Below are 57,671 nucleotides of genomic sequence, written 5' to 3'. Positions count from 1 at the left end.
CCGGTTTCACGGATTGAACGGCGGTTTGGGCGTCGGCCGGAATGCCGGATTTGGCCTTATCCTGAGCGGAAACGATGGAAAGACTGAGGAGGAAGAAGTTTAGGGTTAAGACGGTTTTCATATCCGGTCGCAAATTTTCAAACAACCAAGATAAGAAGAACCCAATAAAATAACAGAAAATCCTACCAGGAAGTCCACCCACCATCCACCATCAAATTCTGGCCCGTCACATACGACGCGGCATCGGCGAGTAAAAATGCGACCGATCCCGCGATTTCGGGCGACTGTCCGACGCGACCCAGGGGCGTTTTTTGCGCCAGACGTTCGACAAACGCCGGCTCGTTTTGCTGCACCGCCGGATTGGGAAACGGGCCAGGCGAAATGCAGTTGCACCGCACGCCCTGCCGACCCCAATGCACGGCCAGATACCGGGTCATCTGAATAATACCGGCTTTGCCGACGCCGTATTCAATCGGATTTTTGTTCATCGGCGCTTCATAGGCCGCCGGATCGGGCGACACGGAACCGTACATGCTGGAAAATAGCACGATACTTCCCCTGCCCAACCGGGCCATTTCCTGACCGATCGGTCGGGCGAGTAAAAACGTGGCCGTGAGTCCGCCGTGGTTCACGTCGTCAAAATCCTGCTCGGTCAACTCCTCCATTTTTTTACCAGTCGACGCAAAGGCCAGATTGACCAGACCGTGTGGGACGCCCCGACGCTGCATCTGTTCGCTGACAAACGTCTGAATGGCAGTGCCTTGTCGAATATCGAGCGTGGCCGGGGTAACTTGCGGACCCAATTGGGCGGAGGTAACAAAGGCAGCCGCGCGGTCGTCCAGATCGGCACAGAGCACATTGGCACCCGCAGCATGGAGTAAGTGAACCGTGGCTTGTCCCAGATACCCGGCCCCGCCAATGACCCAGATGTCTTTCCCGTTCAGGCCGAATGCATTCGTGAATAAATCCGCCATGCTACGAATTCAGATACACAATTTTGCCGCCCTGCGACAGACTATCCCGGGCCGCCAGCAAGGTTTTGATGATGTTTTCGGTTTTGGCAAACGACAGCCGGGGCTGGTTTTCTTCGACCGACCGCACAAACTCGATCAGGTTATCCCGGAACATGCCAAACCAGTTTTTGACTTCGATCAGCCGCCAGCCGTCCTTGCCAAATAACGAAATCTGGAACGTCAGGGCAATGTCCATGAACAGATGCACCGTGGCCTGCAAACCGTCGGCAAACTCCAGGTACACCACATCCCCGCCGTCGCGCCCGACGTGCCGGACCGAAACGGGCGTCGGATCGTCCAGCACCATGAACAAGCCTTCGAGCATGTGAACTCCGTACTTGATCCAGTCTTTTTTCCCAACGGACGTAGCAAGTTGCAGTTTGCCCAGGGTGCTGATCTCGTTTTTTACCGCCCGCAATTCCGTTGCGTACCGCATGGACGAGCAGGACATGATGAACTTGCCGCTGGCGACCCGCTCCGAAAAATACGCCAGATCTTCCGGGCTGCTGGCCAGCGGTTTATCGATAAAGAGCGGAATGCCCGCGTCGATGAACGGTCTGGCCATTTCGACGTGGTTTTCGGGATCGTCGCGACCCAGAATCACGGCATTGACCTGCCCGATAAGGTCCGTCATCTGATCGACAACGTGGTCAACCTGAACGGCTTTGGCGATGCTTTCCGAAATGGCCCGATCCTGGGTCCAGACGTGCGTCACCCGCGCGCCCGGAATGCCGAGCAGATCGCGATTGGCCGTCAAATAGGCCGATACACCGGGATACCCAACCCGATTGATTTCGTCCGCGTCAAAAAAACCGTTGATGATGGCCGACCAGGAGTACGGGTGGGCGTTGCCCGCACTCATTCCAATGATTCCGAGTTTTACCACAGTTTTAAGGGTTGTATTCATATCCCGCCAGTGCGGTTTCAAACGAATGCGTTTTATTCCTTTTTTGCCGTAATCTTCAAAATGGCGTATGCCGCTCCGGCGCGGACATCGGCATTTTCGTGTTTCAGCATCGGAACCAAAACCGGCAGGTCGGCCGCAATGCCTTTTTCGGACAGGGCGGTTGCCAGTTCCAGTTGATCACCGAGGGCCGGGGAGGCTTTCGCGGCTAACATTTTGATCCGGAGCAGTCGATACGGTTCCGACTGCCGGGCTTTCGGCGAAGCCGTCACCAGAGCCGCATGCACCAAATTCAACTGAAGGCCCGACGAAACCGGTTCCGACAAGGCGGCTTCGGCCAGACGGTTCCATTCGGCGGTGGTCAGCCCACCCAGCCGACGGATGATGAAGGCACCGAGCTTCCGGGGGGCGGTTTCTTCTGACCGGGCGAGGGCCAGATCGAGAAATTTCTGCCGGTTGGCCGGAGCCGATTTTGCATCCGACAAGGTTGCTCCCCACAAGGTGTAAAGTGATAACGCCCGGTTGTCACCTGCCAGAGCTTTTCGTGTGGCTTCAGGATCGACTGTTGTGGGTGAAATACCGAGTTTGGCCAGGGTTTCGGCGGCATGGATGCGGTCGGTGCCGTTGGGGTCGGCAAAGGCTGCGGCAATTTGATCGGTCCACTTTTTCTTTTCCGCCGGGGTGGTGGAAGCCTGCGCCAGTACCCGCCAGATGCCGATGCGGTACGGTGATTTTTTCTCAAACTGCCGCAGTTCCTCCAGGTACACTTCCTGAACGCCAGCCGGTTCGCCGATCCAGAGCAGATACTCGGCCGCGTGTACTTTGATCCATTCCTGCTCCGTCTTCAAAACCGTCCGCAGTTCCTGAAGACACTGGTTTCGTAAGGCGTCGGAGGTGGATTGGGCAGAAACCGGCGTAGAGGCAAAGTCAATCATAAACAGAAAAAAAAATAGCAGGGTTTGGATTTGTTTCATTCGGGAACAAGGGTTGAAAAAGCCGGGATTAACCTTCGCGCGCCAGTCCTTGCTGCCGCCACACCGGACGCCGGAATCGAGCGATACGGCCAGCGCATCCGGCAATCGCCCGACGACCAGCCCCCCACGGCGGCCAAAAACTTATCGCAGGCCGGGTCAGCATACTTCTGGTCAAGGATGTACGGAACGATGTAGTCCGTCATGAATTGCTGAATGCGCTGCTCCCATTCCAGTGCCTGGGGCAGATCGGTCTGCATCAGGTGATACCAGTCCAGCGCCAGTTGCGGATGCAGGCAGGCGACATTCGAATACGAACCGTGGGCGCCTTCCCGAAAACCGGTTGCCAGCCGGTGACCCGGAACAAAAACCGATAAATTATTCATATGCTCGCGCATCTGCTCATACCAAACCGCATCTCCCCCCGCCACTTTAACGCCAACCAGTTGTGGCACTGCGTCTTTCAACCGACCGAATTGCACGGGCGTTAGCCGCACTTTGGCGTGGGGCGGGTTGTATAACACGATCCGTACGTCCGTCGAAACGGCGGCCATTTTCTTCAAAAACGCCATGATTTCGGCTTCGGTGGGCGGAAACCAGTCGGGCAGAATGAGCTGAACCGCACCCGGTTCCTGCCGGATCGCCCATTTCAGGCGGTTGAGCGAAATCCACGGACTCATGTGACTCACGCCAATCTGAAACGGAAGGCCGGCTTCCCGACAACGGTGGGCGAGCAGCCGGTGGATACGCCGGAATTCGTTTTCGGTCTGGTTGTAAAATTCACCCGCCGTGCCGTTGGAATACAACCCGTTGACGCCAAACCCGATGACGCGATCAATTTCCTTTTCCAACCGTTTAAAGTCGATGGAATCATCCGCGTTGATGGGGAGCATCAGCGTGGCCCAGGTGCCGCGAATGTCGGCGGCTTCAAGCGGGCGGGTTCCGGAAGGCGGTTCAACAGGCATCGGAAACTAGTTGAGTTTATCGAGCGGAACCTGCGCCAGATAGATGGCGGATTTTCCGTCGTGGGTCGAATAATACGAAACCCAGAGTTTGTTCTGGTGAATGACCATGCCCGGATAACTCGCGTCGCCACTGCTCGGGAACGGTATCGTTTTGGTGATGTTTCCCTGCCGATCGGTTAGATACAACGCCATTTTGTTCGGTGACGCGTAATTCCGGGAGCCAATTACCAGTTTCTGATCATTCAGAAACAGAAAGTTTGGCCCACCCAGCCGGATCGCCATTTTGTGGTACGTCCAGTTGGTGTAGGGGGCCGGGCTTTCCGCCACGAGGCCCATCTGATCCTCGGCTTCCCGGCGAATCAGCACAACCATCTTCCCGGTTTTGTCGAACCGGATGGTCGATTCATTGGGTCGGCCGGTTACGTCGAGATCAGAAACTTTGTCGTATTGAATGCCGTCTTTGGTTTTGAGCAGGTAAACTACCCATTTGTCATCGGTTACAATCTGGTAGTCGATGGCGTAGCCGGTGCCGTTGTGCCAGGTGGTGCGCCAGATCCAGTCTTTGGAAGGTGAAATGGCCGGGTCGAGCGTGGATTTTTGAGGTTCCGAGAAGTTGGCTCCTTTTTTGTCGGAAAACGAAACCATCGGAGCAATCCGCTGCACTTTCACTTTGCCGCCCGTTGGTCCGAAAACCGCCCCGGCCATTGTCACCATCAGCTTTTTGTCCGGCGTAATGGTCAGTTTGGGGTCGCGCAGGTCGATTTTTGGAATAACCAGGAGTGCGACGCTTTTCCAGTCCCTTCCGTCTTTGGACTTCAGAATCCGTACTTTCCCGCTGTTGGTCGTATCGACGTGGGTCAGTCCTTCGCGGAAGGTGCAGTAGAATTCGTTGTTGAACAAAACCAGGTCTGTAAACGCGCTGTGGGGCGGCTGGTCCCAGATTTTGGCGACACGCACGTAGTCCGGGAAGGTCCCGTCCTGCGCGCGCGCCGACCATGAACAGCAAGAAATCAGGCTTAGGAATAGCAGTAGTTTTTTCATCGTATCGATTGCGTTACTGTTCGGGATTTAGTTTGGGTTTGAGCGTAAATAAAATAATTGCACAGATAACCAGCAGTCCGGTAGCAACCTGGAATATCTGGCTGAAACTGACCTGCGCATCGCGCAAAACACCACCCGCATAGAGGCCTAACCCGCCGATAATACAACTAAACAGGTTCAGAATTCCGTAGCCGGTGGCTCGGTAACGCGGGTCGGAAACCAGACACAGAATGGGCATCATGTTGGCGTCGCTGAACACGCGGGTGAAGGCGTAAAACACAAATCCGACGATGGCTACTGGCAGAATATCCGTCGTACTCGCCAGAAAAATGGCCGGAGCGGCAATACAGAGCCCGATGGCCGGCACCAGAATCCGTCCACGCGGGTTTTTCAGACTCACCCGGTCGGCCAAAGCGCCACCGGTCAGAACGCCGACGAGGGCCGCGGTGTGAAAATAACCGGTTGCGTACAAACCGGCCTGCGACTGTGAAAGATTAAATTGCTCCTGATAAAAGGTTGGTAACCAGCCTACGATCAGCCAGCCGAGTACACCCAGCAAGCCCCAGAAAATCAGCAGCATCAGGTACGAAGAGTTGCTGAATAAATGACGAACCGCATCGCCGAACCGGACAGGAATCACCGATTGTGTAGCGGTTTTTGGGGTTTCCACCGGGTTGGGTGCATCCCGCAGAAAGAAAAGCAGAATGACCGAATACACCACGCCAACTAGCCCGAAAACGCTGAAAGCAACACTCCAGTCGTGACTTTCGGCAATCATGCCACCGACAAAACCGAGGCTTTGCCCCACCATGACCCCGGCAATGTGAATACCCGTCGCCAGCGAGCGGGTAGAACCCCGGTGGTAATCGACGATGAGGGCCATGGCGGCCGGAATGTAGCAGGCTTCACTAATGCCCATCAGCGCCCGGGTCGCCAGCAATTCGTTGAAAGTAGTGGCCTGGGAAGTCAGCCACGTAACCAGCGACCAGACGAAGAGGCTGCCGATGATGACCCGGCTGCGGTTGTAGCGATCGGCCAGAAAACCGGCAAAAGGGCTCATGAGGCCATATATCCACAAAAACACCGCCGTCAGTAACCCAAACTGCGCGTCGGTCATCGGAATGGCCGTCTTGATCGATTCGCGCATGGTGGTGATCATGGTGCGGTCGAGGTAATTCAGACAGCCGACCACGCAGAGAAGCGCTACGGCCAGCCAGGCCCCTGCGGGCAGGGCGGAAACTTTCGGGGGAATAGCGAGCGTATCGGTTTTCATAAAAGGTTTCGGAGATTACCTACCCCCACCCCCTAAAGGGGGCTTTTGAATCCGGATGTATTAGCCCCCTTCAGGGGGTGGGGGGTGTTGATTTATTGTAGCTCCAGGATCGAGCCTGCAATGTGACGGGTACTGTTGTCCAGGTTGTAGTAATAGACCACCAGCACGCGTTTTTTATCCAGTTGCACCGACCAGGGATAGCCAATGTCGCCGTTGCCGCCATCTTCGCGAAGTACAATTTCGGGAGCGGTTTTAAAGTCGGTACACTCGGCATTCAGAATGCGGGCGCGGATGCCAAACGGTTTATGGCGGTAGCCGTAGACCAGCAACACCCGGTTGTCGGCCAGCCGCGTGGCCTGCATCGGATGGCCCTGAAAGCCCATCGATTCCCATTTAAAACTTTTTCCGCCGTCGGTCGAGCGGGCAATACACGCCTGATCGTCCATATTCGCGGTGCGCAAAAAACCAATGATGTCGCCTTTGGGCGTTTCGTAGGCGGAGGCTTCGTTGAAGGTTATTTTATCGTCGATGGCTACGACGCTTTGGTATTTCCAGGTCAGTCCTTTGTCGTCCGAAACGATCAGGTGGTTCGAGGTTTTCTTCGGTGACTGGGAATCGCTGGATGCCACTACCCAATAGATACGACCGCTTTTGCCTTCGTATAACGCCCCCCGGTTGTAGGCCGGAATGGGTACGCCACCAAGCGGACTGAAGTTGATTTCGGGGGTAATATGCGGGGGATAAATCGGTCCCTGCCAGTTCTTGCCGCCGTCCGTCGAACGAACCAGATAACCACCCAGAAAAATGGCACCACCCGCTTCAAAATACGGTTTTTTCAAATTGGCCATACCTTCGGGTCGGAGGAACGCCCAGCCGTAACTGGCACACAGAATATCGCCGTTTTTCAGTTGGATCAGACAAGGATCCTGCGAACCGCCGAAGGTGTGGGAGTAAATCAGTTCCGGTTCTTTCGTCCAGTTTTCGCCATCTTTCGACCGGAGTGCCACCAGGTAGCTATTCGGATCTACGTGCGTCGTGCCTTTTTCGCCAAACCCTTTCCGGTCCGGAGCCCGCCGGAAGGCCAGCAACAACTCGCCGTTTGGTTTTTTGACAATCGACGGAAACGAAGCATAAAACCGCTCGTCTTTGTAAATTACGAAATCCTTCACTTTCCGGGCGGGCGGGACATCGGTGGTTTGAGGGGCAGGGGCGTTTTCCGAAACAAATGACATCAGGCCGAGGGCCACAACGCCCGAAAGCAGAAAAAACGAGCAGGCACTTTTCAGGTTTACGGTCATGAGGGCGGGTAGGGTTATCGGATTTCGTTTATCAATTTAAAATTGAATGGTATTTTATTCTTTGCGATGGAACGTATGCAAAATTAAGTTTTGTCCATTAGTCATCCTGCTACTTTTGTTTCGATTTGTTGTACTATTTTTCAAAGTTACCGAAGGGATTACCAGTTAGCCGGGCGGTTTCTGAATGATTGTATCAATCTTACGGTTTGGCGAACAGATTTTCCATTTGCCAGGCTTCCAGCGATTTGAGCGTGGCCGGGCTGCCGTGCGCCTGAATGGAAACGCCCTGGCTGTCGCTGCGACCCGGATACATGCGCACCGCCACGCACTGCCGACCATTCACGAAAACCTCCACGATACTTTTATCCACAAAAATCCGCAGGTCGATCAGTTCGCCTTCATTGATCAAGACCGAAGCGGTTTCCGGCACCCGCGATCGAACTCCCTCCAGCGTAGAAGCGGTGGAATTATCAATCGAGATGGCGCTGTATTGGACGGCTTTTCCCGGCACGGACCGATCCCAGAAACCGCCGTTTTTATAGAATAGAATGCGGGTGTATTCCTCTTTCCCCGGCGAACGGAGGACGTTCAGCTCAATCGTTGGCGAGTTTTTCGGATCAATGACCGCGTGCATTTCCAGCGCATTCCCGGAAACCGCCGACAGCACGATTTCCTGATTGTCGGGCAAGGGCGTTTCTGCCACGGTTACTTTTTTCGAGCGTAAAGACGCAATGTCGCCCGCGGGAGACATCAGTAATTTTCCGTTTTCGTCCAGCGTCAAAAGCCGGGGCAGCGTCATAATCCGGCCCCAGGTTTTGTCGGCCTTGCCTTCGTTGATGTTGAAAATGACGTTAATACCGCCCTTTCCGTCGGGATACGCCGAGGGCGCATGAACGCCGTTGGGCAACATCGGCCCGTGGTTGAAATTGCCGCCATCCGTAACGATGAATTTGTCGTTCACCTGATCATAATCGCCCAGCAGGTATTTTCCGCCACTCATATGGCTGAAATGCAGCAGAATATACTTCCCTTTGTTGCCAATCGGCCAGAAATACGGACAGGCACCGTCGTCGCCGACCATCCCGTAACCGTCGTTTTCGATGAAGGGATGCAAATACTGCCAGTTTGCTAGATCGGTTGACCGAAACAGAAAAAGAGCCCGAACCATTTTGTTGCCTGGCCCCACCGGACGCTGCCCGGCCAGCACGCTGTAATACTGATCGCCTTTTTTCCAGATGGCCGGGTCGAAAACGTTGTACGGTAATTGTTCGCCCGGTTTCGGAATCGGGATCACCGGTTTGTTTCCCAGCTTGGTCCAGTTCAGCAGCAAGGGATCGGTGGAAGTTGCCACCATAGAACCGGAGCCAACCCCGTGGTACATCGCAATCACCCGGTCTTTTTCCACGAAGGTCGTTCCCGAATACACCCGGTCTTCCGGATTGGGGTAAATGGCGTAGGGCAAATCCCGCCAGTGAATGAGGTCGGTGCTGACGACGTGGCCCCAATGCACGCGCGGATCCTCCGGCGGGAATCCCTGATAGAACATGTGCCAGCGGCCCTGCCAGAAACACAACCCGTTCGGATCGTTCATGATTCCTTCCGGACTCACGTAATGGTACGTGGGCCGGTGGTGATCTTCGGCGAGTTCTTTGCGGGAAGCATCAAACCGCTTTAGCATCGGATTGACTTTCAACTGCTTTTCCTGCTCCGCCAGCGTCGTTCCAAAGGTGTAAAACGGCACTTTGGACGCCCGGTTTTCCTGCGCCATCGTGAGCGAAGAAAATAGCGTTTCTGCGATCAGAACAACAGAAACTATGTTTTCGGCTAGTCGACCTCTCATTTTGCTTCCTTCAGATTAAACGTGGTGCTGTGGGCCATCGACACGATCATCTGCTGGTCTTTGACGGCGTTGCTGCTGCCGACAGCGACGGTCTTGTCCTGAATCCAGGCCACAATCCGCGTTTGCACCCGGCCCTTGATCACGGTTCCGGTTTCCCGGTCCACCCACTGCTCGCGTTTGTACAGAATCTTCCCGCCGTGCTCGTTGAAAAACCGGTAGCGGGAACCGCCCACCTGCCGGGCTTCCTGGTCGGGTAACAAATCTTCCACCCGGACGCCCAGATCACTAAGCCAGACTTCGCCAGTGGCCCGAATCAACCGACACGCCCGGCCTGCCAGCTCGGTGTCGTTGATGTAAGTCATGCTCATGGTAATCGGTTTAACCGGCGGCAAATCTGTGCCGTTCAGCATTGGAACCCGCACGGTCTCAAGGCTTTCCCAGTAATCGCCCGGACGAATGCCATCCACCGGCAGTAGGGGCACCAACACCGGAATATCCGGCGCCAGCCACTGAGCCGCGTGGCCCTTCGCGTCGATCTGACTCACTTTTCCCTGCCGACTGGCCACGAAACTGATCTGCTGTTTTTCCTGAGAATCTTCTTCGAACCACCGAAAACCGTTCACCTCGGCGGTCAGCGGAGCGGCTTCTTCGGCACCGTGTTTCCCCACTTTCAGCGTCAGGCTGGCCGTCGCTTCCAGGTACGGCATGTTGGTGGCCGGTCGGGGCGAAAATAGCTTGAAATGAGGACGTTCGACTTTCGTCAGCGTGTTTGTCACCGGAATACCCTGCAACTCGGCCACGGTTACTTCGTAAGTGAAGGTTTTGCCCGCGGGTAACTGGGGGGCTTTAACGCCCTGATCGGGTTTTAAATACCGGAACAACTGCTTCAGAATCCGTTCGTTTTCGGCCCAGGGGCGCGACATATTGCCGGTCCACGAGCCGTTGTCGCCCACCAGAATGAATTTCCCTTTTCCCGGTCGCGTCATCACGATGCCGGGGCCTTTGACGTTGCGGTCGGGGTAGCCCGCGTCGGACGCGACCTGCATCAAAACCGTCGGATTTTTGGCTTCCGGTAAAATCTTAAGCGTGCAACCCGAGCCGTAGTGGAAAATGGGTACGTCGTAGAAATAGGGGTGGTTTTCGCCGATGGCCACATCGGAATAATGCGTGTCGTCGCTGTTCCAGTCGAGGCCGAAACTGCGCACCAGTTTGCGCAACTGGATGCCTTCAAAATCTTCGGCGGCCCGGTCGTCGCCCCCGCTGTTGATCATCACCATCAAACTGCCGCCCTTCTCGACATACCGCCGGAGCATCGCGATCTCGGCATCGGTGATGAGGTTGGCCGTGGGGTCCAGTTTCGGATTGTCGGGATTGACAATGACAACGGCGTCTTTCGTCGCCAGCAGGGTTTCTGAATACGGTTCCTGCGCCATTGAAATGGCAAATTCTTTTTCCAGCGCGACAAAAACCGGGTCGAACGTGTTGGTGTGCACAAAATCATCCCAGCCGTAGCGACCGTTGATCGTGGTCCAGGAACCGGTCACCATGTAGTTGCCGACTTTGGTGCTGGGTCCTTTGCGGTGGTAATAATCAAACAGCAACGTTGGGGTTGGAGCTGCCTGCGGGCTGTATAAAAAAGGGACGGCGTCTTTCTTCGGCTTCTTTTTTGCTTTCGCCGTCTGATTCGAGTCAGCGACTACCAGGTCTTTTTTTGCCTTATTTACGTTCCAATCCACTGCTCCGGCGGAAACCGTATAGCCAAAATAAAGTACCAGAAAAAGCCAGTTGCGATAATCCATGTTCTATAAAATTGAGAATTTCAAAACCGTTTTATTTATCCCTGTCGCGTAGCGACGAAATGTTTGTAGGAGAATCCTTGCCGGGAATGAATCCTGGTCGCATAGCGACCGAACATACCCGCCAGAACAGGTTCGATCGCTACGCGATCACGGCAACAACAAAGGCAATCCGGCTACAGACATTCGATCGCTATGCGATCAGCCACTATCCCGAAAAAGTAGTCACTTATCAAAGCGGAGCAACCGTCACTTCCCGCACTTTGATGGCTTTGCGGGTTTGGCCCTGCGCATTCTTGTGCATAAAGTCGGAATAAATCACCAGGAATTTGTTTGGCCCGGTTGCCAGCAAACCCGTGTAGCCGCAGGAAACCGGCTCGGTTTTGCCCCGGTCACTGACTTCAAAAGGCAAGGACTCAAACGCATCAAAGGGCATCATCTCGAAGCCATTGGTCCATGTTTCGCCTTTGCCGTCGTTCGAAAACCGGAGCTGAACGCCCGGGCGACCGGCCGAAACCACCGTCACGCCGTTTTCCAGTTGCAGCAACCGGGGCAGCACACCGTTGGGTGTAATGACCTTTGGTTTGGTCCAGGTTTTACCCTGATCGGTGGAACGGCTAGCGTACATCGGACCGCTGTAAATGTCGTGCGAACGGATGACGCTGAGGTAGGTACCGTCGGCCAGAATTTCAAAAGCCGGTTCGGTAAACCAATACTTGTTCACGCCGTTGGTGTCGATTTTGGTGTCGGGCTGGTACGGAATGCGGCTCAGGATTTTCCAGGATTTCCCCGAATCGGTGGAACGATAGAAGAAAACCCCGCCTTTCGGGTCCACGCTTCCGTCTTCCCGAATGTGGAATCCCGGATAAATACAGGCCACAACCGCGCCATCGGCGGCTACTTTCATATCGCCCCACCACACCACCGGCACCATGCCGCGCAGACTGTAGCGCAGGGCCTGCGGATCATCGAGTGCCGCGTGTTCTTCCTGCCAGGCGGTTTCGCCTTTCTTCCGGCGGGCCAGAAAAACCCCCTGCCGACTCGCCGGGAGTTCGGTCAGTTTAAAAAATTTGTGTTCGTATTTTCTGCGGGTTATCGAACCCAGTGATTTCGGCATCGCCAGCTCGGATTCTTTGAGGGGCGTTGGGGTCAGGATTTTAATACGATCGCCATTGGGCAGCAATAACCCTTCATCGGCGCCGGTTTCTTCCCAGCTTTTCGGGTTTTGTTGCCAGGTTTTGCCGCCGTCGGTGGAGATGGACGAGGGAGACAGGGTATTTCCGTAGGATTCCATGGCGTCTTTGGCCATGTGCCATTTGGCCAGAATCGCCCCGTTGGCGGTGCCGGCGATGGTTGGAAACTGGAAAAAGCCCCATTCTTCCACTTTATCGGCGACACTCACCACCGCCGGTTCACCCAGCGTTACCCGGTATTTTTTCCGGCCATTCTGTTTATACAGAACATCGGTTTTGCCATACGCCGGAATCCCGTGCCTGATAACGGAAAGGGGCTCATTTCGTTCGGTCCATTCCAGGGCGGGAGCCGCTGCTTTTTGGGCGATTTTGCAGCCGCCCAAAATAAGCCCGAAAAGAAGCAGGAAGTAGGGTTTTGTCATTTGATTTTGCATTGTGAAAACAGAAATTCACCCCCAACCGTGCGACGGTCCGACCCCTAAAGGGGGCTAACGCATGCGGATTTTAAAGCCCCTTTAGGGGTCGGACCGTCGCACGGTTGGGGGTATATCAACGGGGAGACACCGTGATCTCCCGAACCTTGATGGCTTTGCGGATTTCGCCTTTTTCGTTCTTGTATTTGAAATCCGAGTAAACCAGTAAAAACTTGTTTGGACCCGTTGCTAACAGTTCAGGATACCCGCAGGAAACCTGGTCTTTTGGGTCTCCGAAGGGCAGCATTTCGAATGCATCGGTCCATTGCAGGCCGTTCGATGTCGTTGAAAAACGGAGCTGCATTCCGGGGCGGCCCGAAGCCAAAGCCGTGACGCCGTTGCTTAACTGGAGCAGTTTGGGCAACACTCCGGAAGGGGTAAACGCCTTCGGGTGGCTCCAGGTAGCTCCTCGATCGGTCGACCGGCTAACGTACATCGGGCTGTTGCCCAGCCCGTCGGTGGTTCGCAGGACGCAGAGGTAAGAACCGTCTTTCAGAATTTCGAACGCGGGTTCCGTAAAACCCAGTGCGAGTCGTTTGTTGCCGTTTGGGTCATGGGTCAAATCCGGCGCGTAGGGAATTCGGCCGACGATTTTCCAGGTTTTGCCCTGGTCGGTCGATCGGTAAAAATGCACCCCGGATGCGGCCACTTTTCCATTTTGGAGCGAAAAACCGGGGTAGGTGCCCGTCATGATTGCCTTCGTGGACTCGATTCGCATGTCGCCCCACCAGACGAGCGGAAAAAGTTTGTCATCCGTGTAGCGAACCGCCGTTGGATCAATGAGTTGGTTGTGTTCCAGCGTCCATTCTTTTTGGCCTTTTTTCAGCCGGTTGATGTAAACGCCCTGTAGCTTTTCCGGTAATTCATCCACTTTATAATAGGAAAAACTCCGGCCGTACGTTTCCGGCGTTGTCCCCACTTTTTTGGGGAGTTTCAGGGTGCTGGTGTCGATCGCGGCTGGCGTATAGTTCTTGATCCGGTCGCCATTGGGCAACACCAAACCGTCGCCCAGCGGTCGCGAACCCGCGTGAGGGGTCCAGGTCTTGCCGCCATCTGTCGAAACGGCGTAGCCATTGCTGTCCTTGCCATAGCTTTCGGCATGGTCGGAGTGCATGGCCCACGATGCCACCAGCGCGCCATCGACGCTTCGGTAAATGGTTGGAAACTGGAAATAGCCCCAGCCTACTGCTTTATCGGCCACTGCCACGACAACGGGCTGCCCCAGCGTGACGTGGTATTTTTCCTTACCATTCTGCTGATAAGCAACTTCCGTTTGTCCATAGGCCGGAATGCCGGGCGTGATGACGGAAAGGGATTGGTTTTTCTTTTCCTCCCAGTTTAGGGAGGAAACACCCGGTTGTTGGCTTTTGCCAACCAGCGAAAGGGTGCAAAGCAGAATGACAAGAGGAGATTTATTCATTGGGGTTAGGAGTTCTCCAGAGGAGGGGAGCGATCAGAAAAAAACGGGCAACCAGCGCACGTTTTAAATGTGCGCTGGTTGCCCGGGTGGGTACTTAATAACCGGGATTCTGCTTGATCTTCGGTTCCAGACTCAGTACGTTGCTCGAAATCGGGAACAGCAGCAGGTGATCCTTGCCTTTTTGAGCCTGTAGCGAGGGAACGATGTCGAACGCTTTGCCAAACCGGACCAGATCCCACCAGCGTTTGCCTTCCAGCATCAGTTCCAGCAGTCGTTCTTTCAAAATGGCCGCATCGTTGGCCTCTTTGGTTCCGTTGACAAATTTGTAGGCATCGAATTTCGCCCCGTAGGCCCGTTGCCGCACCAGATTCATTTCCGTACTGGGGTCCTGACCCAGGGCGTTTTTGGCTTCAGCTTTCATCAACAGCACATCGGCATAACGATACAGAATGATGTCGTCGACGAAAAACCGGACGCCCCCTTCAACGGTCCCCTGTCCTTTCGTCTGCACCGAGATGAAATAGTTGCGGGTGCCATTGGCACCGGTCGTATAGACCTCGTGAAAAGTACCGGCCCGGCGTTGATCATCGACCGAAAACTGGTTGCGGACGAGCGCACTGGGTTCCCAGACGTTGTTGCCGCCCGAAACACCCACAATGGCTTTGGAAGCGGCCTCGGCGTTGGCCGGCAAGGCCCCAACGGCCATGTAGATGTTGTTGAAGTAGTTATCGCCTACTTCCAGATACCGGAAGCCCACCGACATCAGGATTTCCTTGCTGCCTTTGTTGGTGTATTTGAACAGACTGGCATAGTCGGCCAGCAGCGAAACGTCGGCTTTGGCCACTTCGTCGCAGGCCGCCAGGGCTGTCGTGAAATCGGCTTGTCCACCGTTGGCGCGTTTGCCTGTCCACAAATACACATCGGCTTTCAGTGCGTTGACCGACGGTTTTGACCACATGCTCCGGCCATTGGTAAAGTTGTTGTCCGGGAAAAGTTGGAGAGCTTTTTCAATATCTTCTTTGATCAGCTTAAAAACATCCGCAGCGGGCGACCGTTCCAGAAAGGTCGTTTCCGGGTCATAGCCTTCAGTGGGCAGGGTCCGCAGTGGCAAGTCACCCCAGGTTCTGACCATGACAAAGTAGAGATAAGCCCGCATCGCATACGCCTGCGCCAGGGTGCTGTTTTTCGTACTTTCCGAATTGAAGGTAATCGTTGGTGCGTATTTTAAAATCAGGTTGGCAGCATTGACCCCCGAATACAGGCCGATCCAATCGGGTGCAGTGGCGGCCTGGTTCAGCGTATTCAAATAATAGCGGTCATAATCCAGCGTACCGGCCAGCGACTTCTGCATCACCTCGCTGCGGCCTTCGCCGTAGATGTACAGATTGAGCAGGGCTTCATTCCGTAGTTTGACATACATCCCGGCCAAACCGCCTTTGGCGTCGTCTTCCGTTTTCCAGAACGAAGCATTGGTGATCACGCTCGTCGGGTCGAGCATCAACTGGTCGGTGCAGGACGAGGTACTGAGCAGCAGCCCCAGCAAGACTCCCGAAACGAGTTTATAAGGTGATTTCATAGTTCAGTGCGTGATTAGAAGGTTAGAGAAGCGCCAAAAGCGATGTTCTTCGGAATCGGATACCGTCCGTTGTCCCGGTCGCCATCTTCCGGATTCAATCCTTTGTAACCGGTGAAGTAGTGCAGGTTGTTGCCCGTCAGGTTGAAGCGCAGGTTGCTGATTTTCAGGCGTTGCAAGACTGCCGATGGTACGTTGTAGCTGAGTGTAACTTCCCGGAGGCAGAGGTAATCGCCGGTTTCGTAGTAAATGGAATTGGTCGTTGTCAGGTGGTTTGCCGTTCCGCGCCAGTTGCTGTAGTTCCCGATACCCGGCTGATACTGCACCATGCTGGCTACGTCGCCTTGTCTTTTCCAGGATTTTTCGACCATTTCCTGCGTCATGCTCACCCCGGCCCACTGACCGTCCATGAACGCCCGGGCATAATTGTAGATGGTATGTCCCGTTGCGTAGTCCATCCGAACCACAAAGTTGAAGTTCTTGTAAGCCAGGGTATTGGAAATACCACCCGTCCAGACCGGGAACGGATTGCCTACGTAGACGCGGTCCCGTTCGTCGATGATGTTATTGCCGTCGACATCCTGGAAATTAGCGTCACCGCCGTATTTGGTTTTATCGGCATACGTGATGAGCTGATCCACCGGTGCCGATTTGGCGGCTTCGTCCGTGGCATAGACACCAATCTGGTTCCAGGCATAGTGATCGCCAATCCGGCCACCTTCGCGCAAACCACCTCCCCAGACATAGGTTCCGCTGGCAGGGTCAAATACATTATAGCCACCGATGCGGTTATTTTCGGTACCGTTGTAGGGCAATGTCAGAATTTTGTGGGTGGTTTTGGCCGCATTCAGGCCAATTTGCCACTGGAGCGGGGAAGAGGGCGATAGAATCTGCGCGCTGAGTTCGAGTTCAATCCCTTTGTTTTCCAGGCTACCCAGGTTCGTAAAGATGCTGGAGAAACCGGTCGATGGCGGCAGCGTCAGGCTGGTCAGCAGGTTGTCGGTCACGCGCCGGTAGACATCGACAATCATGTTTACCCGGCTTTTGAACAAACCGAGGTCGGCCCCCACGTTGAAGGTTTTGGATTGCTCCCATTTCAGCGACGGGTTCGGAATAACGGTATTCTGCACGGCAGAAATGCCCAGATAACGCGCTCCGACGCCGTATTCCCCCTGCGACTGGAAGTCCGTCAAACCGCTGATGTTCCCGTTAACCCCGTAGCTTCCCCGTAGCTTCAACTGAATCAGATCGGCGGGCAGGGCATTCCAGAATTCTTCGCGGTGGACGTTCCATCCGACCGAAACCCCCGGAAAGAAACCCCATTTGTGGTTGGCGCCGAGGTTGGAGGCCCCGTCGTAGCGGGCGTTCAGCGAGAAGAGGTATTTCTGCTGGTAGTCGTAGTTGACCCGGCCAAAGTAGCCCAGAATCACCTGGTCACTGACAAGACCACCCACCGAAACCGGCGTTGCGGCTGCATTTAGCGTCGGAATCAGATCCGTTGCCGCCCCCTGACCGCTGGCGGTCATGGCGTAGTTATTTCTTCCAAAATAAGAGAAACCGGCTTTCAGTGACAGATTATGGGAGGACGCAAACGTTTTGTCATACGAGAAAACTGCATCAGCCTGCATCTGGGTCAATCGGGAGTAGTTTGCCGAAGCCGCCCGCGTTGTAACCGCCGTTGTCCCGTTGAAATACGATGGTAAAAAGGAATACCCATCTCTTGTATCTTTATAAAGAGAGAGTTGCGGTTCAAAAGACAGACCCGGCAGAATATCCCAGCGACCTCCGACCGACAGGGTCATGTTTTCGATGGAATTGCCCCGTTTGTCTTTGTTCAGGAAGTATGATGCATTCCCATTCCCCCGGCTGGCACCCGGTGCCAGGGTTCCGTCTTCATAATACAGTTTTGAGGTCGGCACGTTGGCGGCTGAGCGGTAAAAAATCTGCGCAATGTCATACACCTCGTTGTTGGTCGAGCGGGTAAACATGGTTCTGCCGAAGAACTTCAGGTTGTCCCGCACTTTAAGCTCACCGTTCAGGTTAAACGTCAACCGATCATACTTGGTCGTAATAACCGTTCCCTGATTGTTCAGATACCCGACACCGGCGTTGAAGGTCGCTTTGTCGGAACCACCGGTTAGCGCCACATAATGGTTGTGCGAAACGCCATTTTGATAAATTAGTTTCTGGTAGTCCGTATTCTGAAAGATGATCGTTTTGGTCGAATCCAGTGGGTCCGGCATACTTTCCCAGCCTTCGTTCAGCTTGTGTTTGTTGGCGTCCGATAGATACTGAGTCGTGTAAATCGTATTGTTCGTCAGGTCGTTACCGGTTCCGGCACCCGTCGCCAGTGTCAATTGGCGGGTGGCTGTCGGGTCTTTTTTTGCCGAGCGCATTGCCCCGACCCGTTGCAGATAAATGTAATCGCGGGCGTTGGCCATTTCATACATTTTACCCGGTTGGGAGAAAACCAGGTCGTAGGAATAGGTTACTTTGGTTTTGCCGCTTTTACCGGTTTTGGTGGTAATGATTACGACGCCATTTGACCCCCTGGCGCCGTAAATAGCCGTCGAAGCGGCATCTTTTAATACTTGCAGTGATTCAATATCGTCGGGGTTGATGTCATTCATATTGGTCCGAATGATCCCGTCGATGATGTAGAGCGGAGCCGCGCCGTTGGGGTTGTTGATGGAGGTTCCCCCGCGCACAATAATCCGGGGTGCTGCACCCGGCTGACCGCCGTTGGCGGGGGCCTGCACCCGAACACCCGGGATGTTTCCCTGCAGGGCCGAGGCCGCGTTGGCATACGGCGTGTTCTCCAGCACTTTGGTGTCCAGCTTGGAAACGGAGGTCGTCAGCACTTCCCGCGACTGGGTGCCGTAACCGACCACCACCACTTCGTTCAGCGTTTTGCTGTCGCCTTTCAGGGTAATGTCCAGCAGGGCCTGGTTTCCGACCGTGATTTCCTGCGACTCATACCCCAGAAAGCTGAAGACCAGAATCGACTGGTCGCTGGGCACGTTAATGGTGTACTGGCCGCTGGCATCCGTCGTCGCTCCGCTGGTTGTTCCTTTCACAACGATGCTGACGCCGGGTAAACCTTCGTTCCGTTCATCGGTAATTTTGCCTTTGACCGAGCGCGCTTGTTGGGCGAAAACAGCGAGGCTACTGAAAAGTAGCGTAACCAACAAAAAATAGCGCTTTCCGAAAGAAAGAGCAGGTAAAGTTTTCTTTTCCATAGTATCTTAGATAGAAAGTCATACCAAATTTGACGATAGCAAAATTAAGTTTCGGTTCTATCGCATCCTGCTACTTTTATCTGTATTTGTAATACTATTTTTCGGAAAAGCCGGAAAGGTACTTTTTTTCGGAAGAAAAGGCGATTAGACGAGATTCAGCGTCTTTCGGTACTCGCTGGGTGTCATGTTCTTGATTTTTTTGAATTGCCGGTTGAAGTTCGCCAGGTTGTTGAAACCGCTTTCACCGGCGGCTTCGACAATGTTCAAATCTTTCTCGGATATTAGCTTACAGGCGTAGCCAATGCGAACCGTATTCAGGTATTCGACGAAGGAGACGCGGTAGTGTTCTTTGAAAAAACAGCAGAAGGTTGTCAGGGCCATGTTGGCAACGCTCGCAATTTCGGGCAGCGAGATTTCTTCCTGGAAGTTCTGCATAATATACTGGTTGATTTTGCGCAGATGGTCGGACGATTTAAGGTGGGTATTCTGCACATAACCAGGACTGGCCAGTGACTCATAATCAGTGGTTTGAGCGAGGAGGTCAAAAATGGACAACAACGACGACAGGCGTTGTAAACCGTTCATGGTCAGCATTCGGGTCATCGTGTCGGCAATCTTTTCCCGGGTTTCGCCCTTGATCACCATACCCCGGTTCGACCGCATCAGGAAGCTCCGGAAGGCCTCCATTTCCGGGATTTCCATGAACGTTTTGCCCAGGAAAGAATCGACAAACTGGACGACGATGGCGTCGGCCTGGTAGCCGGCTTCTCCCTTGAAAAATTCGGGATCGTTCACCCAGACGTGGGGCAGCGAAGGTCCCATAAACACCAGATCGCCCGCGTCGAAATACCCGATATGATCGCCCACCATCCGGCGACCGGTACTTTTCAGCACCAGCACCAGTTCGTACTCGGGATGGTAGTGCCACGGACAGGGGAAAAATTGGCCAATCTCCTGAAACACAATAAAAGATTTGTCGTATTCCTGTGGTAACCGAAATTCGATAGTTTTCATGGCGAATCGGACGTATAAAGTAAAACCGGTCAGTAAGTATAGTATAATTGTTGAATTCGTCAGAAACTTATGAAGAATAGTATCAGAAATATGGATAAAAGTAACAGAAATAGCAAACTCTCACGACTACTTTTGCTGATACGTACAGGGTCGACCAGTCGGCCCTGGTGAATACAACCTTTCTATCTGCTTTTTCACGCATGAGTAAAACAAAAGTGATTCACCCTGACCGTGACCCTGCCTTTGCGACCGGAGCCTATTCAGACGGGGTGATTGCCGGCGGCTTTCTATTTGTCAGCGGACAGGCGGCCGTCGATTTCAAGACGTCTCAATTTTTGCTGGGTACCATTGAAGAGGAAACCCACCGAACCTTACAGAACATCAAAACGATTGTGGAATCGGCGGGTGCCACGCTGGCGGATGTGGTCAAATGTACCGTTCACCTGGCCGACATCGCCGAGTTCGACCGTTATAATACGGTATATGCCCAGTATTTTCCGGGAATAAAACCGGCCCGAACCACCGTGCAATCGGTGTTGGCTGAGGGGTTGAAAGTAGAAATTGATTGCATTGTTAAACTCCCGGCCTGAAAACCTGTTCGGCGAATGGATGAGACTATACAAACGAGTGAGATCAGCGTAGGCGTTGTGGGGCTTGGGTTGATGGGCAGCAGTATCGTGGCGGCCCTGTTGATGGCTGGTCATCCGGTCAAAGCCATCGCCCCCCTGCCCAATGAACTGGCCGACGCCCTCCAGCGCATTACCAGTCAACTGCAACACGGCGAAGAAGCCGAACTACTCACGCAGCCGCTGGAAAAAACCGTCGCCCTGCTGACTCTTTCAGCGGATTACGGCGAACTGCACGACTGCCGCCTGGTGCTGGAGTGTGTCACGGAAAAGATCCCGATCAAACAAACCGTATACGAAAAGATAGCCGCTGTGGTGAGCACCGATACCGTGCTGGCCAGCAATACATCGGCCATTCCGATCAGCATGTTGCAACAGTATGTGCCCAATCCGGAGCGGTTTATGGGCGTTCACTGGGCCGAACCGGCCTACATGACCCGGTTTATGGAAATCACCTGCGGCACCCACACCTCGGTGGCCCTCGCCGACTGGGTGTTTCGACTGGCCCACCACTGGAAAAAAGAGCCCACGCTGCTGCGGAAAGACATTCGCGGCTTTGTGACCAACCGCCTGATGTACGCCATTTACCGCGAAGGCCTGCACCTGGTGGAAACCGGGGCCGCCAGCCTGGACGATGTCGACAAGGCGTTTCGCTACGATGCCGGTTCCTGGATGACGATGATGGGGATTTTCCGGCGGATGGACTACACCGGTTTGCAGGATTACCCCGAAATCTTCCGGCGCATTTTTCCCCAACTGAGCAATTCCGAAGCGGTTCCGAAGCTGATGCAGCACCTTGTGGACCGGCAGTTGCGGGGGACGCAAAGCGCCCAGGGCCTGTATGACTATACCGAAGAAGAAGCGAAGGAGTGGGACAAAGCCTTCGCGGTTTTTAATAAAGACATCTATCAATTGGCCGCCCGGTATCCGTTCCGGACCGACCAACGAATCGGTTAAACCAACGTAATGACACACTACACCGAATCGGCCGCCTTGCTCGAACGGGCAAAAAAAGTGCTGGCCGGGGGCGTTTCGTCCGAGTTCCGCAAGTACAATCATCCCCACGCCATTTTTTATACGCACGGAAAAGGAAGCCGGATCTACGACGTAGACGGCAATGAATACCTGGATTTTACGCTGAGCCAGGGGCCGCTGCTGCTCGGGCATTCGCACCCGGAGGTGTTGCAGGCCATCCACGACTATTCCGAACAGGGCCAGCTTTTTGCCGGCCAGCACCACAAAGAAATTGAACTGGCCGAAAAACTGGCCGGACTCATTCCGTCCGCCGACCTCATGCGGTTTTGCCTGGACGGTTCCGAAGCCGTGCAAACCGCCTTTCGGGTAGCCCGCGCCAAAACCGGCAAAACCAAATTTCTGCGTTTCGAAGGGCATTACCACGGCTGGCTCGACAACGTCGCCTGGGGACTTTCTACGCCTTCGGTAGAAGCCCTGGGCGACCGGGAAGACCCGAACGTGTATCCCTGGAGCGCCGGTCTGGCCCCGAATTCCCGGGATGAATTCATCATCCTGCCCTGGAACGATCTGGAACTGGTTCGGAAAACCGTCGCCGAACACCACCACGAACTGGCCGCCATCATTACCGAGCCGATTATGTGCAACAACGGCTGCATTCTGCCGCAGGACGGTTTTCTGCAAGGCCTCCGCGACCTCTGCGATCAGTACGGAATGGCGCTGATTTTCGATGAAGTCATTACCGGTTTTCGGGTTTCACTCAAAGGCGCCCAGGATTATTTCGGTATCACGCCCGATCTGTCCATTTTTGCCAAAGCCATCGCCAGCGGTTACCCCATCAGTGCCATCGTTGGCAAACGTGCGTGGATGCAGTTGATCGAGGAAGCGAAAGTGATCCACGCGGGCACGATGAACGCCAGCAACCCGACCATCGCGGCCGCTTTGGCCACGATTCAGGTGCTGGAAAGGGACCAGCCGTACGAACGCTTATACCGGTTTGGTCAAAAACTGATGACGGGTCTGGAACAGGCCGCAGCCGAAACGGGCCAGAACCTGCGCGTGCAGGGACTCGGACCCATGTTCCACGCCGGTTTTACCGACCAGCCACCCGCAACCGATTACCGGGGTACGCTGGGGTATAACCGGGTTAAACTTGCTAAATTCATTGCGGGTATGCACGATCGGGGCGTCCGGGTCATTGGCCGGGGGCTGTGGTACATCAGTGCGGCCCACACCGAAGAGGATATTGATCATGCCATCAAAACGGCCCGGGAAGTGCTGGGAAGTGAGGAGTTGGGCTGGTAGCAATCCGAACAGAAGAGAGCTGCTGCGCTTATTTCCAGTGTTTTAACACCAACGAATTATGGGTAACACATCACCTGAAAAAGAAGAGATCCTGGTGACGGGCTGGGGCAAACGGACAACGGGGATCATCGCCTGTTTACGACAGGCCGGCCACCCGGTTACGGTATATACCAACCACCTGTTTGACACGACCGACTGTGGCCCGGTTTCGCCAATAGGAGTGGAAATCGATGCGTCGGATCGGCTGGTGAAGCAAATCCGGCACCTGGATAGTCCGTTGCCGGTCAATCTGGTCATTGCCGGTACCGATGAGAATGAGGCTCAGAAAAAAGCCCTGATCCGGCAACTGGAAGCGGTTCTTTCGCCTAATGCACTGATTGCCATTAATACGGAGAGCATTCCGCTCAGCAGTCTCCAGCAGGACGCCCGCCATCCCGAACGGATCATCGGCGTCAACTGGACCGAACCCGCCGATACGACGTATTTTCTGGAAATCATCACCAACGAAAAAAGCGACACCAAGCGGGTCGACGACTTTTATACTACGGCGAAATTATTCTGGCAAAAAGACCCGTATGTGATTCAGAATGACACCGGTATTCGAACCCGGATGCTGTGCGCTATGATTCGGGAAGCATTTTATCTGGTGGAAAACGGCTACGTTTCCGTCGAGGATGTCGACCGCGCCTGCCGGAATGATCCGGGCTATTATTTACCCTTTTCGGGCAATTTTCGGTATATGGACCTCATGGGAACGTTCATTTACGGCGTCGTCATGCAGGATTTGTTTCCCGAATTGTCGAAGGCCCGTCACGTTCCCCGGTTTTTTACCGAAACGGTGGAAAAGGGCGGTTTGGGCATGAGTACCGAAAAAGGCCTCTACGCGTACGAACCCGGAGAGGTGGAACAATGGGACGAATCGTTTCGGGAGTTTAGCCTCCAGATTCAGGAGTTGATCAGCAAATACCCGTTCAATTACGCCGAAACCCCGCAGCGGGTGAGCAAACAGACCGTGGTAGTATGACGAAGCGACTGATTTTCGACGCCCACCTCGACCTGGCGATGAACGCCCTAGAATGGAACCGGGATCTGTCGCGCCCGCTGGTCGAAATCCGGCAGCGCGAAATGGGCATGAAAGACAAACCCGACCGGGGCAAAGGCACGGTTTGTTTGCCCGAACTCCGGAAAGGCGGTATTGGCCTGGTGGTGGCCACGCAATTGTCGCGGGTGACGCCCTTGGGAAGTTCGCTGCCCGGCTGGCACTCGCCACAGCAAGCCTGGGCCATGACCCAGGCGCAACTGGTCTGGTACCGCGAGATGGAAGCTCTTGGCGAGATGGTTCAGATCACCAATCTGGCGGAACTGGAAGCGCATCTGGCGTTGTGGAACAACACCGGACAACCGGACGAAGAAAAACCGATCGGGTATATTCTGAGTCTGGAAGGGGCGGATTCGCTGGTGGATGTTTCGTATTTGCACCGGGCCTATGACTACGGGTTGCGGGCCATGGGACTGTCGCATTTCGGGCCGGGCCGCTACGCGCCGGGCACCAAAATGGAAGGGCCGCTGACGCCGTTAGGATTCGAATTACTGAACGAAATGGGCAAGCTCAACCTGATTCTGGACGTCACCCACCTGACCGACGAGGGATTCCGGCAGGTGATGGATCGCTATCAGGGGCCGGTTTGGGCCAGTCACCACAACGTCCGGAAGATCGTTCCGAACCAGCGCCAACTGACGGATGAGCAGATTAAACAACTCATTGAACGGGATGCCGTGATTGGCGGCATGCTCGATTGCTGGGCGATGGACATCCGGTTTATCGATACGGTTTCGGACCCCTGGCAACTGGACATCCGGCTCGAAAACCTCGTCGATCACTGGGATCACATCTGTCAGATTGCCGGCAACAGCCATCACGTGGCCATTGGAAGCGATCTGGACGGTATTTTCGGAACGGAACAGTCGCCCTGGGATATGAACTCAATTGCTGATTTGCGGAAATACGAGGACATTCTGGCTCGTCGGGGCTACCAACCCGCCGATATCGACAATATTTTTCACGGAAACTGGCTGCGGTTTTTACGCAAAGCCTGGAAATAAATAACTCCCAAGTTGCCCCCCACCCCCTAAAGGGGGCTTCTGATCCGGATGAAAAGCCCCCTTCAGGGGGTTGGGGGCAAACCGAACGAAACGATGAACTTTCAAGCCGGAGCGGCTCAGGTAGACATTACGCCCCCGTTGGGAACGCTGATCAACGGTGATTTTATCACCCATTACGCCCGCTATATCCACGACCCGTTGTATGCCAAGGCGCTGGTACTGCAACAGAACAACACGCTGGTGGCTCTGGTAATGGTCGACATCTGCGCCATGCCGAAAGATTTGGTGGATGAGGTCAAACAACTCATTCAGAATCAGACCGGAATTGCTCCCCAAAACGTGCTGATTGCCAGTACGCATACCCACGCGGCTGGCTCCGTGGCCAGTCTGCTGCTGGGAGCGGCCGATTTGCCCTACCGGCAAAAGTTGCCGGGTTTCATTGTGGAAGCGGTCGTGGAAGCAACGCAGCAGCTTCGGCCGGCCAAAGTCGGATTTGGGGCGGTTGACGTGCCGGAACACGTCGTTTGCCGCCGGTTTTTCATGAAGGAAGGCTATGCCGCCCGCAATCCCGTCACCGGCGGACTCGATGGCGTGAAAACCAATCCGTTCGGCGATGAGCAACAGATCGACCGGCGCGTGGTTCCCATCGACCCGCAAGTCGGTTTTCTGGCCGTGAAAGGACTGGACGACCAATGGATCAGTGTCCTGGCAAATTACTCGCTGCATTACGTCGGCGATTGGGAAAACGGCACGATCACCGCTGATTATTTTGGGGTGTTTTCCGATGAACTGCGCCGTCAACTGGGCGCGGGTTCGGCGTTTGTCGGCATGATGAGCAACGGCACGAGCGGAGAAGCCAACATCTGGGATTTTCTGGACCCCGACCGCTATCCGAAAGAGCATTTTGCCAAAAGCGACCTGATCGGCAAGGACATTGCTAGTCGGGTTGGCGAGGCTCTACAAACCGTTGACTGGCAGACGAATCCAGACCTTTTTGCTCACTATGCCGAGGTTCCGACGGGCGTTCGCAAGCCGTCGGCAGACGAACTGGAAACCGCCCGGAGTGTGGTGGCCGTATCGCATTATGAAGCCATTCAACAGGTCGATGCCGATGCGTTGCACCGGATTTATGCCCGCGAACAGGTGCTGCTGAACGACTATCCGGACACGATTCTGTTTCCGGTACAGGCCATTCAGATCGGTACCGGGCAGATCGGGGCTTTGGGTGGGGAGTTTTTTGCCGAAACCGGTTTGTGGCTCAAGCAAAACCGGTCGGGCAACTCCTACTTTACCATCACAATGGCCAATGGCTACGTGGGCTACGTGCCACCCGCGCACGAAATTCAGCGGGGCGGTTACGAAACCTGGCGGTGCCGGACCAGTTTTCTGGAATTGAGCGCCGAGGAGCGCATTCGAACAAAACTGGTGGACTTGCTGGATAAAAAGGAGTTAGAATTTAACGCAGAACTTTCTCTTGACGCCCCTAAATCCCCTAAAGGGGACTTGGACGCAGCTTAATTCGGATGCTAAAAGTCCCCTTTAGGGGAACGGGGCAATACTAGATAATAACGATCAACTAACGGTTCAATTCGCATGGAAACAGGAAACGCGCAAGACCTGAAAGAAGCCTTTCGCCGGGACGGATACGTTTTTCTACCCGGTTTTTTATCCCCCGCCGAGGTGGGTGAACTCAATGAACAGGTCAACAATTTTATCAGCGGAGCAGTACCCGCGATGCCCAAAGAACTCGTCTTCTACGAAGACAAGAACGATCCGGCGACCTTGAAGCAGCTCATCGATATGCAGAAATTCAATGCCTATTTCGATGTGATGCTCAATAACAGCAAATTCAAGCAGATTGCTGAGTTCCTGCTGGATGATGTGGCTATTCCTAAAACCCTTGAATATTTCAACAAACCGCCCAAAATCGGCAAACCGACGCCCCCGCACCAGGACAATTATTATTTCATGCTGAAACCGACCGAAGCGGTGACGATGTGGCTGGCGTTGGAGGATGTCGATGCCGAGAACGGTTGTGTTCGCTACGTGACCGGTTCGCACCGCCACGGCATTCGACCGCACGGACGAACCCAGACGCTCGGGTTTTCGCAGGGCATCACGGATTTCTGGAACGAAGACGATCAGGCCAAAGCCGTTGCTTTTCCCGCCAAACCGGGCGATCTGCTGATTCACCATTCCATGACGATCCACTGGGCCGAAGCCAACCGCACCGAAAACCGTACGCGCAAAGCCATTGGCCTGATTTACTGGGCCGAATCGGCGAAGGAAGATGCCGAAGCGAAAGCGGCTTACCAGAAAAAATTACACGCAGAAACCCTCTGAGATGATCGATCCGGACACGCTTATTGGTCACGGCACGCACCGGTATGAGGTTTTCCCGGACTGGGGCAAGCTGAATCCGGCGACGCATCCGGTCAAGGATTGCCACGAAATGGTGATCGACGCCCAGGGCCGGATTTTGATGCTGACCAATGAAACCCGCAACAACATCCTGATCTACGACCGGTCGGGAAAGCGGCTGGATTCATGGGGAACGGACTATCCGGGCGGCCACGGGTTGACGTTAGTTAACGAAAACGGCGAAGAATTTTTGTTGATTACGGACATTGATCGTCATCAGGTCATTAAAACGACGCTAACGGGTCAGGTTGTGATGGTTCTGGATTATCCCCGAGAGATCAGTGCCTACACCTCCGCCGACCAGTTTCTGCCAACCCAAACCGCCGTTGGCCCGACCGGCGATCTGTATGTAACCGACGGCTACGGCCTGCAATACGTCATTCAGTATACCAGTCAGGGCGAATACATCCGGCACTGGGGTGGACGGGGCGATGAAAACGGGCAGTTTGACTGCGTACACGGGATTGCGCTTGACACCCGAAAACCGGAAAATCCAACTTTGCTGATTACCTCCCGGAACCACAATGTGCTCAAGCGTTTCACGCTGGATGGGCAATACGTCAGTACGATTCCGCTGCCGGGCTCGTTTGTCTGCCGACCGGTTATTCATGATCAGTATGTTTTTGCGGCTGTCTTTCGGTCTACCACCAACCGGACTGTTGGCTCCGGCTACATCACCATTCTGGATAAAAATGATCGGGTAATCTCGACGCCGGGCGGCACCGAACCGATCTATGAAAACGGTATCTTACAAACGCAATCGCAACACCGTCCGGTTTTTGTCCATCCGCACGACGTTTGCATCGACGCAGACGAGAACGTGTACGTTTGCCAGTGGAATGCCAACAACGTATATCCCATGCAGTTAAAGCGGGTATAACGAAACGGAAAAACAGATTTTACCATGAAAATGCGCGAAAGCCGGGTATTGAAGAAGTTACGAGCTGGCGAAGTGGTCAGTTGTTTTAAAGTGAATTTTGGCGATGGTCAGGCATCCGAACTGGTGGCCTTAACCGGTTTTGACTGCATCTGGATCGACCGTGAACACCAGGGACAGGATTGGTCGGTGGTGAGTTCGCACATCTGGGCGACCAAATCGCAGGATGCCGATATCATGGTCCGGGTGCCGCGCGGCAGCTACAGCGATTACGTCAAACCGCTGGAACTGGACGCCACCGGCATTCTGGTGCCGCACTGCATGGGGCTGGAAGACGCGAAGAAAGTGGTTCAGATGACCCGTTTTCATCCCCTGGGCCTGCGGGCCATCGATGGCGGCAATGCCGACGGGGCCTATACCAACCTGGATTTTCACGAATACCTCCGGCAAGCCAATCAGCAGCGGTTTGTGGCGCTCCAGATCGAAGACCCCGAACCGCTCGACGAACTAGAGCAAATTGCCGCCCTCGACGGCGTGGACATGCTGTTTTTCGGCCCCGGCGATTTCAGTCAGGCCATCGGTGCGCCCGGCGAGTGGAACCATCCCAGATTGGTAGCCGCCCGCAAACGCGTCGCCGAAGTGTGTGTCAAACACGGCAAATTTGCCGCCACCACCGGCCCCATCGACCGGCTGGAAGAGTTCGTGGCGATGGGCTACAAGTTCGTCAGCGTGGGAGCCGATGTCGTGGGCGTCAGTAATTATTGTCACGGTCTGGTCAATCGCTTTAACAAGGAAACGACACCGGCTCAACCGGTTCAGGGAGGGTATAAATAATGAGAAAAAGGGAACTGGGAAAAACCGGCATCGCGGTTTCGGAGCTGGCTTTCGGTGGGGTTGAAATCGGATTGCCCTACGGCATCGGCGTTAAAAGCGCGGCTGACATGCTTTCGGAAGATGAATCGATTCGCCTGTTGCACGAAGCCACGGAATCGGGCGTCAATTTTTTCGATACCGCCCGCCTGTACGGCGCGAGTGAAGCCATCATGGGCAAGGCCTTTCGGGACCGGCGCGAACAGGTCGTGATCGGGACCAAATGCCGTCAGTTGCGCGATGGAAACGGCGAGTTACCAAACGGTTCTGACTTAAAAAAGCTCATCAAAACGTCGTTGCTGGAGAGCCTGACGGCTTTACAGACGGATTACGTGGACATTTTCATGCTCCACCAGGCCGATCTGGGCATTTTGGAGAATGACGAAATCCCCCAAATTTTTGCCGATTTAAGAGCAGAGGGCGCGATTCGGAGCACGGGCGTTTCGACGTATACGGTTGAGGAAACCCAGAAAGCCATCGAAACCGGGGTGTGGGATGTCATTCAACTGCCGTTCAACCTGATGGACCAGCGACAGGCGCAGGCGTTTGCACAGGCTGCGGAAAAGGGCGTCGGCATCGTCGTTCGGTCGGTTTTGATGAAAGGCTTACTGACCAGCAAAGGCCACCAACTGCACCCGGCCCTGGCCGATGTTGAAAACCACCTCCGCCGGTTTGATGACCTGGTGGCTACCGGTTTTCCGGATTTGTCGACACTGGCGGTTCGGTTCGTAGCCACCTTTCCGGAAGTGTCTTCCCTGCTGGTGGGCATCGACAAACCGGCTTATTTGCACCAGTCGCTGGCGGCCGTAAACGGCGCTCATCTGGATGCCGAAACCCTGGCCCGGGCGAAAGATCTGGCCTATCCCGACCCCACTTTTCTCAACCTGCCCCACTGGGACCGGATGGGCTGGTTAAACTAACTGCGAACAACCTTATGCATATCAACGATTTATTCAATTTAACCGGAAAAGTGAGTCTGGTAACGGGTGGCGCGGGCAACTACGGAAAGTGCATTGTGGAAGGGCTGGCGGAAGCCGGTTCGACGGTGATCACGGCTTCCCGCAACCTGGCCGCCGGGCAGGAAGTGGCCAACCAGTTTCAGGAACGGGGGCTGGACGTGTTTGCCCTGCCGGTCGATCAGGGCGATCCGGCTTCGGTTCAAAACCTGAAAACGCAAATCCAATTACAGTTCGGCAAGCTGGATGTGTTTGTCAACAATGCGGTTTCGCGACCCATGAAGGGCTACGATGCGCCCCTCTCGGATTTTGCGGAATCGATGCGGGTCAATGCCACCGGTTCGATGGACATTCTGCGCGAAATGGCCGACCTGATTGTCGAAAACGGGGGTGGAAGTATCATCAACATCGGCTCGATGATGGGCATGTTTGGCCCGGATTTGTCGAATTATGAAGGCACGACGATGGGTAATCCGCCCCCCGATTATTTCTTTCACAATGCGGGTTTACTCAACCTGACGAAATACATGGCCCAGATTCTGGCGGGGAAAAACGTGCGCGTCAACTGCGTCAGTCCGGGTGGTTTGTTCAACCACCAGCCGGAACGGTTTCTGGAGAATTACACCAAAAAAGTCCCCCTGCGACGCATGGCGAACCAGGACGACATCAAGGGGCTGATCGTGCTACTGGCGTCGGAAGCGGGCGCGTATATCAACGGCGAAAACATTCTGATGGATGGCGGTTTGAATGCTTAATGCCGCCATTTGACGTATTTCCCCTTGCTCAGTAACTCGGCCCACTGGTGGTAGCCCGCCAGCGTCAGGTGAACGCCGTCCCAGGAGTATTCTTTTTTCAGCTTCCCGGCTTCGTCCACAAAGTGCGGGTGGAGATCGATCACTTCGAAGCCTTCCGTTTGAGCCATCTCTTTCAGGGCCGCATTCAGTTTCTGGATGTGGCCTTCTTTGTTATAGTGGCTCTTGAGTTTCTGAAAAGAATCGTTGGTCGGCAGTAGTGTCTGGAAGTAAATTCGGGTGTTCGGCGTACCAGTTTTCAACCGGCGAGCCATCCGCCGGTAGTTTTGCAGAATGACGGCGTCGGGGATGTTGCGCGCCAGATCGTTGATGCCAATCAGGATAAAAACCTTCGCCGGACGCCCCTGAATCACTTCGTCGAGTCGTTCTAGCACGCCGAAGGTGATGTCGCCCGGAATGCCCCGGTTTTTGTACCGGCTGTCGCCCAGTAAATCGCTCCAGTCGGCCCAGAAGGTCAGGCTGTTGCCCAGAAAAACCACGTCTTTTCGGGAATGCGGCAGCGATCGGAACAGATCAACCCGGGCCTTGTAAATATCGGGCCGAACGGTACTGTCCCATTTGATTTCCTGGGCGAAAGCCGCCCAATTTCCAACCAACAAAAAGGCAATGAATGCCGCGGTCTTTCTACGTTGTTTGTGATGGTTCATAGCTGACTTGGTGTAGAAAACGGTTTGCTTGCGTTAGAGAGGTGTTTATTTTATTTTGACAAGTAAATAGCGGAGTCGTTTGCTGCCCCTGAAGGGGCAACACAGCGCAGCGTCGGTAGAAAAAATAGACCAGCCTTCTCCGCGTGCCGTCAGGTACGCGACTAGAAAGTTGTTACAAATCGTTGTGTACCTGACGGCACGCGGGAGCATGAAATATGCGTAGTTTCTACCGACGCTACGCTGTTTAATTCCTACGGGAATGGCTCTGGTATTCAATGAAAATCAATTAACCTACATCCTTCACAAGGATTCGGCTTCGTCCGTTCGGTCAATTCCCAGCCAATTGTGAAACCGTCAACTCATTCAATAAGGGTTTGCCGGTTTGAAACCGCAGGGTGTTTTCTAAAAAGATCGACGAAACACGCTCCAGAAACCGGGGACTCAGGCTGGACCCCGAAATGTGGGGCGTCAGGATGACGTTCGGGAAGTGCCAGAGCGGATGTTCCGGCGGCATTGGGTAGTGGTAGTGGGTGTCGAGGGCGGCCCCCGCAAACCAGCCTTCCGACAACGCTTGTAACAACGCCTTTTCCTGAATCAGTGGACCACGCGCCGGGTTCAGCAAAAAAGCCGTGGGTTTCAGCAGCCGCAGCTCGGATTCGCCCATGATGCCCGTGGTGGTTCCGGTCTGCGGAATCGCCATCACCAGAAAATCCAGGCTCTTTAAAAACGCTTCTTTTTCGGAACCATAAAACACGCGGTCGGGCAAATTGCCTTCGGAATCACCGGTGCCGGGGACATTATAAACCGCATCCCGCGGCTGAATCGGTTGCCGAACCAGCACATGAACCGTCATGCCCAGGGCCTTGGCCAGTCGGGCGGTTTCGCGGCCAATCCCGCCGTAGCCCCAGATGCCCACCACCGAACCGCGAATTTCGTTCTGAAACCGGGCCGACCGATCCCAGATCCGGCCCTCCTGATTCCGAACCAGCCCGCGCAGGTCCCGCGCCAGATTGATCATCATCGCGATGTTCCATTCCGCAATCGGCACGTCGAAAACACCCAGCGAGTTGCAGGCCCGGACACCCCGCTCCACAAGGTTTTTGCCAAACAACTGGCTGTAGCCGGCCGAACTGATCTGTACCAGTTTCAGCCGCTTCATCGCTTCGTGGTTTTCGGGAAGAAAAGTGCAGAACAGGACATCGCAATCCTGAATCTGATCGGTCGGCAAAGGTCGTGCTTTCTCTTCCGGCTGCTCCACAACCGCTACCGAAACTTCCGGAAGTTGCTGCAACGAACGGAGGACTGGTTCGTAGACCGGCATATCAATCAAGACATTCAGCATGGTTTCAGGTCGTCAGAATTTTGCCGGGAACGCTGTTGAATTCACCGCTGCCGGGAATGAACGGAAACCGGCGAATCGTCGCTTCACTCAGTTCAATGCCCAAGCCCGGTTTTTCGGGGCGCACTACGTAGCCATTTTTCATCTGTAAACTGTCGCCGATGACTTCGCTGTGCAGCGGGCCATAGGCCGGGGCGACTTCCAGGATCACCGTGTTCGGGCAGGCAAAACCGCAATGAATGTTCTGCATCTGCGAACCGCCCGCGCCCCAGGCATGGGGCGCAATTTTCTGTCCGCGTTGCGCCAGACGGGAGGCCACCTGCATAAACTGATCCAGACCGGCGGTAAAGGAAGCATCCGGCTGACCGATTCCGAAGCTGTCCTGTTCGATGAACGTCTGCCATTCGCAAACCGACGTCAGGCATTCGCCCCCGGCAATAATGGTTTTGGTGTTCCGGCGCAGTTCGGCGTAGAGGTCGGGCCGGGTGTAGTGCAGCGGTTCTTCCAGGCAAAAAAGATTGTACGGTTCCAGCGCCTGGGCGACCGCCGTGGCGGTTTCGAGTTCCCAGGTCAGCGTCGGGCTGTTGCCCATGTGGGCGTCGAACAGCAGCCAGAGGTCGTCGCCAAATTGCTGGCGGACGTATTCGGCTTTTTTCGCTTCCAGGTCAGCGGCTTCCGTTGGGTTAATGGAAATTTGAAAACCGCCCGCTTTCCAATACGCTCCGGCTCCGATTTTAACCCCCCGAAACCCCAGCGATTGGTAAAAGGCCACTTTGTCGCCCAGCTTTTCCAGGGGATAGTTACTTGGTCCACCCGTCGCATAGCAGGGAAGTTGATCCGGGGCAGAAAATGGGTTTTCTGCGGTTTGCGGAAAGCCGCCTTTCCAGGCTTCGCCGAGTAGTTTGTAAACCGGAACCCCCAGAGCTTTCCCTTTCAAATCCCACAAAGCGGCTTCGATTCCGGCCAAAACGATGGCTCCCAGGCCGACGCGGCACCAGAAATTACCGCACTGGTACATGCGCTGCCACAATTCCGGAATGTCCTCGACGGTATTGCCAATCAGAATCGGTTTGAAAAACTCTACGATGGCGGGGACGCCTTCCGGGAAAAAATACCCGGCGTAGGTTTCGCCCAAACCGGTCAGCCCGGCGTCGGTTTCGATGCGAATAAAAGCCGCACTGCGCAGTTGACGCGCTTCGGAAAGATACGGGTCGTTCGTGCAGGGACCCGTCAGCAGGATGGTTTCGACGTTTGTAATTCTCATGTCAGTCGGTGACTTCTTTAAGAAACCGCTTAATCATTTGCCCCCAACCCCCTAAAGGGGGCTTAACACTTCCGGATTTTGAAGCCCCCTTTAGGGGGTTGGGGGCAGTTTTTAAACCGTTTTAGACAGAACGGCGATTTCAAGGGCCGCCAACGTAATGGGCTCTTTGCTTTGGTTTTCAACGACAATTTTGTTCCAGCCGTCGGTGATGAGCGAAACCGGAAACCGGTACGTGTAGCCCACATGATCGTTGGTCAAATGCGTCAGCGAGCCGCAGGGGCGGAGCAGTTTGTCGGTCGATTCGTTTTTGAGATTCGGCCAGCAGCCGTTGATCGAAACCGGCAGGTAGGTCGGTTTTTCACCGGCTTTCAGCACCACCTGCACCAGCAGTTCCAGATTCTGGTCGGCCGGTTCGGCGCACATGGCCAGTTGGAACGAACGTTGTGCAAAAGGGCCGATGCTGGCGGGCAACTGGGCGGGAAGCTCAAACGGGGTTGGATTGAAAAACGCCCCGGCGGTGCTAAAACAATAGTGTTTGGTTTTCCCCCGCAGGAAATCGAGCTTGTCGATGTCGCGCAAGGCCGTGTAATCGGACCGAATGCCCGGAATTAGCGGTTGATCGGTACAGAAAAAGTTGAACCATTCGATGCCCTGCGCGCCCATCGCCAGTTTCGCGGCCGCATTGGCCCGCACAATTTCCGGACTGGCGCTAATGTACCGCATCCGCTCTTTGACCGTTCCCGATTCGTTCTGCGTGGGGAGGCTGTTGGCGCCATCGTCCACGGAACCGTAAATGGTTACGCGGTCGCCCAGGCGTTTTCTGAATTCGTCATGTGGCATGTCCCAGGTCGTGGCCCAGAAACCCGCCGGAATCACAAAATCGAGGGTTCCGTCCTGGCACAGCGTGACCACATCCACGCCGATGGCTTTCAGTTGGTCAAGTGCCCCCGGAATGCGCATCCCGAACGGGTATGGTTTTCCGGTTTTCTTGGCCTGACGCTGCGTGAGCGCGCGAATCTGGCGAAACCAGTCGTTCATCATGGCAATGGTTTCGGGCGAGGCACCGGGCTCGCAGCAGAGCGGTTGCCGCCACCAGTCCAGTTCCAGCCCTTCATAATCGTAATCTTCCACCACTTCCCGAATCTGCTCGAACATCAGGGCGCGGACTTCCGGTTTTTCGTAATTCAAACCGATTCGGTCCTGTGCATTCTGCAACCCGTAGGAAGCATGTTTAAGCCGCATTTCTTCCTTCTTGAAGAGCGGTAGATTGAAAAAGCTGCCTTCCACGTTCCGGCTGCCGTGCATGTCGTTCATCCGAATGCTGACCCAGGGCGAGATTTTCCGGCGTCGGCACGCTTTCGAGGTTTCGGCCAGCCAGTCCACGCCCGCGTCGATCAAATCCTGGTAGCGGTTCATGAAGCGGGTGAAATTGTCGAGGAATTCCTCCACCGCTTCAGGTTCCGTGATGCCCTGACAGACGGCGTGACCCCGGAAATAGTCGCGGTCACCGCGCTTATAGCCATCGAGAATGCTGGGGATTTTTTTGCTGGGATACCAGGCTCGGTTGGCGTTGGCGTTAATCACGAAGGTGTCGATGCCGTTGTCGGCCAATAGGTCCACGTAGCGGTGAATGGCTTTGGCTTTGAATGGCCCACCCACCGCTACGGGCTTGGTACCCATTTTTCCGGTGCGGGGATTGGCAACGGTTTTCAGCGAATAGTCTTCGGGTTGCCAGAGTTCCGGATTGTAAAAATATACGCAGGTGTCGCCATTGAACAGGTTGCGGTGTTTATCCAAAACCGGTTTTTTGGGCGGTGTCGTCTGTTGCTCATCCGTCGGCGAAAAGGGGCCGTTGTCCGATGAATCTTCCAGCAGATTTGGCAAGACCGGAACGGCCGTGGCACTGATTAAACCCGCCCGCAGGAAGTCTCGCCGGGTTTTCACTTTTTCAGATTTCATGACAACGCTTTAAGGGAAAGTGGGGTGATTTACGCCAGTAGGGTCACCGATGTTGTACAAAAGTAACTTCTGCCGGTTGGCTATTCTCTTACTTTTAGGTGCAATTCTGGTACTTTCTTTCAGGCAGGACGTCATTTGGGCGAAGTCATCCCGTAACCCGCCAGGGTTTACTCCCCCCCTGCCGTTTCTCAAAAGTAGCAGGGATTGACTCATTTGTGACAGCGTTTTCGCGTCCGAAATCGGACCTTTAATTCATCCAAAACGGACAACCAAACCAAACTTCCTACGCCATGAAAACGATCCTCCACTCCCTGTTCGTTGCTTCTTCCCTGACGCTGATAAGCGCTCCTTCCGCCCAGGCTGACCGCTACAAATCTGTTGCTCCCAAGGAGGTGACCGAGGTGGCTGCGCAGAATAAATTGAAAAATGATCTGACGTATTCGACGGCTGCTTATAAACATCCGAATAAAATAACCGCTGCCCGCCAGTGGGAGCCGGAATCGGGCGTTGAATTCCGGATTCGGAACCGCAAGGCGCAGGAAATTACCGGCTACCGGGAACACCAACGCCTGGGTGGTTTGGGCGATACGGCCATTGCGATCCCTTCAAAACCGGCGTTTGTGAACCGGAATTATAAACCGCAGAATGGAATAGCCGACTAGTTGCAGAAATTACCGGGTAAAAACATCTTTCAAGGCTCTCAGCGCGGCATGATGCCCGCACATACCGTGTACACCGCCCCCCGGTGGGGTAGACGACGAGCAGATGTAAAGTCCTTTTTCGGAGGTTCGGTAGGGCGACCAGCGCAACGCGGGCCGGGTGAAAAGCTGGCCGATGTCGATGATGCCGCCGTTGATGTCGCCCCCGATGTAGTTGGGATTGTGCGCTTCCATCTGGGCGGGATTCATCGTGTGCCGGGCCAGAATCCGGTCGCGGAAACCGGGTGCAAACCGTTCGATCTGGTTTTCGATGGCGTTGGTCATGTCCACCGTCGAGCCGTTGGGAATGTGGCAATAGGCCCAGGCGGTTTGCTTCCCCGCCGGTGCCCGCGTCACATCGAACAGACTTTGCTGGGCGAGAAGAACATACGGTTTTTCGGGATGCTGACCTTTCGAAGCCCGCAATTCCGAGTCGGCGATTTCTTCCAGCGTATTGCCCAGATGAACCGTACCCGCTTGCTGACAGCTTTCTGCGGTGAATGGAATCGGGCCGTCGAGCGCCCAGTCGACCTTAAAAACGCCCATGCCGTAGCGGTATCGGTTGAGTTGCCAGCGGTAGAGCGGTGAAAACCGATGTCCGGCAATTTGCAGGAGCTGTTTGGGCGTGATGTCGAACAAAACCGCCTTCGAGGAGGGCAGTTGCGCCAGCGAAGAAACGTAGAAATTCGTTTCGATTTTACCACCCAACGAGGTGAAGTAGGCGGCTAATGACCTGGAAATCTGCTGAGAACCGCCTTTTGGCAACGGCCACCCCCGTACGTGAGCCGCCGTCATCAGCACGATGGCAATGGCCGAGGTCGTGAAATTAGACAGGGGTTGAATGGAATGGGCGGCCATGCCCGCCAGCAACCCTTTAGCCTGTGGGGTCTCGAATAATTTCGCCAGCCAGGTCACCGGCGGCAGGGCTTTCAGGCCAAATTGCGCAAAATCGAGCGGGTGTTTGGGAAAGGTCAAGGGACCCAGCACGTCAAAATCGATGCGCGGCCATTGGTCGATCAGCGGTTTGAACAGGTTGCGATACGTTTTTTCGTCCGGCCCCAGCGAACGGGCGGTTTCGTCCATCGATCGGGTCAAAATGGCCGCTGTGCCATCGTCGAACGGATGGGCTGCGGCAATGGGCGGTTCGATGTATTCCAGGCCAAAAGTGTCGAGGGGCAGCGTCCGGAAAAACGGCGAGTTGACCGCCAGCGGGTGAATGGCCGAGCAGGTGTCGTGCATAAAACCGGGCAGCGTCAGTTCTGCCGAACGCAGTCCGCCCCCGATTTCCGGTTTGCCTTCCAGCACAAGCACCGAAAGCCCGGCCTGTTGCAAGGTGATGGCGGCTGCCAGCCCATTTGGACCGGAGCCCACAACGACGGCGTCAAAGTCAGTATTATGCATGGAGTGAAATTGGGTCAAAAAGTTGTTTCGCGGAGTTGAGCGGAGTAAAAAGGAGTTAAGCAGAGAATAAATTTATTTCTTTTTACTCCGCTTAACTCCTTTTTACTCCGCTCAACTCCGCGAAACAACTTAAACTTCCGGCCGGAACAACACCTGCCCGTTGGGTTTAACCTCCCAGGCCGTGATAGGGTTCAAATGATAACCGCTATCTGTAGGCACCCCAATTGTACGAATTAAATAATGTCTTTAATTTATCGAATTTATCTGCGGTTTAGCTTTGATTTTAATTCTGAGAAACGTTTTCTTTGTTACTCTATTAAGTAAATAGAACAAGAAGGATAAAATTCGACTCCTTTCATTGGACTGTCACCATGAAAACGTTTACTCACCTGAACAAACATCCCCACTCGACACGCACGCTGTCTGAAGTGTGTTGCTTGTCCTGTTTGCCAACAGCCCTCTCTTCCTGCTGTTGTTGCTGTCTGTAATCTTCTGTAGTTCATTTCCTTTTTTTCATCGTTAGTCAGCATGCTTCGGGTTTAACTGGACGTGTTTTGAATTGCTTTCTATTATTATAGTAATTCTATAGGATTATTAGTTAATTTTTGTTTTACATGTTTACCAATTCGTCACCATGAGATATTTTTATGTCATTGATTATGAAAAGATTCTATCCCGATGGGTTCTTTCGATTTTTCTACTTTTGACCACACTGGTTGGGTATTCGCAAGGTCTGGTTAAAGGGCAGGTTATTTCTGAAGACGACCGACAGGGCATTCCGGGGATCAATGTACTCATCAAAAACACGATCCAGGGCACTGTAACCGATGCCGCCGGGAACTTCCGGATTCAGACGCAACCGAATGCGGTGCTGGTTTTTTCGGGTGTCGGTTTTATTCGACAGGAAGTTTCGGTCAACGGCAAAAGCCAATTGGACGTGAAACTGGTGGTAGACAACCGGCAGTTGAATGAAGTCATCGTAGTCGGCTACGGCACGCAGAAAAAGAGCGATTTGACCGGAGCCGTGAGTTCGCTGGATTCGAAAGAATTCAACAAAGGCGTGCAAACGTCAGTCGATCAGTTGATTGCCGGTCGGGCCGCCGGGGTGCAGATTACGCAGGCCAGTGCCGAACCCGGCGGGGGCGTCACCATCCGAATCCGGGGGGCCAACTCCATCAATGCGAACAACGAGCCGCTGTACGTGATCGACGGGTTGCCCATCGACAACTCGCCGGTGGTTCCTAACTCGCCGGTTATTACGGACGGAGCGGTTCGCAACCCGCTGAATGCGCTCAATCCGGCGGATATCGAGTCGATCGAGATTCTAAAAGATGCTTCGGCCACGGCCATTTACGGATCGCGGGGTGCCAACGGCGTCATTCTGGTGACGACTAAAAAAGGGACAAAAGGCAAGCTGAAGGTCAATTACAACGCTTACACGGCTTTTCAGAACGTGACCAAAACCATCCCGATGCTCAACACGCAGCAGTACATCAGTTTGCTGAACGATCTGAAAAAGGACCAGGGACTGGCGCCGGAATTTACGAGTGAACAAATTGCCGCCATCGGCAACGGAACCAACTGGCAGAAAGAAATTTACCGACCGGGCTACACGCGCAATCATCAGTTGTCCTTTTCGGGCGGGCAGGATAAATTCAACTACTATGCGTCGGTCAATTACTACGATCAGAAGGGCGTCATCATCAGTTCCGGGATCAAAAAATACATCGGGCGGGCCAATCTGACCTACAACGACGACCGGTTCAAGTTTGGGCTGAATCTGAATTCGAGTCTGGTAAACGACGATTTTGTACCGAACGGCGTCAGCATCAACGAAGGTGCCGGGGTGGTCAATACCGCCATTTTTCAGGACCCGACCCTGCCGATCCGGGATGCGAATGGCAATTACGCCCAGACGCTGATCGTGAACCTCGAAAACCCGGTGGCGCTGGCCAACGAAGTGACGGATGTGGCCGAAACCAACCGCACCTTCGGAAATATTTTTGCCGAATACTTCATTTTGCCCGAACTGTCGGTGAAAGTAAACGCCGGAACGGATCGACAAACCGCCCGTCGCGACAGCTACCTTTCCCGCCAGACTCGTCGCGGACAGGCCACCAACGGGATTGCCGACGCGCAATCCAGCAGCGCCAGCAATTACCTGCTCGAACTGACGGCGCGGTATAGCAAAACGTTCAGAGACATTCACAAAGTAGAGGTGCTGGGCGGGTATACCTACCAGCAGTTTGAGAACAATTACATCGGGGCGGGGGCGCAGAATTTCTCGTCGGATGCGTTGCTGTTCAATAACTTAGCGGCCGGTGCCCGCTCCACCTTCGATGTGGCTTCGGGCCGGAATCAGAACCAGCTTCAGTCGTATCTGGGCCGGGTCAACTACAATTTGCTGGATAAATATTTGCTGACGGCTTCGTTCCGGGCCGACGGTTCTTCCCGGTTTGGCGAAAACAACAAATTTGGTTTTTTCCCCTCGGTGGCGCTCGGCTGGCGGATCAAGGAAGAGGATTTCCTGAAAAGTGTAGCGGTTCTGTCGGATCTGAAACTGCGCGGAAGCTACGGATTGACGGGCAATCAGGACATCGGGAGTTACAAATCCCTGGTGTTGCTGGGGCCTCAGGGGAACGCTATTTTCGACGGTGTTTCGTACGTCGGCGTGTCCACCACGCAGTTGCCCAATGCCAATCTGAAATGGGAAACCACGGGCCAGCTCGACATCGGTCTTGATTTCGGCCTCTTCGGAAACCGGCTGACGGGTTCGATCGACTATTTCAATAAAAATACGAAAGACTTGTTGCTTCAGCTTCCCGTTCCGCGCACAACCGGTTTTTCGACGACCTTCAAAAACGTGGGCGGCATGAAAAATCAGGGGCTTGAAATCACGCTGAATACCGTCAATATTCAAAAACCGTTTACCTGGCGCTCGTCGGTTAATTTCTCGCTGATTCGAAATGAAGTGACTGATCTGGCGGGACTTCCGCACATCCTGCAAGGCGAAGCCGGGTTTTCCAAAGACTTCAGCATCATCCGCAAAGGCAAACCGCTGAACTCGTTTTTCGGCTACGTCATCGACGGCGTTTATCAACTGGGCGACAACATCAAGTCGTCTCCACAGCCATTGGCCAGCCCCGGCGATTACCGCTACCGGGACGTCAACGGCGACGGACAGATCACGACCGCCGACCGCACGATTCTGGGCTCACCGTTTCCGAGCTACACGTTTGGGATCAACAACGACTTCGCCTACGGTCCGCTCACGTTCTCGTTCTTTTTACAGGGCGTTCAGGGCAGCAGCGTTTTCAACCTGAACCGCACCGAATCCGAAAACCCGATCTCGTTCCGCCGAAACCGGCTGGCCGAATCCTTCACCGACCGCTGGACGCCCACGAATCCGACCAACGCCAACCCGTCCGGGATTCCGCCGAAAGTGGCGTATGCAACCAACATCAACAGCCGCGCTGTCGAAGATGCCTCGTTCATCCGTCTGAAAACCATTCAGTTGGCGTATAACCTGCCGCTGGCAAAACTGAATTTCATCCGGAGCGCCCAGCTTTACGTGACCGGTCAGAACCTGTTTACCATCACGAACTACACCGGTTCCGACCCCGAAGTGAGCGCGTTCGGTACGTCGAACGTCCGGGCGGATTACAATTCGTATCCGCTGACAAAAACGTATACCGTGGGTCTGAATCTTAATTTTTAATCAGTTTTGCCCCTAAATCCCCTAAAGGGGACTTGGACGCTGACATCCCAGATTTAAAGTCCCCTTTAGGGGATTTAGGGGCAAATCGAAAGAACTAAATGTCATTCAAAATAGTAAAAATCGCATGAAAAAGATACTCTATTTGCTCATTGTCAGTTTGTTGACCGGGTGCTCCGACCCGCTGGAAGAACAAGTCTATTCCGCCTTTGGGCCCAACAACTTTTTCCAGAAAGCCGACGATGCCGAAGGCTTGCTGAACTCGGCGTATGCGGTGGAACAACGCCGGGGTTTTCGGAATTATCTGCTGATGGCGGAGGTTAATACCGACCTGCTGATCGACCGGGAAGGCGGTTTGCGGAGTCTGGCGCAACCGTTGGAAGATTTCACCTGGAATGCGTCGCACGAATTTTTCGAAACCGCCTGGACCACGCATTACCGGACTATTTACCGGACCAATCTGATTCTGGATCAGGTGCCTGCCATCCCCATGAACGAAACGCGGAAAGCCCAGATTCTGGCCGAAGCCCGGTTTTTACGCGCCAGCGCCTACCAGACGTTGTACGACCTTTTCGGGCCGGTTCCGCTGATTACGAGCAGCACCACCAGCAGCGACGACCGGCCCAGCCGGGCCACCAAAGAAGAGTTTGTTGCCTTTATCGAAACCGAATTCAAGGCCGTTGCGGACATCTTACCGGCGGTTTCGACCCAATACGGACGGGCTACGAAAGGGGCCGCGCTGGCCTTATTGACCCGGTTTTACCTGAACAACAAGCAATGGCAGGAAACCGCCGAAACGGCAAAGAAAGTCATCGATCTGAATGTGTATCAGTTATTTAATTCTACAAATCGAACCAATTTGTTCGATATTGCCAACGAAAAAAACAGCGAGTTTATCTACATTCGGCCCAATCTGGCCCAGCCGGGTTTGGGCGATAATTACATGCCCCACGCGGCCCCGCCGAATTACAAATTCAAAACCGCACCCAAAACCAATTATGCGACGCAACTAAAAACGTTGTCGGCTTTTTACAACACCTTCGACCCCGCTGATCAACGGCGGCAGGCCATCATTACGGAGTACGAGGATGTCAACGGAAAAATTATCAAGCTCGGAACCGATGATGTTCGTAGTTTTAAGTTCAAGGAAGACCTGAGCGCGACCGGCGAAGTGATGGGCAACGATTTTCCGGTGTATCGCTACGCCGACATTCTGCTCAGCCGCGCCGAAGCCCTCAACGAACTGAGCGGCCCGACGCCGGAAGCCATCGACCTGATCAACCAGGTGCGGACGAAAGCGGGTGTTTCCTTACTAAAACTTGGCGATTTTGCGTCCAAAGATGCCTTGCGGGCGCATTTGCTGAAGGAACGCGGCTGGGAATTTTTCTCGGAAGAACTCCGTCGTCAGGACTTGATCCGTCACGGCAAGTTCATCGAATACGCCAAAGCACGGGGTAAAGTCGCCTTTGATTATCAGGTTCTGTTCCCATTGCCGCAAAGCGAAATCGACCGGAATCCGAATTTGAAGCAGAATGACAGGTACAAATAAACGAACTCACAATCCTTAAAAAGCCCAAAGGGCTGACATCATTAGCCCCGGGTAACGCCCGGGGAACGTGAGGTTCATCCGGGAATCGCGAGGTTCATTCGGGGAACGCGAGGTTCATCCGGGTAACGCCCGGGGAACGCGAGGTTCATCCGGGTAACGCCCGGGGAACGTGAGGATCATCCGGGAATCGCGAGGATCATCCGGGAATCGCGAGGTTCAACCGGGAATTGCGAGGTTCATCCGGGAATCGCGAGGATCATCCGGTGATCGCGACCCCCGGGTGTTACCCGGGGCTAGTGATGTCAGCCCTTCGGGCTTTTTGTTCGCGTCAGCATAGACATGGTAAATAGGGCTCAAAACCTTTTAGAGATGGATAAATTTTTGAAAAAAACCGGGTTGATCATCAGCTTTATCATGCTGGCAATTGGAGGTGCTATTGCCCAGAAACCGACACCGCCCAACATCGTCGTTTTTCTGGTCGATGACATGGGCTGGCAGGATACGTCGGTGCCGTTCTGGAAACAGGTGACGGAGCTGAACCGGCGGTATCGGACGCCCAACATGGAACGGCTGGCGCGGGAAGGGTTGAAGTTTACGAATGCCTACGCCATGCCGGTTTGTACGCCCACCCGCACGAGTCTGCTGAGTGGCGTCAATGCGGCCCACAGCCGGATCACGCACTGGACATCACCCAACAAAGACAAAAACACCGATTACCCGGACACCACGCTGAATCCCGTCGACTGGAATTACAACGGGTTGAGTCCGGTGGCCGGAATTGAACACACGTTCCATGCGACGCCCTTGCCAACCTTGCTGAGTCAGAACGGATATTACACGATTCACACCGGAAAAGCACACTTCGGCTCGGCGGGAACGCCGGGGTCAGACCCCAAAAATCTGGGGTTTCAGGTGAACATTGCCGGGAATGAAATCGGGCATCCGGCCAGCTATTTAGGAACCGATAATTACGACAGGCCCAACAATGGAAAACCCAACCGCAACGCCGTTCCGGGACTGGAAGTATACCACGGTAAAGACGTTTTTCTGAGCGAAGCACTCACGCTTGAAGCCCTGAAAGCCGTGGAGGTGCCGATTCAGAAAAAACAGCCGTTCTTTCTCTATTTCAGTCACTACGCCGTTCATACGCCGATTATGGCCGACAAGCGGTTTGTCGACAAGTACCTGGAAACCGGTTTGGACAGCACCGAAGCCAAATACGCGTCGTTGGTCGAAGGCATGGACAAAAGCCTGGGCGACCTGCTGGATTTTCTGGACGAACGCAAAATTACGGACAATACTGTGGTTATTTTCATGTCCGACAATGGCGGGTTGAGCACCACGCCCTTGCGGGGCGGCAAAGAGCACACGCACAACCTGCCGTTGCGGGCCGGAAAAGGGTCGGTCTATGAAGGCGGGATTCGCGAGCCGATGCTGGTGCGCTGGCCGGGTGTGGTCAAACCGGGTGGTGTGACGGAGCAGTATGTTATTGTTGAGGACTTTTTTCCGACCATTCTGGAGATAGCCGGGGTGAAAAAACCGACGGTTGTGCAACAGGTCGATGGCCGGTCGTTTCTGCCGCTGCTGAAAAATCCGGCGTTGAAAGACAACGGGCGTGCGCTTGTCTGGCACCACCCCAACCGCTGGATTCTGGCCGAAGGGCCAATGCTGCACTGGGCGAGCGGGATTCGGCAGGGCGACTGGAAACTGGTGTATGACCACCGGACTGCGGCCCTGGAATTGTATAACCTGAAAAACGATATTGGCGAACAACAAAATCTCGCAACGGCGCATCCCGATAAAGTAAAACAGCTCGCTTTGTTGCTTACTAAACAATTAAAGACCTGGAACGCGCAGATGCCGACGTTCAAAAAAAACAGTAAAGCCGTAGCGTGGCCGGAAGACGTAATTCAGTGAACGGTTTTCGATTTACTGTAAGTTACTCCGTTTGGTTGGAATGTGTCCGCCAACGGTATACTGAAAACCGTAAACGTACAATTAACTAAGAATCAAAAAGTAACGGTAATGAATCTAAAAATTGGAGTAGGAATTCTGGTAGTAATTTCGGCGCTGGCGGCCGTGTTGGTAGTGATTCCGGGGTATTCGCCGAAGGAACCGGAAACTGTTCAGGCAACCCGGCCTAATGTGATTTTTATTTTTTCCGACGACCACGCCTACCAGGCCATCAGCGCCTACGGCAGTAAACTTGCCAAAACGCCCAACATCGACCGGATTGCGAAAGAAGGAGCGATTCTGTACAACAACGTCGTCACCAATTCCATTTGCGGCCCCAGCCGGGCCACGCTTCTGACCGGGAAATACAGCCACCTCAACGGCTACAAAGTCAACGAGCGGAAGTTTGAAATTAACCAGCCGGTTTTTCCGGAAGAGTTGCAGAAAAACGGCTACCAAACCGCCTGGATCGGAAAAATGCACCTGGGCAGTTTGCCACACGGGTTCAATTACCTCAACGTACTGCCGGGACAGGGGCATTATTACGGCCCAACGTTTATCAATTCCAACGGCGATACAACCCGGTATCCGGGCTATGTGACCAACGTCGTGACGAAACTTTCGCTGGATTGGCTCAACCAGCGGGATGCGTCAAAACCGTTCTTTCTGGTGGTGGGCCACAAGGCAACACACCGCGAATGGTTGCCCGATTTGCAGGATCTGGGGGCGTATGACAAGGTGAATTTTCCGCTGCCCGCGACGTTTTATGACAACTACGAAGGCCGGGAAGCCGCCAAAAATCAGGATATGACCATCGACAAAACGATGCGGTTGAAGGAAGACCTGAAAGTACACGCCGATTACGAGAAAAGCGGGATTTATAACCGGTTTTCGCCCGCCGAGAAAAAAGCGTTTTACGACTATTACGAGAACAAAATCAGCAAGGAATTTGACGAAAAAAAGCTCAGCGGGAAAGCCCTGGCCGAGTGGAAATTCCAGCGGTATTTGAAAGATTATCTGGCCACGGCCAACTCGCTGGATCGCAACATTGGTGAACTGCTGGATTACCTGGATAAATCGGGTCTGGCCAAAAATACCGTCGTTATTTATGCCTCCGACCAAGGTTTTTACCTGGGCGAACACGGCTGGTTCGACAAGCGGTTTATTTACGAACAATCGCTGAAAACACCGTTTGTGATCCGGTATCCGGGCGTGATCAAACCGGGTACGCAGGTCAGTCAGCTCGTTTCCAACATCGACTGGGCCCCAACCGTGCTGAACCTGACCGGAACGGCCATCCCGAAAGAAATTCAGGGCGAGTCGTTTCTGCCATTGCTGACGGGTAAAAAAGTGGCCTGGCGCAAGGATGCCTATTATCATTACTACGAATATCCGCAGCCGCACCACGTGTATCCGCACATCGGATTGCGGGGGGAACAATACAAACTGGTGCGGTTTTACGGACCGAAAGACTATTGGGAACTGTTCGATCTGAAAAGAGACCCGCAGGAACTTCGGAATCTCTACGGCGTTAAAGGGTATGAAGCGATCACCGCTGACCTGAAAGCGAGACTTAAAGACCAAATCCGGAAATACAAGGATGATGAAGCACTCAAAATTGTGGAAAGTGGGATCTGACAGGAGGTATGGGTGTTCTCTGACGATCCTGTTTTCTGGCATTGTTCTGGCCGGACTGGTGGGTTGTAACTCCCAGAATCAATCGGCAGAAGAAGCCGCAAAACTCGACAGTGCCGCGCACTGCGTGGCGAAGGGAATGCCATCGCGGTCGGCGGCTGTTCGGCAGGCGGCTTCCGTAACGGCGTCGGGCGAAAACGGTACGGACGACATGGTTTTAATTCCCGGTGGATCGTTCCAGATGGGTTCCGACGAGTTTCCCGATTCCCGCCCGCTCCATACCGTCAAAGTAAATGGTTTCTGGATGGACAAGCACGAGGTCACCAATGCTGAATTTGCCCGGTTTGTGGAAGCGACCAAATATGTAACCGTAGCCGAACGACCCTTGAATCCGAAGGACTACCCCGGTGTTCCGGCGGATAAACTGGTGCCGGGTTCGGCGGTTTTTACGCCCCCAAACCAGCAGGTGTCACTCGAAAATCCGCTGGTTTGGTGGCAGTATGTTGCCGGAGCCAGTTGGAAACATCCGGCGGGGCCACAGAGTGATTTGAAAGGGCGCGAAAACCAGCCGGTGGTACACGTTTGCTACGAAGATGCGGCTGCCTATGCGAAGTGGGCCGGAAAGCGACTGCCGACCGAAGCCGAGTGGGAGTTTGCCGCGCAGGGCGGCAAAGGCAACCGGAAATACTACTGGGGCGAAGAACTGAAACCGGCGGGCAAATGGGTCGCTAATATTTATCAGGGCAATTTCCCGAACCAGAACACGACGGAAGACGGTTTTGCCGGGATTGCGCCGGTTCAGACGTTTCCGGCCAATCCGTACGGCTTATATGACATGGACGGCAACGTCTGGGAGTGGTGCCAGGATCTGTACCGGCCTGATTATTACCGGAATAGCCCAAAAGAAAATCCCAAAGGGCCAGCCGATAGCTACGACCCGGACGAACCCGGCGCGGTCAAATACGTGCAGCGGGGCGGTTCTTTTCTGTGCAGCGATCAGTATTGCATCCGCTACAAAGCCGGGAGCCGGGGCAAGGGCGAAGTGAGCAGCGGGAGCGATAACCTGGGCTTTCGGTGTGTGCGGGATCAAAAATAACCCTTATTCCGCCGGTTTTACCTCTTTCACCAGCTGCGCCGTAATCAGTTTTTTGTCGGACGAATTCCCCCACGAATTCAGGATGTAATTCATCACATCGGCCACTTCCTGCTCATCCAGACCGGGTTCGGGCATCATATTGTCGTAGGTAACCCCGTTCACCTGAATCGGCCCCTGCAAGCCAAATTTGATGGCCTGAATGGCTTTTAGTGGCGTTTTGAGTAGATAATCGGATTTTGCCAGGGGCGGAAACGTCTCGACCACGCCTTCGCCTTTGGCCATGTGGCAGTTCATGCAATTCCCGGCATAGAGCGTTTTGCCCCGCGCCATACTTTTTTCCAGCTCATTTTCCGGATCAGGCAGCATGGCGGAACAAAAAACAAGGCCTGAAAGCAGCAGAAGCAGAGGTTTTGTCATAGGGAAAGAAGGTCGAAATCCTGTAAATTTTTTTCTGTTGGTGTTACCCGTAACACGCAATGGTTAACGGGATTATTCGGCGGCAAGTTCACGGATAATCTCCTCCCTACCTTTAAATACAAACCAAAGACAAGTTCTTCTCTCAGCCGCATCGGCCTCTCTTTCTGCGTTTTATGGGTATACTACCCATTTAGAAAGCTTCTCTGCTTTTTTTAATACAAGTAAAAAAAGGAATGGCTCAATTATTGCCTCCGACTACCGGTAATTGGTCGTGTATCAGGGGCGGTAGAGGCTCCTTGTGAATCCGGTTTTATCTACTCAACGTTATTTTTATGCATTCAACGTTTTACCACCTGAAAAGGCTGGCTTTCGTGTCGGCACTCTTGCTTTTTCATCTGCATGCCTGGGCCCAGCTCAGCCTGACTTCCCCCCTCAACCGAATCGTTTACCAACGCAATCAGAGCAACAAGGCAGCTATTCCGATCCGGGGCAACTGGCCCGCCAACACCACGCGGATTGATGCCAGAGCCGTTGCCCGGAATGGACAGGGTCAGACGACGGGCTGGTTTACCATTGCGACCAGTGCCCAGGACGGGCAGTTTCAGGGGAGTTTGCCAGCCTCCGGGGGGTGGTATACCCTGGAGGTGCGCGCCATGGCCGGCAGCACGCCGGTCGGCACCGCCAGCATCGAACGGGTCGGCGTCGGCGAGGTGTTCGTAGTGGCCGGTCATTCCGTTGCCCAGGGACAGGAGAACAACCTGGCCGGTAGCGACGACGATCGGGTCAATACGGTACCGGTTTTTCCGGGAACGCCCGCTTATTCGTCCTACGAAAGTACTGCCAATCCGGTCTCCCTTCCCCGGAGTTTTGGCCACTACGAATCAGGGGTAACGCCCGCTCCGTTCGCACACGGTACCTATTTCTGGGCCAAAATGGGGCAGGCCCTGACGCAGCGTCTGAATGTCCCCGTTCTGCTTTTCAATGCGGCCTATGGGGGAACCAGCCTGGAACACTGGGCGAAATCTGCTCTTGGTCAGTCATTTGAGCATCCTTTTATTAATTCGTCCATCCGAATGCCGTACATCAATGTCAAGAACACGCTGCAGGTCTATTGCAGCCAAACCGGTATTCGTGGCATTCTCTCCGACCAGGGACAAAACGACTGGAGCAATACCAATGAAGACCAGGTGTTGCAATACTACCAGACCTGGGTCAATCAGACCCGTGCCGATCTGGGTTTTCCGTCGCTGGCCGTGGTTGTCAATCGGCAAACGCCCTACAAAACACGTCCTGTGATCCGGCGCGCGCAGGAACGAATGATTAAAACGCCAAATTGTTTCCCCGGGCCTGACTATGATCTGCTGACGTCCAACGACCGGGCTGATGGGGTTCACCTGACGTTAGCGGGGGCTGCAAAAGCCGCCCAATACTGGTCGAATGCCCTGAATGATGCCTTCTTTTCGAATTCGACTCCGTATGTGTTGCCCGCTCTTTCTACGGCGCAACCGGTTGAAGAAATCCCAACGGAAAACCCGCCCGTGACGGGTAACTTCGATGGGTATCTGACGCAGGAAGTGAGTTGCAACACGCTTTCGGGCTGGGTGTATGACCGCAACAAGCCCAACAACACGTTTACGGTGGAATTCTTCGACGGCCCCTCCATTGCCGAGGGCACCCTGATCGGTTCCATTCTGGCCAGCGACTTCCGGCAGCATTTGAAAGATGCAGGCAAGGGCAACGGGGAACACTGGTATGATTTTCCCATTCCTGCCGGACTAAAAGATGGACAAAACCACCGGATCTGGGCGCGGGTGCAGGGCTCTACGTTTGTGTTGAAGTGGGCTCCCAAAACCATCAACTGTCCCGGAACCGGCGTTCCCCCCGCGAATCAGCTCCCGGTTCCGCCTGCGGTCTCCACCCTGGCGGCAACCGTCAATGCCGGGTTTATAACAAATCCGCTGGCGGTGTTCACCGATCCGGAAAACACGCCCCTGACGTATGCACTGACAGGCTTGCCCGCCGGGCTGGGTTTTGACAGCGGTACGCGGGTTATATCCGGGACACCAACCACGACCGGCACGTTTGAACTGACCTATTCGGCCACCGACCAGGCGGGAGGGAAAAGCAGTACGGTTTTTTCGCTGGTGGTCAATCCAGCGGCTCAACCTACTAATCAACCTCCGGTGGCCCCCCCGGTTTTTGCGCTGACCGCAACGGTCAATGTGGTGTATGCTCCGGCGGCTTTGCCCGTTTTTACGGATCCGGAGAACAATCCGTTGACGTATGCACTGACGGGATTGCCGTCGGGTCTGTCCTTCGATGCCGGCAACCGGACAATTTCCGGAACACCGACGCAGCAGGGCAACTTTCCGCTGGTTTACGCAGCCAGTGATGGAAATGGGCAAACCCGCCTGACGATTACGCTGACGGTAGCCGGGGGAACAACACCCGTTGTGACGGGTAACTTCGACGGGTATCTGACGCAGGAAGTGAGTTGCAACACGCTTTCGGGCTGGGTGTATGACCGCAACAAGCCCAACAACACGTTTACGGTGGAATTCTTCGACGGCCCCTCCATTGCCGAGGGCACCCTGATCGGTTCCATTCTGGCCAGCGACTTCCGGCAGCATTTGAAAGATGCAGGCAAGGGCAACGGGGAACACTGGTATGATTTTCCCATTCCTGCCGGACTAAAAGATGGACAAAACCACCGGATCTGGGCGCGGGTGCAGGGCTCTACGTTTGTGTTGAAGTGGGCTCCCAAAACCATCAACTGTCCCGGAACCGGCGTTCCTCCCGCGAATCAACCCCCGGTGGCTCCTCCGGTTTCGGCACTGGCTGCCACGGCCAACACGGCCTATACCTCCGCAGCCTTACCCGCATTTACCGATGCCAACCAGGACCCGCTGACGTATGCGCTGACAGGATTGCCCGCCGGACTCGGTTTCAACACCGGTTCGCGGGTGATCAGTGGCACAACGGCCAGCCAGGGGACGTTCAGCCTGACGTATTCGGCGACCGACAGTAAAAGTGACGCCGTAGCGACTACGGTTCTATTGACGGTCAACGCCGGTGGGAGTGGCCCGGTCGATCCCCCGCCGACCAGCGGAGGCAGTGGTGCGGGTAACTATGAGGGCTACCTGGATGTGGTCAGTTGCACTGGCATTCGGGGTTGGATCTGGGACCGCAACCGGCCCAACATGCCCATTACCGTGGAGTTCATGGATGGGACGACGGTAATCGGTCGCACCGACGCCAACATTTTCCGCCAGGATTTGCTGAATGCCGGCAAAGGCAACGGAATACATGGCTACAGCTTCGACGTACCGGTTTCGCTGAAAGATGGCCAATCCCACGTCATCAGTGGTCGGGTGCCGGGAAGCAATTTTACGTTGAAGTGGTCGCCCAAAACGCTCACCTGCCCCAATGGAAGCCGGCAAGGAGTTGAGAGTGCCGAAACGAGTCTGGACCTGAGCGTGAGCCCCAACCCCAGCCCCGGCCTGGTCGAAATCCGATACCGGGTTCTTGCCGACCAGCGGGCTGATTTGCAGATCGTAGATCCGATGGGTCGACCCGTCTGGCAGAAATCGGTGACGGGAACGGGCCAAATCGAGCGCGAAGCCGTCGATCTGCGTTCATCAGGAACGACACTGTATCTGATTCAGTTGAAAACAAACCAGCAAAACCTGACCAAACGCTTGTTGATGAGCCGGTAAGGGAGGGGAGTTGATGGCCTAAAAAAACCGGTCTGCTTGCAGACCGGTTTTTTTATGAATGCTGTTCCAACGGTTTTTCAGCCTCGGCAGCTTTCAAAACCGCTTCCAGAACCCCCGGAAATTTAGCTTCAATTTCCGCCAGCCGAAGGGACGTCAGGCTTTGGGTTCCTTCCGTCCGGATGCGAACGATGCCCGCTTCGCGCAGAACCCGCAGGTGGTGCGACATGGTTGATTTGGCCACCGGCGTGGGAATTGCCCCGCAGGGTTGCTCGCACATTTTGGTTGCCAAACACTGGACAAAGTTCAGGCGAACGGGATCGCTGAGCGCGTGCAACAGGCCCGTTAGCGTGATCTGGTCGAAGGTAGGGTGCTGATACGGTTTCATTTGAGTCTCTCCATTTCGGGGCAGTAGCTGCTTCAAAAAAGAGTAGCTACATGAATTGATACTACAACGACGAAGGACGGATAAAAAATTCAATTCTTTTTCAGAATCATGGAACCGATTTCGTTAGTCGCATTGTTCGACATCCATAAAACAATAAAGTTCGATAGTTATAAAACATTAGAACGATAAGCACAGCCTCTATGGAATCTCAACAATCAACCATCCGCACAACGTCGCTCATGATCGGGATCATCGTCCTGACGGTGGCCTTTTTTGTGTTTACACCCAAACTGTTCTCGAACAAAGCGGAACCAATCAAAAAACAGGCCGTTAGTTCGACACTGGCCAACGATCCACGGATTACGGCGGATATTTTCGTGGTAAAACCGGAACTCGTGACGGACGAACTGCAAACCACCGGCACCATTGCTGCCAATCAGGAAGTCGATCTGGTGAGTGAAGTGGCCCGCAAATTAACGCGAATTTATGTTTGTGAAGGAAGCTATGTGAATCAGGGTGCGCTCCTTTTTAAACTGGACGATGCGGATTTGCTGGCAAAAAGGAAAAAAATCGCGCTTCAGGAAAAACTGGCCCGCATCGATGAAAAACGGTTTCGCGAGTTGCTGGCCACCGAAGCCGTCAATCAGCAGGAATACGACCAGATTTTGACGAACCTGAACGTTTTGCAGGCCGAAATGGCGATGGTGGACGTCGATCTGGCCAAAACCGAAATCCGCGCACCGTTTTCCGGCAAACTGGGTCTGAACAAAGTCGATGTTGGCGCGTATGTGACGCCCTCGACGGTTTTGACGTCACTGGACGATGTGAGCCGGGTCGAAGTGGCGTTCACCATTCCCGAAAAATACGCTTCTGCCGTTCGGATTGGCCAACCCATTCAGTTTACGACCGAAAACAGCAGCCAGCCTTTCCACGGAAAAGTGGTGGCCACCGAACCCAAAACGGATCTGAACACACGGAGTTTGCTGGTGAAAGCCATCAGTGCCAACAAGGGCGGCAAGCTCATCCCGGGCTCATCGGCCAAAATCGCCTTCACGCTGCACACCACCAACGACGGCATTCTGATTCCGACGCAGGCCCTGATTCCCAGTGCCAAAGGCTATTCGCTGTTTGCGCTCAAAAATGGCAAAGCCGAACAACGGGAACTGAAAACCGGCAACCGGACCAAAGGCACCGTTCAGATTCTGGAAGGATTGTCGTTGGGCGATACGGTTCTGACTACCAATCTGTTGCGTCTGGAACCGGGTGCGTTGGTGAAAGCCGCCAGTTTGAATTGAAGCGGATGCGTATAACTGACTACGTTACCTAATCGCCACACCATTAAGTTTTAATCCTTTCTCTGAATAACCCCGTCCTTCAGGGGAACGGGGCTATTTTTACACCAATACAACCATGAGTTTATCAGGAATAAGTATTCAGCGGCCCGTGCTGGCCGGTGTGCTGTCCGTATTGATTATTCTGTTCGGAATTGTCGGATTTTCGTACCTCGGAATCCGCGAATATCCGGTCACGGATTCGCCCATTGTCACCGTCACCACCACCTATCCGGGTGCCAGTCCCGACGTCATTGCCTACCAGATTACAAAACCGCTGGAAGAATCCATCGGGGAAGCCAACGGCATTCGCACCATTTCGTCCGTTTCGCGGGAAGCCGCCAGCGTCATTACCGTCGAGTTTAATTTGGACGCCGATCTGGAAGCGGCCGCCAATGACGTTCGTGATAAAGTGACCAAAGCCCGGCGGTTGTTGCCCGGCGACGTCGATGCGCCCATCGTGGAAAAAGCCAATGCCGGTGATATTGTGATCTTTATGGCCGTCGAAAGCAAAACCCGGAGCATTCTGGAAGTGAGCAACATTGCTTCGACGGTGATCAAAGAACGGATGCAAACCATTCCCGGCGTGAAGCGCGTGGGGATTGCCGGCGAGAAAAAATACGCCATGCGGCTGCGCATCGACCCGTCGAAACTGGCGGCTTACCAGCTAACACCCTCGGATATTGAACAGGCATTGCGCAAGGAAAACGTCGATTTGCCATCGGGCCGGGTCGAAGGGGACCAGAACGAGCTAACAGTTCGGACGCTGGGCCGACTGACGCAGGAAGCGGATTTCAACAACATGATTATCCGACAGGAAGGCAGCACCATCATTCGGTTTAAAGACATCGGTTTTGCCGAACTGGGTGCCGAAAACGAACGAACCGCCATCCAGAACAGTCTGAAAGGAAATTCACCGACCATCGGAGTGTTTGTGGAACCGCAGCGGGGGGCCAATGCCGTCGCCATTGCGGATGAATTTTACCGGCGATTGAAAGAACTGCGCAAGGAAATTCCGGCGGATTACGAACTGACGATTGGCAAAGACTTTACCGAACCCATCCGCGATTCTATTGCCGAAGTGGAAGAGACCCTGTTCATTGCCTTTGGCCTAGTGATTCTGATTCTGTTCATTTTCCTCCGCGACTGGCGTTCGACCATCATTCCGGTGGTGGCCATCCCGGTTTCCATCATCTCGGCTTTTTTCATCATGTACGCGGTCGGTTATTCCATCAACATCCTGACACTCTTGGCGTTGGTGCTGGCGATTGGCCTCGTGGTCGATGACGCGATTGTGGTGCTGGAAAACATTTACGCCAAAGTGGAGGAAGGCATGAGTCCGATTCAGGCGGCTCTCAAAGGGTCTTCCGAAATCTATTTTGCGGTCATTTCAACCACGATCACGCTGGCAGCGGTTTTCCTGCCGATTCTCTTTTTACCGGGAATTACTGGCAAACTCTTTCAGGAATTTGCCATCGTTGTAGCCGGTTCGGTCCTGGTGTCGGCTTTTGTGGCGCTGACCCTGTCGCCCATGATGAGTGCCTATTTGCTGAAACGACAGGAAAAACCGAACTGGCTGTACCGCAAAACCGAGCCATATTTTGTCGCCCTGAACCGGGGTTACGAAAAATCGCTGGCGTGGTTTCTACGCTTTCGCTGGACGGCTTTCGTCGCGCTGGCGGCCACGTTTGCCCTCATTTATGTCATTGGCAAACAACTCCCGTCGGAACTCGCGCCGTTGGAAGACCGCTCCCAGATCAGTCTGGCGGTTTTGGCTCCCGAAGGTTCGTCGTATGAATACACCGAAAAATACATGAGCGAAATCGCCAAATTTTCGGTCGATTCCACGCCCGGTTTGTTCCAGACGTACTCCATTCTGGCGTTGACGTTTGGCCCACCGGCTCCGGTCAACCTCGCGATTCAGAACACCTTTCTGAAAAAAGCGGATCAACGAACGACGACGCAGGCCGATGTCTTTCAGATTTACGCCCGTAATGCGCAGAATTTCAGGGGTGTACTGGTTTTTCCGGTTCAGCCGCCGACCATCGGAAGCCGGTTTGGTCAGGCGCAACCCGTTCAGTATGTGTTGCAGGCGCAAAATCTGGCGGCCATCACCGAGGTGTTGCCCAAATTTCTGGCCGAAGCCCGAAAAAGCGACGTTCTGCGGTTTGTCGATTCGGATTTGAAAGTGAACAAGCCGGAACTGGTGTTGAAAATTGACCGGGACAAAGCCGCCGAGTTGGGGATTTCCGTGGTCGAAATAGCGCGCGGGTTACAACTGGCGCTGAGTGGTCAACGCTACGGTTATTTCATTTACAACGACCGGCAATACGAAGTGATCGGGCAATTGCAACGCCAGGAACGCGATACGCCTTATGACCTGAAAGCGATGTTTGTCCGCACCCGAACCGGTGACATGGTTTCGCTCGACAACCTCGTTTCTTTCCGGGAAAGCATCAGTCCGGCGGCTATTTACCGCTACGATCAGGCGATTTCGGCGACGGTTTCGGGCGGTCTGGCACCGGGCAAAACCATTGGCGACGGCGTTGAAGAGATGAACCGCATTGCTAAAAAGATCCTGCCGCCCACCATCAAAACCTCGCTGGCCGGTGAATCAAGGGATTTTTCGGAGAGTTCATCGAGCCTGTTGTACGCCTTCATTTTCGCGCTGGTCTTGATTTATTTGATTCTGGCGGCCCAGTTTGAAAGCCTGGTCGATCCGTTCATCATTCTGCTGACGGTTCCGATGGCGATGACCGGTGCGCTGCTCAGTCTCTGGCTTTTTGGGCAAACGCTGAATATTTTCAGCCAGATCGGGATCATCACGCTGATCGGTTTGATTACGAAGAACGGTATTCTGATTGTCGAGTTCGCCAACCACAGCAAGGAGCAGGGACTGAGCACGCTGGAAGCCGCCAAAGTGGCCGCAGCCTCGCGGTTCCGCCCGATTCTGATGACCAGTTTGGCCATGATTTTTGGCGCGATTCCCATTGCGCTCACCGAAAACAGCCGCAATTCGCTCGGAACGGTTATCGTCGGCGGTTTGCTGTTCGCCGGTTTATTGACGCTCTACATCATCCCCGCCGTGTATTCGTATTTTTCGCGGGTCCCGAAGACGAAAAAAGAAGAAGTGCTGGAACTGGTCTGACGGTTTTCGTACATCTGACAGCTTTCGTAAAACGGTATACGATTCATTCCGTAGGAATTCAACAGCGCAGCGTCGGTAGCAACAAAGAGTCGTCTTCTTAAACCCATGTGCCGTAAGGTACATAACCCGTCGCATACCTGACGGCACGCTGGCACGGAGGGACACCTTTACCTACCGACGCTGCGCTGTTGAATCCCTACGGGATAAAATAGGTCGAAGAAGGCAGGTTTTGGTTTCTACCGACGCTACGCTGTTGAATCCCTGCGGGATAATACGGTTGACGGTTGATTTCGTAGGGATTCAACGGGTTGACGCTTTGATAAATTACACATGAACAATGAATTAACTTTTTTATGAAACCGCTTATTTATAAAATTATCCTTGTTACTATCTCGATTCTCCTCCTCACGGGAAAACCGGCCTTCGCGCAGGTGCGACCGCTGACGATGGAAAACGCCGTGAA

Annotated in this window: 43 protein-coding genes (2 of these 43 only partly in view); 21 read left to right on the top strand and 22 right to left on the bottom strand. The window is 54.2% G+C overall.

All coding sequences use genetic code 11. The annotated features are described in order from the left end of the window. The 15 genes from DUE52_RS02785 to DUE52_RS02715 all read right to left on the bottom strand — a co-directional run. Positions 1-121, bottom strand: partial view of a M28 family metallopeptidase gene (locus tag DUE52_RS02785; protein ID WP_114404422.1) — the start only. It extends 1,565 nt beyond the left edge of the window; 121 of the gene's 1,686 nt are visible here — the first part of the coding sequence; it begins with the start codon at positions 119-121; its stop codon lies off the left edge, out of view. Positions 122-182: 61 nt separating this feature from the next. Beyond that, entirely contained in the window at positions 183-974 is a 792-nt protein-coding gene (locus DUE52_RS02780; RefSeq protein ID WP_114404421.1) for an SDR family oxidoreductase, read from the bottom strand. Between the two features lies 1 nt (position 975). After that, the gene (locus DUE52_RS02775) at positions 976-1,899 is read right to left on the bottom strand and encodes a Gfo/Idh/MocA family oxidoreductase (protein WP_114404587.1); all 924 of its coding nucleotides are present in this window, start codon (positions 1,897-1,899) and stop codon (positions 976-978) included. A 53-nt stretch (positions 1,900-1,952) separates the two neighbouring features. Further along, complete coding sequence (locus DUE52_RS02770; RefSeq protein WP_114404420.1) at positions 1,953-2,891, bottom strand: hypothetical protein; 939 nt, start codon at positions 2,889-2,891, stop codon at positions 1,953-1,955. After that, a complete protein-coding gene (locus DUE52_RS02765) occupies positions 2,888-3,853 on the bottom strand; it encodes a dihydrodipicolinate synthase family protein (RefSeq protein ID WP_114404419.1) in 966 nt (321 codons plus the stop codon). Before DUE52_RS02765 ends, DUE52_RS02770 begins: the two co-directional genes overlap by 4 nt. Positions 3,854-3,859: 6 nt before the next feature. After that, positions 3,860-4,894 carry a hypothetical protein gene (locus tag DUE52_RS02760; RefSeq protein ID WP_114404418.1) on the bottom strand — a complete coding sequence of 345 codons (1,035 nt, stop codon included), beginning with the start codon at positions 4,892-4,894 and terminating at the stop codon, positions 3,860-3,862. A gap of 13 nt (positions 4,895-4,907) precedes the next feature. Further along, positions 4,908-6,167, bottom strand: coding sequence for a spinster family MFS transporter (locus tag DUE52_RS02755; protein ID WP_114404417.1), 1,260 nt, complete (start codon positions 6,165-6,167; stop codon positions 4,908-4,910). Between the two features lie 92 nt (positions 6,168-6,259). After that, the gene (locus DUE52_RS02750) at positions 6,260-7,465 is read right to left on the bottom strand and encodes a sialidase family protein (protein WP_229312044.1); all 1,206 of its coding nucleotides are present in this window, start codon (positions 7,463-7,465) and stop codon (positions 6,260-6,262) included. Between the two features lie 199 nt (positions 7,466-7,664). Continuing rightward, positions 7,665-9,305, bottom strand: a complete 1,641-nt coding sequence (locus tag DUE52_RS02745) for a glycoside hydrolase family 32 protein (RefSeq protein ID WP_222930247.1) — start codon at positions 9,303-9,305, stop codon at positions 7,665-7,667. Further along, a complete protein-coding gene (locus DUE52_RS02740) occupies positions 9,302-11,104 on the bottom strand; it encodes a hypothetical protein (RefSeq protein WP_114404415.1) in 1,803 nt (600 codons plus the stop codon). The genes DUE52_RS02745 and DUE52_RS02740 overlap by 4 nt, the downstream gene beginning before the upstream one ends. A gap of 229 nt (positions 11,105-11,333) precedes the next feature. Continuing rightward, positions 11,334-12,716: a sialidase family protein gene (locus DUE52_RS02735; protein WP_165840848.1), complete on the bottom strand. Its 1,383-nt coding sequence runs from the start codon at positions 12,714-12,716 to the stop codon at positions 11,334-11,336. Between the two features lie 127 nt (positions 12,717-12,843). Further along, on the bottom strand, positions 12,844-14,187 hold the full coding sequence (locus DUE52_RS02730; RefSeq protein ID WP_114404413.1) for a sialidase family protein: 1,344 nt from the start codon (positions 14,185-14,187) through the stop codon (positions 12,844-12,846). A 94-nt stretch (positions 14,188-14,281) separates the two neighbouring features. Next, positions 14,282-15,763 carry a RagB/SusD family nutrient uptake outer membrane protein gene (locus tag DUE52_RS02725; RefSeq protein WP_114404412.1) on the bottom strand — a complete coding sequence of 494 codons (1,482 nt, stop codon included), beginning with the start codon at positions 15,761-15,763 and terminating at the stop codon, positions 14,282-14,284. 14 nt (positions 15,764-15,777) lie between these two features. Further along, the gene (locus DUE52_RS02720) at positions 15,778-18,999 is read right to left on the bottom strand and encodes a SusC/RagA family TonB-linked outer membrane protein (protein ID WP_114404411.1); all 3,222 of its coding nucleotides are present in this window, start codon (positions 18,997-18,999) and stop codon (positions 15,778-15,780) included. A 144-nt stretch (positions 19,000-19,143) separates the two neighbouring features. Then, complete coding sequence (locus tag DUE52_RS02715; RefSeq protein WP_114404410.1) at positions 19,144-20,013, bottom strand: AraC family transcriptional regulator; 870 nt, start codon at positions 20,011-20,013, stop codon at positions 19,144-19,146. Positions 20,014-20,213: 200 nt separating this feature from the next. Between DUE52_RS02715 and DUE52_RS02710 the strand changes: the two genes are divergently transcribed. From DUE52_RS02710 to DUE52_RS02660, 11 genes are all read left to right on the top strand, one after another. Then, entirely contained in the window at positions 20,214-20,603 is a 390-nt protein-coding gene (locus DUE52_RS02710; protein ID WP_114404409.1) for a RidA family protein, read from the top strand. A 15-nt stretch (positions 20,604-20,618) separates the two neighbouring features. After that, positions 20,619-21,596, top strand: a complete 978-nt coding sequence (locus DUE52_RS02705; protein WP_114404408.1) for a 3-hydroxyacyl-CoA dehydrogenase family protein — start codon at positions 20,619-20,621, stop codon at positions 21,594-21,596. A gap of 9 nt (positions 21,597-21,605) precedes the next feature. Next, on the top strand, positions 21,606-22,916 hold the full coding sequence (locus DUE52_RS02700) for an aspartate aminotransferase family protein (RefSeq protein WP_114404407.1): 1,311 nt from the start codon (positions 21,606-21,608) through the stop codon (positions 22,914-22,916). Between the two features lie 58 nt (positions 22,917-22,974). After that, positions 22,975-23,940 carry a 3-hydroxyacyl-CoA dehydrogenase family protein gene (locus tag DUE52_RS02695; RefSeq protein WP_114404406.1) on the top strand — a complete coding sequence of 322 codons (966 nt, stop codon included), beginning with the start codon at positions 22,975-22,977 and terminating at the stop codon, positions 23,938-23,940. Further along, positions 23,937-25,019, top strand: a complete 1,083-nt coding sequence (locus DUE52_RS02690; RefSeq protein WP_114404405.1) for a dipeptidase — start codon at positions 23,937-23,939, stop codon at positions 25,017-25,019. The genes DUE52_RS02695 and DUE52_RS02690 overlap by 4 nt, the downstream gene beginning before the upstream one ends. Before the next feature lie 93 nt (positions 25,020-25,112). Continuing rightward, positions 25,113-26,537 carry a neutral/alkaline non-lysosomal ceramidase N-terminal domain-containing protein gene (locus DUE52_RS02685; protein ID WP_229312043.1) on the top strand — a complete coding sequence of 475 codons (1,425 nt, stop codon included), beginning with the start codon at positions 25,113-25,115 and terminating at the stop codon, positions 26,535-26,537. 75 nt (positions 26,538-26,612) lie between these two features. Further along, positions 26,613-27,362 carry a phytanoyl-CoA dioxygenase family protein gene (locus tag DUE52_RS02680; RefSeq protein WP_114404403.1) on the top strand — a complete coding sequence of 250 codons (750 nt, stop codon included), beginning with the start codon at positions 26,613-26,615 and terminating at the stop codon, positions 27,360-27,362. Between the two features lies 1 nt (position 27,363). Beyond that, a complete protein-coding gene (locus DUE52_RS02675) occupies positions 27,364-28,320 on the top strand; it encodes an NHL repeat-containing protein (protein WP_114404402.1) in 957 nt (318 codons plus the stop codon). Positions 28,321-28,344: 24 nt separating this feature from the next. Then, positions 28,345-29,151 (top strand): HpcH/HpaI aldolase family protein, encoded by an 807-nt coding sequence (locus DUE52_RS02670; protein WP_114404401.1) that lies wholly within the window; start codon positions 28,345-28,347, stop codon positions 29,149-29,151. Beyond that, positions 29,151-30,107 carry an aldo/keto reductase gene (locus DUE52_RS02665; protein WP_114404400.1) on the top strand — a complete coding sequence of 319 codons (957 nt, stop codon included), beginning with the start codon at positions 29,151-29,153 and terminating at the stop codon, positions 30,105-30,107. The genes DUE52_RS02670 and DUE52_RS02665 overlap by 1 nt, the downstream gene beginning before the upstream one ends. Before the next feature lie 14 nt (positions 30,108-30,121). Beyond that, entirely contained in the window at positions 30,122-30,898 is a 777-nt protein-coding gene (locus DUE52_RS02660; protein ID WP_114404399.1) for an SDR family oxidoreductase, read from the top strand. On the opposite strand, the gene DUE52_RS02655 is transcribed toward DUE52_RS02660, so the two are convergent. The 4 genes from DUE52_RS02655 to DUE52_RS02640 form a co-directional block, all read right to left on the bottom strand. After that, complete coding sequence (locus tag DUE52_RS02655; RefSeq protein WP_114404398.1) at positions 30,895-31,602, bottom strand: GDSL-type esterase/lipase family protein; 708 nt, start codon at positions 31,600-31,602, stop codon at positions 30,895-30,897. The two genes, DUE52_RS02660 and DUE52_RS02655, sit on opposite strands and share 4 nt — an antisense overlap. A 328-nt stretch (positions 31,603-31,930) precedes the next feature. Next, positions 31,931-32,944 (bottom strand): D-2-hydroxyacid dehydrogenase, encoded by a 1,014-nt coding sequence (locus tag DUE52_RS02650; protein ID WP_114404397.1) that lies wholly within the window; start codon positions 32,942-32,944, stop codon positions 31,931-31,933. 4 nt (positions 32,945-32,948) lie between these two features. Then, positions 32,949-34,205: a mandelate racemase/muconate lactonizing enzyme family protein gene (locus DUE52_RS02645; protein ID WP_114404396.1), complete on the bottom strand. Its 1,257-nt coding sequence runs from the start codon at positions 34,203-34,205 to the stop codon at positions 32,949-32,951. 111 nt (positions 34,206-34,316) lie between these two features. Then, complete coding sequence (locus tag DUE52_RS02640; RefSeq protein ID WP_114404395.1) at positions 34,317-36,164, bottom strand: glycoside hydrolase family protein; 1,848 nt, start codon at positions 36,162-36,164, stop codon at positions 34,317-34,319. A 290-nt stretch (positions 36,165-36,454) separates the two neighbouring features. Between DUE52_RS02640 and DUE52_RS02635 the strand changes: the two genes are divergently transcribed. Beyond that, positions 36,455-36,826 (top strand): hypothetical protein, encoded by a 372-nt coding sequence (locus tag DUE52_RS02635; protein ID WP_114404394.1) that lies wholly within the window; start codon positions 36,455-36,457, stop codon positions 36,824-36,826. Positions 36,827-36,835: 9 nt separating this feature from the next. Here the strand turns inward: DUE52_RS02635 and DUE52_RS02630 are convergent, their stop codons facing one another. Further along, positions 36,836-38,263, bottom strand: a complete 1,428-nt coding sequence (locus DUE52_RS02630) for a phytoene desaturase family protein (protein WP_114404393.1) — start codon at positions 38,261-38,263, stop codon at positions 36,836-36,838. 634 nt (positions 38,264-38,897) lie between these two features. On the opposite strand from DUE52_RS02630, the gene DUE52_RS02625 reads away from it, so the two are divergent. The 5 genes from DUE52_RS02625 to DUE52_RS02605 all read left to right on the top strand — a co-directional run bounded on the left by DUE52_RS02625 (position 38,898) and on the right by DUE52_RS02605 (position 48,211). After that, complete coding sequence (locus DUE52_RS02625) at positions 38,898-41,981, top strand: SusC/RagA family TonB-linked outer membrane protein (RefSeq protein WP_114404392.1); 3,084 nt, start codon at positions 38,898-38,900, stop codon at positions 41,979-41,981. A gap of 124 nt (positions 41,982-42,105) precedes the next feature. Then, entirely contained in the window at positions 42,106-43,527 is a 1,422-nt protein-coding gene (locus DUE52_RS02620) for a RagB/SusD family nutrient uptake outer membrane protein (protein ID WP_114404391.1), read from the top strand. Positions 43,528-43,941: 414 nt separating this feature from the next. Then, a complete protein-coding gene (locus DUE52_RS02615; RefSeq protein ID WP_374755889.1) occupies positions 43,942-45,444 on the top strand; it encodes a sulfatase in 1,503 nt (500 codons plus the stop codon). A 108-nt stretch (positions 45,445-45,552) separates the two neighbouring features. Further along, complete coding sequence (locus DUE52_RS02610) at positions 45,553-47,118, top strand: sulfatase family protein (protein WP_114404389.1); 1,566 nt, start codon at positions 45,553-45,555, stop codon at positions 47,116-47,118. Beyond that, entirely contained in the window at positions 47,081-48,211 is a 1,131-nt protein-coding gene (locus DUE52_RS02605; protein WP_374755886.1) for a formylglycine-generating enzyme family protein, read from the top strand. Before DUE52_RS02610 ends, DUE52_RS02605 begins: the two co-directional genes overlap by 38 nt. A 3-nt stretch (positions 48,212-48,214) precedes the next feature. On the opposite strand, the gene DUE52_RS02600 is transcribed toward DUE52_RS02605, so the two are convergent. Continuing rightward, complete coding sequence (locus tag DUE52_RS02600) at positions 48,215-48,628, bottom strand: c-type cytochrome (RefSeq protein ID WP_165840847.1); 414 nt, start codon at positions 48,626-48,628, stop codon at positions 48,215-48,217. 332 nt (positions 48,629-48,960) lie between these two features. Between DUE52_RS02600 and DUE52_RS02595 the strand changes: the two genes are divergently transcribed. Next, positions 48,961-52,344 (top strand): putative Ig domain-containing protein, encoded by a 3,384-nt coding sequence (locus DUE52_RS02595; protein WP_114404387.1) that lies wholly within the window; start codon positions 48,961-48,963, stop codon positions 52,342-52,344. Between the two features lie 52 nt (positions 52,345-52,396). Here DUE52_RS02595 and DUE52_RS02590 read toward each other — a convergent pair whose 3' ends face one another. Continuing rightward, the gene (locus DUE52_RS02590) at positions 52,397-52,729 is read right to left on the bottom strand and encodes an ArsR/SmtB family transcription factor (RefSeq protein WP_114404386.1); all 333 of its coding nucleotides are present in this window, start codon (positions 52,727-52,729) and stop codon (positions 52,397-52,399) included. 200 nt (positions 52,730-52,929) lie between these two features. Here DUE52_RS02590 and DUE52_RS02585 point away from each other — a divergent pair, with 200 nt between their 5' ends. The 3 genes from DUE52_RS02585 to DUE52_RS02575 all read left to right on the top strand — a co-directional run. After that, entirely contained in the window at positions 52,930-54,024 is a 1,095-nt protein-coding gene (locus DUE52_RS02585; RefSeq protein WP_114404385.1) for an efflux RND transporter periplasmic adaptor subunit, read from the top strand. A 115-nt stretch (positions 54,025-54,139) separates the two neighbouring features. Continuing rightward, positions 54,140-57,208 (top strand): efflux RND transporter permease subunit, encoded by a 3,069-nt coding sequence (locus DUE52_RS02580; RefSeq protein WP_114404384.1) that lies wholly within the window; start codon positions 54,140-54,142, stop codon positions 57,206-57,208. A gap of 353 nt (positions 57,209-57,561) precedes the next feature. Continuing rightward, positions 57,562-57,671: the 5' end (the start) of a TolC family protein gene (locus DUE52_RS02575; protein ID WP_114404383.1), read on the top strand. The gene runs 1,237 nt beyond the window's last position; the window shows 110 of its 1,347 coding nt (coding positions 1-110); it begins with the start codon at positions 57,562-57,564; its stop codon lies beyond the right edge, outside the window.

It is taken from the genome of Larkinella punicea, assembly GCF_003334855.1.
Classification (GTDB): domain Bacteria; phylum Bacteroidota; class Bacteroidia; order Cytophagales; family Spirosomataceae; genus Larkinella; species Larkinella punicea.
Note: the sequence above shows the minus strand (reverse complement) of the source record. Positions and strands in the feature narration are given on the sequence as shown.

Bases quoted from the DNA above. Each gene is read 5' to 3' on its own strand.
- DUE52_RS02585 (WP_114404385.1), top strand. From the start codon at position 52,930: ATGGAATCTCAACAATCAACCATCCGCACAACGTCGCTCATGATCGGG.
- DUE52_RS02730 (WP_114404413.1), bottom strand. From the start codon at position 14,187: ATGAATAAATCTCCTCTTGTCATTCTGCTTTGCACCCTTTCGCTGGTT.
- DUE52_RS02640 (WP_114404395.1), bottom strand. From the start codon at position 36,164: ATGAAATCTGAAAAAGTGAAAACCCGGCGAGACTTCCTGCGGGCGGGT.
- DUE52_RS02700 (WP_114404407.1), top strand. From the start codon at position 21,606: ATGACACACTACACCGAATCGGCCGCCTTGCTCGAACGGGCAAAAAAA.
- DUE52_RS02725 (WP_114404412.1), bottom strand. From the start codon at position 15,763: ATGAAATCACCTTATAAACTCGTTTCGGGAGTCTTGCTGGGGCTGCTG.
- DUE52_RS02605 (WP_374755886.1), top strand. From the start codon at position 47,081: ATGATGAAGCACTCAAAATTGTGGAAAGTGGGATCTGACAGGAGGTAT.
- DUE52_RS02735 (WP_165840848.1), bottom strand. From the start codon at position 12,716: ATGACAAAACCCTACTTCCTGCTTCTTTTCGGGCTTATTTTGGGCGGC.
- DUE52_RS02680 (WP_114404403.1), top strand. From the start codon at position 26,613: ATGGAAACAGGAAACGCGCAAGACCTGAAAGAAGCCTTTCGCCGGGAC.
- DUE52_RS02675 (WP_114404402.1), top strand. From the start codon at position 27,364: ATGATCGATCCGGACACGCTTATTGGTCACGGCACGCACCGGTATGAG.
- DUE52_RS02710 (WP_114404409.1), top strand. From the start codon at position 20,214: ATGAGTAAAACAAAAGTGATTCACCCTGACCGTGACCCTGCCTTTGCG.
- DUE52_RS02590 (WP_114404386.1), bottom strand. From the start codon at position 52,729: ATGAAACCGTATCAGCACCCTACCTTCGACCAGATCACGCTAACGGGC.
- DUE52_RS02635 (WP_114404394.1), top strand. From the start codon at position 36,455: ATGAAAACGATCCTCCACTCCCTGTTCGTTGCTTCTTCCCTGACGCTG.
- DUE52_RS02770 (WP_114404420.1), bottom strand. From the start codon at position 2,891: ATGAAACAAATCCAAACCCTGCTATTTTTTTTTCTGTTTATGATTGAC.
- DUE52_RS02625 (WP_114404392.1), top strand. From the start codon at position 38,898: ATGAGATATTTTTATGTCATTGATTATGAAAAGATTCTATCCCGATGG.
- DUE52_RS02665 (WP_114404400.1), top strand. From the start codon at position 29,151: ATGAGAAAAAGGGAACTGGGAAAAACCGGCATCGCGGTTTCGGAGCTG.
- DUE52_RS02620 (WP_114404391.1), top strand. From the start codon at position 42,106: ATGAAAAAGATACTCTATTTGCTCATTGTCAGTTTGTTGACCGGGTGC.
- DUE52_RS02690 (WP_114404405.1), top strand. From the start codon at position 23,937: ATGACGAAGCGACTGATTTTCGACGCCCACCTCGACCTGGCGATGAAC.
- DUE52_RS02645 (WP_114404396.1), bottom strand. From the start codon at position 34,205: ATGAGAATTACAAACGTCGAAACCATCCTGCTGACGGGTCCCTGCACG.
- DUE52_RS02720 (WP_114404411.1), bottom strand. From the start codon at position 18,999: ATGGAAAAGAAAACTTTACCTGCTCTTTCTTTCGGAAAGCGCTATTTT.
- DUE52_RS02750 (WP_229312044.1), bottom strand. From the start codon at position 7,465: ATGACCGTAAACCTGAAAAGTGCCTGCTCGTTTTTTCTGCTTTCGGGC.
- DUE52_RS02655 (WP_114404398.1), bottom strand. From the start codon at position 31,602: ATGAACCATCACAAACAACGTAGAAAGACCGCGGCATTCATTGCCTTT.
- DUE52_RS02580 (WP_114404384.1), top strand. From the start codon at position 54,140: ATGAGTTTATCAGGAATAAGTATTCAGCGGCCCGTGCTGGCCGGTGTG.
- DUE52_RS02685 (WP_229312043.1), top strand. From the start codon at position 25,113: ATGAACTTTCAAGCCGGAGCGGCTCAGGTAGACATTACGCCCCCGTTG.
- DUE52_RS02705 (WP_114404408.1), top strand. From the start codon at position 20,619: ATGGATGAGACTATACAAACGAGTGAGATCAGCGTAGGCGTTGTGGGG.
- DUE52_RS02600 (WP_165840847.1), bottom strand. From the start codon at position 48,628: ATGACAAAACCTCTGCTTCTGCTGCTTTCAGGCCTTGTTTTTTGTTCC.
- DUE52_RS02650 (WP_114404397.1), bottom strand. From the start codon at position 32,944: ATGCTGAATGTCTTGATTGATATGCCGGTCTACGAACCAGTCCTCCGT.
- DUE52_RS02695 (WP_114404406.1), top strand. From the start codon at position 22,975: ATGGGTAACACATCACCTGAAAAAGAAGAGATCCTGGTGACGGGCTGG.
- DUE52_RS02755 (WP_114404417.1), bottom strand. From the start codon at position 6,167: ATGAAAACCGATACGCTCGCTATTCCCCCGAAAGTTTCCGCCCTGCCC.
- DUE52_RS02715 (WP_114404410.1), bottom strand. From the start codon at position 20,013: ATGAAAACTATCGAATTTCGGTTACCACAGGAATACGACAAATCTTTT.
- DUE52_RS02780 (WP_114404421.1), bottom strand. From the start codon at position 974: ATGGCGGATTTATTCACGAATGCATTCGGCCTGAACGGGAAAGACATC.
- DUE52_RS02760 (WP_114404418.1), bottom strand. From the start codon at position 4,894: ATGAAAAAACTACTGCTATTCCTAAGCCTGATTTCTTGCTGTTCATGG.
- DUE52_RS02595 (WP_114404387.1), top strand. From the start codon at position 48,961: ATGCATTCAACGTTTTACCACCTGAAAAGGCTGGCTTTCGTGTCGGCA.
- DUE52_RS02670 (WP_114404401.1), top strand. From the start codon at position 28,345: ATGAAAATGCGCGAAAGCCGGGTATTGAAGAAGTTACGAGCTGGCGAA.
- DUE52_RS02630 (WP_114404393.1), bottom strand. From the start codon at position 38,263: ATGCATAATACTGACTTTGACGCCGTCGTTGTGGGCTCCGGTCCAAAT.
- DUE52_RS02740 (WP_114404415.1), bottom strand. From the start codon at position 11,104: ATGGATTATCGCAACTGGCTTTTTCTGGTACTTTATTTTGGCTATACG.
- DUE52_RS02745 (WP_222930247.1), bottom strand. From the start codon at position 9,305: ATGAGAGGTCGACTAGCCGAAAACATAGTTTCTGTTGTTCTGATCGCA.
- DUE52_RS02660 (WP_114404399.1), top strand. From the start codon at position 30,122: ATGCATATCAACGATTTATTCAATTTAACCGGAAAAGTGAGTCTGGTA.
- DUE52_RS02765 (WP_114404419.1), bottom strand. From the start codon at position 3,853: ATGCCTGTTGAACCGCCTTCCGGAACCCGCCCGCTTGAAGCCGCCGAC.
- DUE52_RS02615 (WP_374755889.1), top strand. From the start codon at position 43,942: ATGCTGGCAATTGGAGGTGCTATTGCCCAGAAACCGACACCGCCCAAC.
- DUE52_RS02610 (WP_114404389.1), top strand. From the start codon at position 45,553: ATGAATCTAAAAATTGGAGTAGGAATTCTGGTAGTAATTTCGGCGCTG.